This is a genomic window from Kluyvera sp. NPDC087067 (assembly GCF_044745165.1).
Lineage (GTDB): Bacteria > Pseudomonadota > Gammaproteobacteria > Enterobacterales > Enterobacteriaceae > Kluyvera.
This window is the reverse complement of sequence record NZ_JBIUZS010000006.1, coordinates 229,739-287,409: the sequence shown is the minus strand read 5'-3', so window position 1 is coordinate 287,409 and position 57,671 is coordinate 229,739. Positions and strand designations below refer to the sequence as shown.

Annotated in this window: 48 protein-coding genes (1 of these 48 cut by a window edge); 11 read left to right on the top strand and 37 right to left on the bottom strand. The window is 55.7% G+C overall.

The annotated features are described in order from the left end of the window. Window positions 1-116: 116 nt before the first annotated feature. The gene (locus tag ACIPDS_RS16910) at window positions 117-1,634 is read right to left on the bottom strand and encodes a transporter substrate-binding domain-containing protein (RefSeq protein ID WP_400738307.1); all 1,518 of its coding nucleotides are present in this window, start codon (window positions 1,632-1,634) and stop codon (window positions 117-119) included. A 365-nt stretch (window positions 1,635-1,999) separates the two neighbouring features. Between ACIPDS_RS16910 and ACIPDS_RS16905 the strand changes: the two genes are divergently transcribed. Then, window positions 2,000-6,145 carry an RHS element core protein gene (locus ACIPDS_RS16905; RefSeq protein ID WP_400738174.1) on the top strand — a complete coding sequence of 1,382 codons (4,146 nt, stop codon included), beginning with the start codon at window positions 2,000-2,002 and terminating at the stop codon, window positions 6,143-6,145. Window positions 6,146-6,155: 10 nt separating this feature from the next. Continuing rightward, complete coding sequence (locus ACIPDS_RS16900; RefSeq protein WP_400738171.1) at window positions 6,156-6,479, top strand: hypothetical protein; 324 nt, start codon at window positions 6,156-6,158, stop codon at window positions 6,477-6,479. Between the two features lie 357 nt (window positions 6,480-6,836). Here ACIPDS_RS16900 and ACIPDS_RS16895 read toward each other — a convergent pair whose 3' ends face one another. Beyond that, a complete protein-coding gene (locus ACIPDS_RS16895) occupies window positions 6,837-7,118 on the bottom strand; it encodes a YjcB family protein (RefSeq protein WP_166516508.1) in 282 nt (93 codons plus the stop codon). A 255-nt stretch (window positions 7,119-7,373) separates the two neighbouring features. Beyond that, window positions 7,374-7,703, bottom strand: a complete 330-nt coding sequence (soxS, locus tag ACIPDS_RS16890; RefSeq protein ID WP_062778051.1) for a superoxide response transcriptional regulator SoxS — start codon at window positions 7,701-7,703, stop codon at window positions 7,374-7,376. An 87-nt stretch (window positions 7,704-7,790) separates the two neighbouring features. Between soxS and soxR the strand changes: the two genes are divergently transcribed. From soxR to ACIPDS_RS16875, 3 genes are all read left to right on the top strand, one after another. After that, the gene (soxR, locus tag ACIPDS_RS16885) at window positions 7,791-8,249 is read left to right on the top strand and encodes a redox-sensitive transcriptional activator SoxR (protein WP_400738166.1); all 459 of its coding nucleotides are present in this window, start codon (window positions 7,791-7,793) and stop codon (window positions 8,247-8,249) included. Between the two features lie 383 nt (window positions 8,250-8,632). Then, complete coding sequence (locus ACIPDS_RS16880; RefSeq protein WP_166516510.1) at window positions 8,633-9,982, top strand: NCS2 family permease; 1,350 nt, start codon at window positions 8,633-8,635, stop codon at window positions 9,980-9,982. A 194-nt stretch (window positions 9,983-10,176) separates the two neighbouring features. Next, window positions 10,177-11,823 (top strand): Na+/H+ antiporter, encoded by a 1,647-nt coding sequence (locus ACIPDS_RS16875; protein WP_400738162.1) that lies wholly within the window; start codon window positions 10,177-10,179, stop codon window positions 11,821-11,823. A 92-nt stretch (window positions 11,824-11,915) separates the two neighbouring features. On the opposite strand, the gene ACIPDS_RS16870 is transcribed toward ACIPDS_RS16875, so the two are convergent. Further along, entirely contained in the window at window positions 11,916-12,800 is an 885-nt protein-coding gene (locus ACIPDS_RS16870) for a LysR family transcriptional regulator (protein ID WP_400738159.1), read from the bottom strand. Between the two features lie 102 nt (window positions 12,801-12,902). Here ACIPDS_RS16870 and ACIPDS_RS16865 point away from each other — a divergent pair, with 102 nt between their 5' ends. Beyond that, entirely contained in the window at window positions 12,903-13,313 is a 411-nt protein-coding gene (locus ACIPDS_RS16865; protein ID WP_166516513.1) for a CidA/LrgA family protein, read from the top strand. Next, entirely contained in the window at window positions 13,306-13,995 is a 690-nt protein-coding gene (locus ACIPDS_RS16860; protein WP_400738156.1) for an LrgB family protein, read from the top strand. The genes ACIPDS_RS16865 and ACIPDS_RS16860 overlap by 8 nt, the downstream gene beginning before the upstream one ends. Before the next feature lie 139 nt (window positions 13,996-14,134). On the opposite strand, the gene ACIPDS_RS16855 is transcribed toward ACIPDS_RS16860, so the two are convergent. After that, complete coding sequence (locus tag ACIPDS_RS16855) at window positions 14,135-15,412, bottom strand: ABC transporter substrate-binding protein (RefSeq protein WP_400738153.1); 1,278 nt, start codon at window positions 15,410-15,412, stop codon at window positions 14,135-14,137. 108 nt (window positions 15,413-15,520) lie between these two features. Then, the gene (locus ACIPDS_RS16850) at window positions 15,521-16,816 is read right to left on the bottom strand and encodes a Gfo/Idh/MocA family protein (protein ID WP_400738150.1); all 1,296 of its coding nucleotides are present in this window, start codon (window positions 16,814-16,816) and stop codon (window positions 15,521-15,523) included. 47 nt (window positions 16,817-16,863) lie between these two features. Between ACIPDS_RS16850 and ACIPDS_RS16845 the strand changes: the two genes are divergently transcribed. Further along, window positions 16,864-18,441 (top strand): hypothetical protein, encoded by a 1,578-nt coding sequence (locus ACIPDS_RS16845; RefSeq protein ID WP_400738148.1) that lies wholly within the window; start codon window positions 16,864-16,866, stop codon window positions 18,439-18,441. Window positions 18,442-18,650: 209 nt separating this feature from the next. Here ACIPDS_RS16845 and actP read toward each other — a convergent pair whose 3' ends face one another. From actP to acs, 3 genes are all read right to left on the bottom strand, one after another. Then, window positions 18,651-20,300 carry a cation/acetate symporter ActP gene (gene actP, locus ACIPDS_RS16840; protein ID WP_400738145.1) on the bottom strand — a complete coding sequence of 550 codons (1,650 nt, stop codon included), beginning with the start codon at window positions 20,298-20,300 and terminating at the stop codon, window positions 18,651-18,653. Then, window positions 20,297-20,611 carry a DUF485 domain-containing protein gene (locus tag ACIPDS_RS16835; RefSeq protein WP_166516518.1) on the bottom strand — a complete coding sequence of 105 codons (315 nt, stop codon included), beginning with the start codon at window positions 20,609-20,611 and terminating at the stop codon, window positions 20,297-20,299. Before ACIPDS_RS16835 ends, actP begins: the two co-directional genes overlap by 4 nt. A gap of 137 nt (window positions 20,612-20,748) precedes the next feature. Beyond that, window positions 20,749-22,707 carry an acetate--CoA ligase gene (gene acs, locus ACIPDS_RS16830; protein WP_400738140.1) on the bottom strand — a complete coding sequence of 653 codons (1,959 nt, stop codon included), beginning with the start codon at window positions 22,705-22,707 and terminating at the stop codon, window positions 20,749-20,751. A 414-nt stretch (window positions 22,708-23,121) separates the two neighbouring features. On the opposite strand from acs, the gene gltP reads away from it, so the two are divergent. Next, window positions 23,122-24,435, top strand: a complete 1,314-nt coding sequence (gene gltP / locus ACIPDS_RS16825; protein WP_166516520.1) for a glutamate/aspartate:proton symporter GltP — start codon at window positions 23,122-23,124, stop codon at window positions 24,433-24,435. A 260-nt stretch (window positions 24,436-24,695) separates the two neighbouring features. Here gltP and ACIPDS_RS16820 read toward each other — a convergent pair whose 3' ends face one another. The 7 genes from ACIPDS_RS16820 to ACIPDS_RS16790 form a co-directional block, all read right to left on the bottom strand. Beyond that, complete coding sequence (locus ACIPDS_RS16820) at window positions 24,696-25,379, bottom strand: tetratricopeptide repeat protein (protein WP_400738136.1); 684 nt, start codon at window positions 25,377-25,379, stop codon at window positions 24,696-24,698. A 149-nt stretch (window positions 25,380-25,528) separates the two neighbouring features. Continuing rightward, on the bottom strand, window positions 25,529-27,676 hold the full coding sequence (gene fdhF / locus ACIPDS_RS16815; protein WP_400738133.1) for a formate dehydrogenase subunit alpha: 2,148 nt from the start codon (window positions 27,674-27,676) through the stop codon (window positions 25,529-25,531). Window positions 27,677-28,019: 343 nt separating this feature from the next. Further along, entirely contained in the window at window positions 28,020-29,462 is a 1,443-nt protein-coding gene (locus ACIPDS_RS16810; protein WP_400738131.1) for an MdtP family multidrug efflux transporter outer membrane subunit, read from the bottom strand. Next, window positions 29,459-31,432, bottom strand: a complete 1,974-nt coding sequence (gene mdtO, locus ACIPDS_RS16805) for a multidrug efflux transporter permease subunit MdtO (RefSeq protein WP_400738128.1) — start codon at window positions 31,430-31,432, stop codon at window positions 29,459-29,461. The genes ACIPDS_RS16810 and mdtO overlap by 4 nt, the downstream gene beginning before the upstream one ends. Beyond that, window positions 31,432-32,463: a multidrug transporter subunit MdtN gene (mdtN, locus tag ACIPDS_RS16800; protein WP_400738125.1), complete on the bottom strand. Its 1,032-nt coding sequence runs from the start codon at window positions 32,461-32,463 to the stop codon at window positions 31,432-31,434. The genes mdtO and mdtN overlap by 1 nt, the downstream gene beginning before the upstream one ends. Before the next feature lie 19 nt (window positions 32,464-32,482). Then, the gene (locus ACIPDS_RS16795) at window positions 32,483-32,758 is read right to left on the bottom strand and encodes a YtcA family lipoprotein (RefSeq protein ID WP_400738122.1); all 276 of its coding nucleotides are present in this window, start codon (window positions 32,756-32,758) and stop codon (window positions 32,483-32,485) included. A 212-nt stretch (window positions 32,759-32,970) separates the two neighbouring features. Further along, the gene (locus ACIPDS_RS16790; protein WP_400738119.1) at window positions 32,971-34,956 is read right to left on the bottom strand and encodes an alkyl/aryl-sulfatase; all 1,986 of its coding nucleotides are present in this window, start codon (window positions 34,954-34,956) and stop codon (window positions 32,971-32,973) included. 302 nt (window positions 34,957-35,258) lie between these two features. On the opposite strand from ACIPDS_RS16790, the gene yjdP reads away from it, so the two are divergent. Beyond that, the gene (gene yjdP, locus ACIPDS_RS16785; RefSeq protein ID WP_400738116.1) at window positions 35,259-35,579 is read left to right on the top strand and encodes a DDRRRQL repeat protein YjdP; all 321 of its coding nucleotides are present in this window, start codon (window positions 35,259-35,261) and stop codon (window positions 35,577-35,579) included. On the opposite strand, the gene phnP is transcribed toward yjdP, so the two are convergent. From phnP to kdgT, 17 genes are all read right to left on the bottom strand, one after another. Then, the gene (gene phnP, locus ACIPDS_RS16780) at window positions 35,576-36,334 is read right to left on the bottom strand and encodes a phosphonate metabolism protein PhnP (protein ID WP_400738112.1); all 759 of its coding nucleotides are present in this window, start codon (window positions 36,332-36,334) and stop codon (window positions 35,576-35,578) included. The two genes, yjdP and phnP, sit on opposite strands and share 4 nt — an antisense overlap. Then, complete coding sequence (phnO, locus tag ACIPDS_RS16775; RefSeq protein ID WP_166516529.1) at window positions 36,331-36,765, bottom strand: aminoalkylphosphonate N-acetyltransferase; 435 nt, start codon at window positions 36,763-36,765, stop codon at window positions 36,331-36,333. Before phnO ends, phnP begins: the two co-directional genes overlap by 4 nt. Further along, a complete protein-coding gene (gene phnN / locus ACIPDS_RS16770; protein ID WP_400738107.1) occupies window positions 36,758-37,309 on the bottom strand; it encodes a ribose 1,5-bisphosphokinase in 552 nt (183 codons plus the stop codon). Before phnN ends, phnO begins: the two co-directional genes overlap by 8 nt. After that, window positions 37,309-38,445 carry an alpha-D-ribose 1-methylphosphonate 5-triphosphate diphosphatase gene (phnM, locus tag ACIPDS_RS16765; RefSeq protein ID WP_400738104.1) on the bottom strand — a complete coding sequence of 379 codons (1,137 nt, stop codon included), beginning with the start codon at window positions 38,443-38,445 and terminating at the stop codon, window positions 37,309-37,311. Before phnM ends, phnN begins: the two co-directional genes overlap by 1 nt. After that, complete coding sequence (phnL, locus tag ACIPDS_RS16760) at window positions 38,442-39,128, bottom strand: phosphonate C-P lyase system protein PhnL (RefSeq protein ID WP_400738304.1); 687 nt, start codon at window positions 39,126-39,128, stop codon at window positions 38,442-38,444. The genes phnM and phnL overlap by 4 nt, the downstream gene beginning before the upstream one ends. Before the next feature lie 242 nt (window positions 39,129-39,370). Further along, complete coding sequence (phnK, locus tag ACIPDS_RS16755) at window positions 39,371-40,129, bottom strand: phosphonate C-P lyase system protein PhnK (protein WP_153743849.1); 759 nt, start codon at window positions 40,127-40,129, stop codon at window positions 39,371-39,373. Next, complete coding sequence (gene phnJ, locus ACIPDS_RS16750; RefSeq protein WP_400738100.1) at window positions 40,126-40,971, bottom strand: alpha-D-ribose 1-methylphosphonate 5-phosphate C-P-lyase PhnJ; 846 nt, start codon at window positions 40,969-40,971, stop codon at window positions 40,126-40,128. The genes phnK and phnJ overlap by 4 nt, the downstream gene beginning before the upstream one ends. After that, a complete protein-coding gene (locus ACIPDS_RS16745) occupies window positions 40,964-42,028 on the bottom strand; it encodes a carbon-phosphorus lyase complex subunit PhnI (protein ID WP_400738097.1) in 1,065 nt (354 codons plus the stop codon). Before ACIPDS_RS16745 ends, phnJ begins: the two co-directional genes overlap by 8 nt. Window position 42,029: 1 nt before the next feature. Beyond that, window positions 42,030-42,614, bottom strand: a complete 585-nt coding sequence (gene phnH, locus ACIPDS_RS16740; protein WP_400738094.1) for a phosphonate C-P lyase system protein PhnH — start codon at window positions 42,612-42,614, stop codon at window positions 42,030-42,032. Further along, window positions 42,611-43,063 carry a phosphonate C-P lyase system protein PhnG gene (gene phnG, locus ACIPDS_RS16735; protein ID WP_400738091.1) on the bottom strand — a complete coding sequence of 151 codons (453 nt, stop codon included), beginning with the start codon at window positions 43,061-43,063 and terminating at the stop codon, window positions 42,611-42,613. The genes phnH and phnG overlap by 4 nt, the downstream gene beginning before the upstream one ends. Then, window positions 43,064-43,789, bottom strand: coding sequence for a phosphonate metabolism transcriptional regulator PhnF (phnF, locus tag ACIPDS_RS16730; protein ID WP_400738088.1), 726 nt, complete (start codon window positions 43,787-43,789; stop codon window positions 43,064-43,066). Between the two features lie 20 nt (window positions 43,790-43,809). Further along, entirely contained in the window at window positions 43,810-44,592 is a 783-nt protein-coding gene (gene phnE / locus ACIPDS_RS16725; RefSeq protein WP_400738085.1) for a phosphonate ABC transporter, permease protein PhnE, read from the bottom strand. A gap of 120 nt (window positions 44,593-44,712) precedes the next feature. Beyond that, window positions 44,713-45,729 carry a phosphonate ABC transporter substrate-binding protein gene (gene phnD, locus ACIPDS_RS16720; protein ID WP_400738082.1) on the bottom strand — a complete coding sequence of 339 codons (1,017 nt, stop codon included), beginning with the start codon at window positions 45,727-45,729 and terminating at the stop codon, window positions 44,713-44,715. Window positions 45,730-45,752: 23 nt separating this feature from the next. Beyond that, window positions 45,753-46,541, bottom strand: coding sequence for a phosphonate ABC transporter ATP-binding protein (gene phnC, locus ACIPDS_RS16715; RefSeq protein ID WP_400738080.1), 789 nt, complete (start codon window positions 46,539-46,541; stop codon window positions 45,753-45,755). Between the two features lie 133 nt (window positions 46,542-46,674). After that, on the bottom strand, window positions 46,675-47,121 hold the full coding sequence (yjdN, locus tag ACIPDS_RS16710; protein ID WP_400738077.1) for a VOC family metalloprotein YjdN: 447 nt from the start codon (window positions 47,119-47,121) through the stop codon (window positions 46,675-46,677). A 175-nt stretch (window positions 47,122-47,296) separates the two neighbouring features. Further along, on the bottom strand, window positions 47,297-47,632 hold the full coding sequence (locus tag ACIPDS_RS16705) for a zinc ribbon domain-containing protein YjdM (RefSeq protein ID WP_062779015.1): 336 nt from the start codon (window positions 47,630-47,632) through the stop codon (window positions 47,297-47,299). 244 nt (window positions 47,633-47,876) lie between these two features. Beyond that, on the bottom strand, window positions 47,877-48,875 hold the full coding sequence (kdgT, locus tag ACIPDS_RS16700) for a 2-keto-3-deoxygluconate transporter (protein WP_400738072.1): 999 nt from the start codon (window positions 48,873-48,875) through the stop codon (window positions 47,877-47,879). 686 nt (window positions 48,876-49,561) lie between these two features. Here kdgT and proP point away from each other — a divergent pair. Then, window positions 49,562-51,064, top strand: a complete 1,503-nt coding sequence (gene proP / locus ACIPDS_RS16695; protein ID WP_166516543.1) for a glycine betaine/L-proline transporter ProP — start codon at window positions 49,562-49,564, stop codon at window positions 51,062-51,064. A gap of 500 nt (window positions 51,065-51,564) precedes the next feature. Here proP and ACIPDS_RS16690 read toward each other — a convergent pair whose 3' ends face one another. The 4 genes from ACIPDS_RS16690 to ACIPDS_RS16675 all read right to left on the bottom strand — a co-directional run. Continuing rightward, a complete protein-coding gene (locus ACIPDS_RS16690; protein WP_400738068.1) occupies window positions 51,565-52,926 on the bottom strand; it encodes an HlyD family type I secretion periplasmic adaptor subunit in 1,362 nt (453 codons plus the stop codon). Continuing rightward, window positions 52,913-55,069 (bottom strand): type I secretion system permease/ATPase, encoded by a 2,157-nt coding sequence (locus ACIPDS_RS16685; RefSeq protein WP_400738301.1) that lies wholly within the window; start codon window positions 55,067-55,069, stop codon window positions 52,913-52,915. Before ACIPDS_RS16685 ends, ACIPDS_RS16690 begins: the two co-directional genes overlap by 14 nt. A gap of 126 nt (window positions 55,070-55,195) precedes the next feature. Continuing rightward, on the bottom strand, window positions 55,196-56,548 hold the full coding sequence (locus ACIPDS_RS16680; protein WP_400738065.1) for a TolC family outer membrane protein: 1,353 nt from the start codon (window positions 56,546-56,548) through the stop codon (window positions 55,196-55,198). Window positions 56,549-56,759: 211 nt separating this feature from the next. Beyond that, on the bottom strand, window positions 56,760-57,671 hold the 3' end of the coding sequence (locus ACIPDS_RS16675) for a retention module-containing protein (protein WP_400738062.1). 2,436 nt of this gene lie beyond the right edge of the window; only the last 912 of its 3,348 coding nucleotides appear in the window; its start codon lies beyond the right edge, outside the window; the stop codon is at window positions 56,760-56,762.

Sequence of the window (57,671 nt, the reverse complement as noted above, 5' to 3'; positions counted from 1 at the left end):
CCGTTTAAGCCAACGCTCTGACCCTGTATTTGTAGGCATGATAAGCGAAGCGCCATCAGGCAAAACCACGCAGCGGCTTAGCTCCGAGAGGTAATGTAGTCGCGGCGTTCGCGCGTTCAGTTAGTTACTGATGTGTCATTGAGAACCGGCAGAATCGGTGGTTTCCCGGTTGCCACCCGTTTGCGGTTCATCTCATCGAGAATCAGCCGATAAGCGATGTAGTATTTATAGATATTGCTGACGTAGGTCACCGTCTCAGCGCCAATCTTCTCGGCAGCAAGATTTTCGACGTTACCAAACCAGATATCGGGATCAAAACCGCGTTTTTTCGTTTCCACCCGCAGCCGGGCAATACGTGCTGGCCCGGCGTTATAGGATGCGAAGGAAAACAGCGCCTTATCCAGCTGCGTCATGGGTTCGTCGGCATAGTAACGATCGATCATCCAGCGCATATATTTCACACCGGCATGAATGTTGGGATCCAGCAGCTTGATATCGCCCACCTGCAACTCTTTGCCGGTTTTTGGCATCACCTGCATCACGCCAATCGCCCCGACGTGGCTACGCACCGACTGATCGAGCCGCGATTCCTGATATCCCTGCGCGGCCATCAGGAGCCAGTCAACATCATAACGGTCGCCATATTTTCTGAATACTTCCACCATCTTAAGAAACTTGCGGCGCTCCCTCTCAGCGGCGGCATTCTTAACGTAGTCCGCGCTCTTCAGATAACGCAGCAAAAGCGTATTCCCCAGCGTACTGCCCTGACGGTGATCCTTCACGAAATCATTAAGTTCCGCCAGGAGCTTAGGATTATTTTTACGCACGGCCCAGGCGATACTGCCGCCATCGCGTAGCACTATCTTTTCGTGTACCTCAATTTTGGGGAAAATCTGTTTCCAGAATATCGCTTTGTGGCGGTCGACCACGGTCAGTTGAATCAGCCCCGCGTTAAGCATCTCCAGCAGATCTTCATCCTCCAGCGCTTCAGGAGCCGGTTTGATGATGATAAGAGGGCGCTTTTCTTCGGTGAACCGCGCATTCAGGGCAGCCAGGCTTTCGTAATAGCTTGATGAGAGACGCACAAATACCGTCTTGCCGGAGAGATCGTCCAGACTCTTTATTTGCACAGACGCAGGGCCTGAGATCAGCAGTTCTTTGATCCCGGAGTAGAGCGGTTGGGTGAAGGCGACTTCTTGCTGACGTGAAGGGGTGATGGTGAGGTTGGCGGCGGCGATATCTCCTTTACCTTCATTGAGAGCGGTAAAAAGCGTATCTCGCGTTACCGGCACGAAGATTATCCGTACCTTAAGATGGCGCTGCTTAAGCTTCTTATCTTTCGCCAGTTGTGCATTCAGACTGTGCTCAAAGGCGGCGAAAATATCGTGAGTTGCCCCGCGCTGCTGGCCTTTAGTGATGAAAAAAAAGGTCTTGCTGTAGGTGGTTAACACCCGAATCACCCGCCGGTCGAGCTGTCCGGGAAGATCGCCTGTCCACGGCTGCATAATAGTTTCGATATTGACCTCCAGCGCTTCAGATGACGCATCCTTCGTAGAAGCGGCATAGGTCGGGTGAATCAGCATAAGGGCGCTAAGGCAGGGGATGAGGAGACGACAAAAGAAGGTGGCGTTCATGGTGCGGCACTCGGCAGGACGCATCCATTTATTTTAGTCGATGGGGATTAAAATACTGCCCTGAGTTTGGCTGGTCTGCTTAAGACCTTTTGCATGAAATAAATATTTATTTAGCTTTTTATCTCGTTCCTGACAGACGTACTCTATTTTACCGGCATGATTCCTTGCCTCTCATGGAATCATTACTGGGCGATATCTAAGATTGTGGCTCATCACTGAATTTTATTAATAAACTGAAAATTAAGAGTTTTTTACTTCCTCTGGCATAAAAATAAAGCACTCATCACATCTTCCCGAATCGTTATTGCTTCTAATACTTTTGCACTCTCTGGTGCATATGGATGAACAGCAAAAGGATTTGAGCGATGAGTGGAAAACCGGCGGCCCGTCAGGGGGACATGACAAAATACGGTGGCCCGATAGTGCAGGGCTCGCTGGGTGTGATGATTGGTGCGCCCTCCGGCGTCGCCTGTTCGGTGTGTCCCGGCGGGGTGACCTCCGGCAACCCGGTCAACCCGCTGCTGGGGGCGAAGGTGCAGCCCGGCGAGACCGATATCGCGCTGTCCGGCCCGCTGCCGTTTATCCTCACCCGCTCATATAACAGCTACCAGACGAAAACACCGGCACCGGTGGGGCTGTTCGGCCCCGGCTGGAAAATGCCCGCCGACATGCGCTTACAGCTGCGCGATGCAGCGCTGATTCTGAACGACAACGGCGGGCGAAGTATTCACTTTGAACCGCTCTTTCCGGGCGAGTGCTCGTACAGCCGCAGCGAGTCCTTCTGGCTGGCGCGGGGCGGGATTGCTGCCCTGCATGACAGTCATCCGCTGCATGCACTCTGGCAGACGCTGCCGGAAGATATCCGCTTAAGCCCGAATATTTATCTGGCAACGAACAGCTTTCAGGGACCCTGGTGGATACTCGGCTGGGCAGAGCGGGTGCCGGGCGTGGATGAGGTGCTTCCCGCGCCGCTGCCGCCGTACAGGGTACTGACCGGGCTGGCGGACCGTTTCGGTCGTACCCTGCGCTATCACCGCGCGGTAGAGGGTGAGCTGGCCGGCCACATCACCGGCGTCACCGATGGCAACGGGCGGCGGTTTCAGCTGGTGCTGACCACCCAGGCACAGTGCGCGGAAGCGGCTGAAGTGCCATACCCGCAAACCCTGCCCGCCGCCGGATACGGTCAGGACTGCGGTATACGCCTGTCCCAGGTGTGGCTGACGCATGACCCGCTGTTTCCTGACGACCTTCCCGCCGCCCCGCTGGTACGCTACGCCTACTCCCCGCGCGGTGAACTGCTGGCGGTCTATGACCGTGGCGATGTGCAGGTGCGCCGCTTCTCTTATGACCCGCAACACACCGGCAGAATGGTGGCCCAGCAGTACGCGGGGCGTCCTTCGGTTTCTTACGAATATGACACCGATGACCGGGTTATCGCCCAGCATCACCCCGACGGCCTGAGCTACACCTACGCCTATGGTAAAAACACCGTCACTATCACCGACAGTCTGAACCGCCGCGAGGTCTTACACACCGAAGGCGAAGGCGGCCTGAAGCGGGTGGTGAAAAAAGAATTCGCCGACGGCAGCGTGACTCACAGTGAGTTCGACGGTTATGGCAGGTTAAAGGCACAGACCGATGCCGCCGGACGGCGCACGGAATACAGCCGGACGGTCACCACGGGTATCGTCACGGAGGTGATGTGGCCGGACGGCCGGAAAACACGCTACGGCTATAACCGCCAGAGCCAGCTGACCGCCACGACGTACCCGGACGGCCAGCACAGCAGCCGTGACTATGACGAAATGGGCCGGCTGGTGAAGGAGACCTCGCGCAGCGGTGAAGTCACGACGTACAGTTATGACGACGTGAGCAGTGAACTGCCTTCCTCGGTACAGGATGCGACCGGCAGCCGCAAGAAGATGCGCTGGCGGGACGACGGGCTGCTGCTGGCCTTTACCGACTGCTCGGGATACCAGACGCGCTACGAGTATGACCGCTTCGGTCAGATGACGGCGATGCACCGCGAGGAAGGACTGAGCGTTTACCAGACCTATAACCGCCGTGGTTTTCTGGTTTCCCGGAAAGATAATGACGGTCATGAAACCCGCTACGACTACAACGCCGCCGGTGACCTGACCACCGTGACCGGCCCGGACGGTAACCGGACAGAAACCCACTACGACAGCCGGGGCAACATCATCAGCACCACCCAGGGCGGCCTGGCGCGGAAAATGGCCTATGACGCCGCAAGCCGCTTAACCACGCTCACCAACGAAAACGCCGCCACCACAACGTTCAGTTATGACGTCATGGACCGCCTGACAGAGCAGACCGGCTTTGACGGCAGATGCGAGCGCTATCAGTATGACCTGACCGGAAAACTCACGCAGAGCCGCGATGAAAACCTCATCACCGGCTGGCACTACGATGAAGCCGGCCGCCTGACCCACCGCAGCGTCAACGGTGAGCCCGCAGAACAGTGGCAGTACGACGAGCGTGGCTGGCTGACCGATATCAGCCACCTCAGCGAAGGCCACCGCGTTGCCGTACACTACGGCTACGACCACAAAGGCCGGCTCACCGGCGAGCGCCAGACGGTGCGCCATCCGCAGACAGACGAACTGCTGTGGCAGCACGAAACCCGGCAGGCCTACAGCGAGAAAGGGCTGCCTGACCGGTTTAAACCGGACAACCTGCCGCCTGTCGAGTGGCTGATCTACGGCAGCGGCTATCTCGCGGGGATGAAGCTCGGCGATACCCCGCTTATCGAGCTGACCCGCGACCGTCTGCACCGGGAAACGCAGCGCCGCTTCGGAGCTTACGAGCAAACCAGCGCTTACACCGCAGGCGGTCAGCTAGAGCATCAACACCTGAACCACGAAACGCTGAACCGTGACTACGGCTATAACGATGCCGGACAGCTGATACAGATTCACAGCCCGCTGCAGACCCGGCACTACCGCTACAGCGACAGCGGACGCCTGACCAGCGTGCGCACTCTCGCCGCCAGTCTGGATATCACTATCCCGTATGCCACCGACCCGACGGGCAACAGATTACCGGACCCGGAGCTGTACCCGGACAGCCCGTTTACCGAATGGAAAAATAACCGCATCACCGAAGATGCACATTACCTCTACCGTTATGACCTCCACGGCAGGATTACAGAGAAAACCGACCGCATCCCCGACTACGCGGCGCGGATGGACGATGAGCGCACCCATCGCTACGACTACGACAATCAGCACCGCTTAACTCACTACACCCGCACGCAGTACAACACCGTGCAGGCGGAAGCCCGCTACCTCTATGACCCGCTGGGCCGCCGCATCGGCAAGCAGGTGTGGAAACTGGAACGCGACCACCCTGACCACGACCAGATGGCCTTCTCCCGTAAACCGTACGTCACCTGGTACGGCTGGGACGGCGACCGGCTGGTGACGGAGCAGACGCAGCAGACCCGCATCCAGACGCTGTACACCCCGGGCAGCTTCACCCCGCTCCTGCGCATCGAAACCGCCACCGCAGAGCTTGAGAAAAGCCAGCGTCGCAGCCTGGCAGAGAAGCTCCAGCAGGAAGGCAGCGAGAACGGACAGCCGCTAATGATGCCGCCGGTGCTGATACAGATGCTGGACAAACTTGAAGCAGAGTTGCGGGTCAATGCCGTCAGTGAGGAAAACCGCCGCTGGCTGGCAGGCTGCGGCCTGACGGTGGAAAGAATGGCGGCACAGCTGGAGCCGGTATATGAACCGCCGCGACAAATCCACCTGTACCACTACGACCACCGGGGCCTGCCGCTGGCACTGGTGGACAGCGAAGGAAACGTCGTCTGGCAGGCGGAGTACAATGAGTGGGGTTATCAGCTCAGTGAGAATAACCCGCATAACATCACGCAGAATATTCGCCTGCCGGGCCAGCAGTATGATGAGGAATCGGGGCTGCACTACAACCGGCACCGGTATTATGAGCCGCTGACGGGAAGGTATATCACGCAGGATCCGATAGGGCTGGCGGGAGGATGGAATCCATACCAGTATCCATTAAATCCAGTTACTAATATAGATCCTCTTGGTCTATATGATTTCAAATCGAAAAATATAGATGATGTAGGGCGATATGCATTAGCGATGTGCAATGCCCAATCCATAAGTGAAAATAAAGAATATGGTGGGGTAATATGTAAGAAAAAAGGTGAGTATTTCTCGTTGCAAGCTAAAAGAGCAGATGAACACGATAGCATTGATTTACGTAATATGAAATGCCCGGAAGGAACCAAAAAAGTAGGAGATTATCATACTCATGGATTTTATTCAGATCTGGACGGTAACATTACAACCAAAGAGAATGATTCTTACGATAGCTTGCACTTTTCACCTCGTGATTTAACAAATTCTTATATGAATGGGATGGGGAAAAGAGAGTATGTAAGTTATTTAGGTACACCTGATGGAACTTATCTTAAATATAACCCAAAAGCCAATGGTAACGGAGTTTCAACAATTAATTGAAGGAAGGTGTATGAGTAAAAATTGCTATCTGATGTTGTTGTTATTACTTTCAAATGAATCATTGTCTGGAGTTATGGGGGATGGGAAAATTTTCTTGAGTAACCTTGACTCTTCTGCTTTGTTTTGTGTAATGAGTGCTTTTCCTGACGGGAAAAGAATTGAAAAATATAAAATAAATATAGTTGATGAAGGTCATGTATTAAATGTTGCTATATATGAGAGCCCGCAGTTAGATGATGGTAATTTTATGGGGGGAGGGGGTGTGTCATACATATATGAATATGATAAAAAGGATAAGTTATGCCATTTAACGAAAAAGAAATGGATGAGGTGAGTTGTTAACTTATTAGTGGGTTTAATGCCGGTAGTGGATGTTGAAAATATGTTGTTTTATATTATTAATGTTTACTTCAAAAATACAACTACAGAAAAATTATGAATGGTAAGAAATTTATGGTTTATAAGATATAATTGACTAAAAACAGTATTACTATAAACCAGTGTCCTTGGATGTGAGTTGATGGCTACTAAGATGGTGATACGGAGCTACTTATGGCCAGTAAAATTTACAGACATGACAATTTAATCTATTGCCTTATTTATCTAAGTATGGGAAAGGATTATCTGGTTGTGACCAACGAATACTGGCATAAACCCTGATGAACCAGGGTTTCAGCAGTCTCATCAGCACTCAATACATCGGCACCGGCCATTCAGGCGGCGCATGGCTCATCACTTCAACCATCACATCTTTAATGTTATTAAAGATGGTCGCAATATCCACCATCGTAATCCCCAACAGGCCCGTCGCGAACCAGCAGGCAGCGGCGACGCCCAGCATCCCGCTTATCACCGCCAGCCCGGCGTAGTCTGATTTACGAAGTTGAATTTTCAGGGTACTGGCAATGAACATCAGTACTGCGCTGGTTAACGGCCAACGGAGCAGCGCGACGCCTGCGGTAATAGAAACCATGAAACCTTATCCTCAGAGATAAACAAGACATTGCCCTGACAGCGCGATGTTTACTGAGGCACGAGGCGCTCTGGCTATCTGAAGGCATCAAAATGAGATGAAACACTGTTTCTGTTTCATTCTATTTTGTGAACTATATCACGTTTGATGTTTTATTCACCAGAGGCAGGCGCAGGATTTTTGTCAGCTTATTCACTGCGTAAAACGGTGGGAAGGATGCTGTCGCGCCATGGGCAACGACAGCAAAAAGTAGAGTTAAGCGGAAATCTGGTGACGATACGCCGTTGGCGTGCGGTCGAACTCGCGGCGGAACACGCGGGAGAACGTCTGTTGCGAGACGTAACCCAGATCCATCGCGATATCAAAGATGGGGCGCTGGGTGGTGCGTAGCGCTTCCGCCGCAAGCAGCAAGCGCCGCTGACGAATGTAATCGCCCAGCGTTTGATGCATCACGGTGCGGAACATCCGTTGCAGATACCACTTCGAATAGCCGGATTTTTTGGCCACGATATCGATATTAAGCGGTTGCTCGATATGTTCATCTATCCATTCAATAAGCGTCTGAATAATTTCCCGATGGGACATAAGGCTCTCCCCGTTGTCTATTTTCGCGTCGATTTCTGTTCTGTGGGCGAGTATAATTCCTCAAGTTAACTTGAGGTAAAGCGGATTATGGAAAAAAAATCGACGAGAATAAAAACGCTGCTTTCGCCGGGTGAAGTAGCGAAACGAACTGGCGTTGCGGTCTCGGCGCTGCATTTTTATGAAAGCAAAGGGTTGATTCGTAGCACGAGAAACAGCGGCAATCAGCGGCGCTATAAGCGTGATGTCTTGCGTTACGTGGCGATTATCAAAATTGCCCAGCGGTTAGGGATCCCGCTCAGCACCATCGGGGAATCGCTGCGCGTTCTGCCGGAAAACCACACGCTGGGGCCAAAAGACTGGAAGCATTTTACGACCCAATGGCGCGAAGAACTCGATAAACGTATCCACGCCATGGAAGCGCTGCGCGACCAGCTGAACGGCTGCATCGGTTGCGGCTGTATGTCATTGCGCGACTGCCCGTTGCGTAACCCGGGCGATAAATTAGGTGAAGAGGGTACCGGCGCGCGTCTGTTAGAGGACGAATAACTTGCGACATTTATGCCACAGAAATGTTGCCATATTGCGCATTAACGATAACGTTTGCGCATGGGTTGGTGAATTCTTCATCGGCAATCGTTAATTTTGATAAAGCACGGCAAACTTCTGTTGAAAAAGAGGGTATAAAAGCCAGATAATCGTTTGCCTCGAATTTTCGGACGCATCTTACGTCGAAAACCACAGGCTCACCTCATTGCGCAAACGCACAAATGAGGAATTCCGATTATCGTTTTGTCTGCGCGGAGTTAATCGTTTGCTTTTTGTGGCTCCCCTATTGCCGCAATGTAGCACAAGGAGATGACGCTTAACTGGCAGTGGATGTTCCACCACGCAGACGAACGAATGATAAAAACTCTCAGGGGATGTTTTCTATGTCTACGCCTTCAGCGCGTACCGGCGGTTCGTTAGACGCCTGGTTTAAAATTTCTGCACGTGGTAGCTCCGTTCGTCAGGAGATTGTTGCCGGTCTTACGACCTTCCTGGCGATGGTGTACTCGGTCATTGTGGTTCCGGGTATGCTGGGTAAAGCGGGCTTCCCGCCAGCCGCGGTCTTTGTGGCGACCTGTCTGGTCGCTGGCGTGGGTTCGATCGTTATGGGGCTGTGGGCAAACCTGCCTTTAGCCATCGGCTGCGCCATTTCACTGACTGCCTTCACCGCCTTTAGCCTGGTGCTGGGTCAGCAGATTAGCATCCCGGTTGCTCTGGGTGCGGTCTTCCTGATGGGTGTGCTGTTTACCATTATTTCTGCTTCTGGGATCCGTAGCTGGATTTTGCGCAATCTGCCGCAGGGCATTGCGCACGGCACCGGTATCGGTATCGGTCTGTTCCTGCTGCTCATTGCCGCAAACGGCGTGGGGATGGTTGTTAAAAACCCGATTGAAGGTCTGCCGGTTGCGCTGGGCAAATTCGATAGCTTCCCGGTTATCATGACGCTGATTGGCCTGGCGATCATTATCGGACTGGAAAAACTGAAGGTGCCGGGCGGGATCCTGCTGACCATCATCGGTGTTTCCATTGTTGGCCTGATTTTCGATCCCAACGTGCACTTCTCTGGCATCTTCGCTATGCCATCCCTGAGCGATGACAACGGCAACTCGCTGATCGGTAGCCTGGATATCATGGGCGCCCTGAACCCTATCGTGCTGCCAAGCGTGCTGGCGCTGGTAATGACGGCGGTATTTGATGCCACCGGTACTATCCGTGCGGTGGCCGGTCAGGCAAATCTGCTGGATAAAGACGGCCAGATCATCAACGGCGGCAAAGCGCTGACCACTGACTCCCTGAGCAGCGTGTTTTCCGCAGTTGTCGGTGCGGCTCCAGCGGCGGTGTACATTGAATCCGCAGCGGGCACGGCGGCTGGCGGCAAAACCGGTTTAACCGCAGTGACCGTTGGCGTCTTGTTCCTGCTGATCCTGTTCCTCTCTCCGCTGTCTTACCTGGTTCCAGGCTACGCGACCGCTCCTGCGCTGATGTACGTCGGCCTGCTGATGCTGAGCAACGTGGCGCGCATCGACTTCAATGACTTCGTTGATGCCATGTCTGGCCTGATCACGGCGGTGATGATTGTGCTGACCTGTAACATCGTTACCGGCATCATGATTGGCTTCGCGACGCTGGTTATCGGTCGCGTGGTTTCCGGTGAATGGCGCAAACTGAACATCGGCACCGTGATTATTGCGGTGGCACTGGTTGTATTCTATGCCGGTGGTTGGGCGATTTAATCGACCATCGTTGTACAGAGAACCCGCCAACTGGCGGGTTTTTTGTTTGTCATCCTGAAGCAGTACGTACCAACACTTTTTTTCTATTTTCAGCCACTTCTTGTTTGCTTTTGCGTTACTCTGGAGACCGTATAATAAGAAGCACGACGCTTCATGTTTTGAATAATTGTGACAACGCAGCAAACAGGGAACGCATGGAAATATTCTTTACCATACTTATTATGACCCTTGTGGTTTCGCTCTCCGGGGTGGTGACACGCGTACTGCCCTTCCAGATCCCACTTCCTTTAATGCAAATTGCCATCGGTGCCATGCTGGCATGGCCGACATTCGGTTTGCATGTTGAATTCGACCCCGAACTGTTCCTCGTACTGTTCATCCCGCCGCTGCTGTTTGCGGATGGCTGGAAGACGCCCACGCGCGAGTTTATTGAGCACGGCAGGGAGATCCTCGGGCTAGCGCTGGCGCTCGTGCTGGTGACGGTCGTCGGGATTGGCTTCCTGATTTACTGGATTGTTCCGGGCATTCCGCTGATTCCGGCGTTCGCGCTGGCGGCTGTGCTCTCGCCAACCGATGCGGTTGCGCTCTCCGGTATTGTCGGTGAAGGGCGCATTCCGAAAAAGATCATGGGCATTTTGCAGGGTGAGGCGCTGATGAACGACGCCTCCGGCCTGGTGTCGTTGAAGTTTGCCGTCGCGGTGGCGATGGGTACGATGATCTTTACCGTTGGCGGCGCCACGGTTGAGTTCCTCAAGGTGGCGATTGGCGGCATTCTGGCGGGCTTTGTGGTCAGCTGGCTGTACGGTCGTTCCATGCGCTTTTTGAGCCGCTGGGGCGGTGATGAACCGGCCACCCAGATTGTACTGCTGTTCCTGCTGCCGTTTGCTTCCTACCTGATCGCTGAACATATCGGCGTTTCCGGTATCCTGGCGGCGGTGGCGGCGGGGATGACCATCACCCGTTCCGGCGTGATGCGCACCGCGCCGCTGGCCATGCGTCTGCGTGCGAACAGCACCTGGGCGATGCTGGAATTCGTGTTTAACGGCATGGTCTTCCTGCTGTTAGGTCTGCAACTGCCGGACATCCTGCAAAGCTCGCTGGTGGCCGCTGAGGCCGACCCGAATGTTGAAACCTGGATGCTGTTTACCGATATCATCCTGATTTATGCCGCGCTGATGGTGGTACGTTTTGGCTGGCTGTGGACGATGAGCAAATTAAGTCAGCGTTTCCTGAAAAAGAAACCGATGGAGTTTGGTTCGTGGACCACGCGTGAACTGCTTATCTCGACGGTTGCCGGGGTACGTGGGGCCATTACGCTGGCGGGTGTGCTGTCTATCCCGCTGTTGCTGCCGTCCGGTGACGTTTTCCCTGCGCGTTATGAGCTGGTGTTCCTGGCCGCGGGCGTGATTCTGTTCTCGCTGTTTGTTGGCGTGATTGCGCTGCCGATTTTGCTGCGCCATATCGAATCCACCGACAACGTTCAGCAGCGCAAAGAAGAACGTTTAGCGCGGGCGGCAACGGCGGACGTGGCGATTGTTGCTATTCAGAAAATGGAAGAGCGTCTGGCGGCCGACACCGAAGAGAATATTGATAACCAATTGCTGACCGAGGTCAGTTCGCGCGTTATCGGTAACCTGCGTCGTCGCGCCGATGGGCGAAATGACGTCGAAACCTCGATGCTTGAGGAGCAGCTGGAACGCCGCTTCCGTCTGGCAGCGCTGCGCTCTGAACGCGGCGAACTGTATCACCTGCGCGCAACCCGGCAAATCAGTAACGAGACCTTGCAGAAGCTGCTGCATGACCTCGACCTGCTGGAAGCGCTGTTGATTGAAGATGCCTAGTGCCGAGTAATTCCCGGCGGCGCTGCGCTTGGCCGGGCTACAACCCTGTAGCCCGGGCGAGGCGTTTGCGCCGACCCCGGGGCAGTTCGGCACTACTCCGGCAACGTAAACCCTTCACAGCACTTCAGCCACGCCTGGGCGCTGTGCGACAAATACACCCCTTCCCGCCAAATCATTCCCAACTGCCAGCGTAGCTCGCTTTCCAGCGGCAGCCAGCACAGCGTTTTTGCATCCAGACGGCGGCAAATCGGCTCTGGCAAAATGGCCACACCAACGCCCGCCTGCACCATCGCCGCGAGAAAATCCCACTGCCCGCTACGCACGGCAATCCGTGGTTTGACATCGTGACGCGCAAACAGCTGCATCAACTGGCGGCTCAGCGCAAAATCTTCGTTATAAATCAGCAGGGGATGGGCAGCGAGCTGCTGCGGTGATACCGAGGTTTGCTCAAGCCACTCCCCGGAACGTGGCACCAGAACGCACAGCGGATGGCTAAACAGCAGCCGGGTGGTGAGCGCTTCCTCTTCTTCCACCGGCAGCGCGGTCATGGCTAAATCCAGCTCGCCGTTCATCACCGCCTGCTGAACGGTCAGGCCGCCAAATTCAGATATTTTGAGTTCAACGCCGGGATAGCGCTGGCGAAACAGGCTAATCGGCCCGGCCATCAACATGCCAACCATTGGCGGGATCCCTAGCCGCAGCACGCCTTTATTGAGATGATTGATATCGCTAATCTCGGCTTCCAGCTGCCGAAATTGATCAAGAATCGCCAGCCCGCGCTCAAACACCACTTGTCCGGTATCGGTCATCAACAGCTTACGACCGTTGCGGATAAGTAAGGTGCAATTCAGCTCATCTTCCAGATTTTTGAGCATCTTACTGATGGTCGGTTGCGTCACGAAAAGCTTCTCCGCCGCGCGGGTAAAGCTCTGCTGACGAACCACTTCCACAAAGTAGCGCAGCGTTCTTATGTCCATGATTATGCCTCTAAACTATGCTACCGATGAGTTTAATTCATTTCTGTCATCATCGTGGCGTCACTATACTGTGCGTCTGTGATTTTTTCTGGACATCCCTCCATGGCTGAGGCCTTAGGGCGCGTCGTGCCCTCCGTTTTAAACCGTCTGCAGGTGCCGGTACAGGTATTGCTGTATGCAGGACTGTTTGTTTTTGCTGAATATTTAGTGAGCTGGTTGAACCTGCCGCTGCCTGCCAATCTGGTCGGTATGGTGCTGCTGCTGGCGCTGATTGTCTGTCACATCGTGCCGCTAAAATGGGTTCGCGCGGGGTCACGCTGGCTGCTGGCCGAAATGCTGCTGTTCTTTGTTCCGGCGGTGGTGGCGGTGGTGAACTATGCGCAATTGCTGATGATTGATGGCTGGCGGATTTTCCTGGTGATTGCCTTGAGCACGATGATGGTGCTGGGTGCGACGGCCTGGGTGGTTGACCGGGTGTATCGCTTTGAGATGAAACGGATGCGCCATGACTAACTTTCAGCTGAGCATCGCGTGCCTGGGGATTACGCTGGTGCTCTACTTCGCCAATAAACGTCTGTATCGACGCTTTCGTAAGCTGCCGCTGATGCCGCTGGTTCTGACCCCGGTGCTGCTGGTATTGCTGCTGGTATTTGGCCACATATCCTACCAAAACTACATGGGAGAAGCCCACTGGCTGCTGTGGCTGCTGGGTCCCGCGACAATCGCCTTTGCCGTTCCGGTGTATGACAATCTGGCGATCATTAAGCGCCACTGGATGTCGCTTTCTGCCGGAGTCGTCACGGCAACGGTGGTGGCGGTGACCAGTTCGGTCTGGCTGGCGCGGTTGTTCACGCTGCCCGATGAGATCCAACGTAGCCTGGCGGTGCGCTCTATCACCACGCCGTTTGCGCTGGCGGCGGCGAAATCGCTCGGTGGACAGCCGGAGCTGGTGGCGCTGTTTGTAGTGGTGACCGGTGTGTTTGGTATGGCGATTGGCGACGTGCTGTTTTTACGTCTGGCGATACGCGAAGGGATGGCGAAGGGCGCGGGCTTTGGTGCGGCGTCGCACGGTGCTGGCACCGCGCGCTCCTACGAGCTTGGCCCGCAGGAGGGCGTTGTTGCCAGCCTTGTGATGATGCTCTCCGGCGTGGTGATGGTGCTGGTGGCACCGATGGTGGGCTGGCTGATGTTCTGAGCCGCCTTCTGCCGGGTGGCGCTGCGCTTACCCGGCCTACAATGATGCTACCCGTAGGCCTTAAAGCTGCGCGCCATCAGGCAATACCCGGCCCACGATGATGCTGCCGTAGGCCTGATAAGCTGCGCGCCATCAGGCATTACCGGTTCAACCGTCGCACAATCCTCTCCACCTGCTGGCGGAATTCTGCCGCGACCTGCGCCGTCGTCAGCTTACCCTGATCGAGTTTTTCTCGGGCCGAAGTAAACTGATCGATAACCTGTAAATCTTCAATATAGGGCGTTGCAATTGCGCTCGTGTGCAAGGTTTGCGCCTGCCGTAGCCCGGCAACCACCGGATCATTTGGGTCAATCACCCCTTTCTCGGTGAGCAGCCTTTCCGCCGCTTTGCTGAGCGGAATGCCGCGCTCCAGCCCCAGCGCCTCTACCGACTGCGGGTCGTTTAATAAGAAGTTGACCAGCATCGCCGCCTCTTTCGGATGTTTGGTGGATTTCGCCACCGAGAACATCTGCGCCGTTTTAAAGTAAACGCCGGATTCCTCACCCGGCTGCATCACGTAGTCGCCCAGCACCAGTTTGGCCGGTGGCGTCATGTTATTGGCGAACATACGAATGGTGATATTCCACGTAAACAGACCGCCCCATTCGCCTGCTATCCACGGCTTCATCTCATACAGATTGCCTTTACCGTAGGAGGAGAGGGTTTTTGGCGACGGCACAATATGCTCGTCGCTCAAGCGCTTCACAAAGCTGAACGCGTCGACCCACTGCTCCTCATTCCAGGTAAATTTCCCGTTGCTGTCGAACATCGGCTTTTGATATTTCTGCATCATCCAGGCGTTTAGCAGCAAAATCACGTCCTGATCGACCATGCTGTACGGATAGTAGTTGTTGCCCAGCTTTTGCTGGAAGATTTTGCCGGCGGCAAAGAATTCATCCCAGGTTTTCGGGTACGCCAGACCGGCTTTTTTCCAGGTCACGTCGTTGTAGTAAAACACCGGAGCGTTGACTGAGATCGGCAGGCCGTTGAGCTTGCCTTTAACGCTGGTGGATTGCAGGTCTTTGGCCTGATATTGGCTTAAATCGAGCTCATCTTTGAGCTTGTTGAGGTCGTAATAGCCTTCGCCATTTTTGGAAAAAATAATCAGCCACGGCCAGTTGGTTTGCATCACATCCGGCTCGGTGCCGCTGGCCATTTGGGTGGTCAGACGGGAAAGATGTCCGTCCCAACCGGTGTATTCGGCCTTCACCTTGATCTCAGGATGCGTCTTTTCAAAGGCCTCCAGCGCTTTTAACGTCGCCTGGTGGCGGCTATTGCCTCCCCACCATGACATGCGTAATTCAACGGGCTGCTGGGCCCAGACGGTGGTACAGGAAAGTAACAGTGATGCGATAACACCTGAGGCGATTTTATTCATTATGTATCTCCGGGACAGAGGCATAAATATTGTTATTAAACAGGTGAGTAACGACAAAATACTGACCATTTTTGCGGTGCGGCGTTCTGCCGCACCAGGTGAGGGCGCTTAGCGTTTTGCCAGGCGGGAAACCAGTTCAAACTCTTTGAAGTTCACTGGGCGCTGCTGCTGCATGGAGATATTACCCGCAATGCCGGTGAGGATAGACATCGCGCCCGCTCGATGGTCGGCGGCGCGCTGTAGCGGATCGTTGCCCGGTTCGCCAAACAGGTCGGCGAGCATGGCGTTGTCGCCGCCGCCGTGACCGCCCTCACCGAGGCTGAATTCCGCTTTCCACGGTTCAGCAAACATCGGGAATACGGTGATGTCGCACTGCTCCAGGCTACCTTCGTTTTCGCGTTTACCCCCGGCGTTAACGTAGGATTTCTCAACGATTTTCATCTCCAGTCGCCCTTCGGTGCCGTTAAACACCACGTTCAGTCCTTCCCACGGCAGATAAGCGTTGAGCGAGTAGGTGAGCTGCACCTGGTTTTGATACTTCACCAGCACCGACATGGTATCTTCGATGGTGATGCCGTCGCTGAACACGCTCTGGTCGCGGAAGTAGTTATCTTCATGCTCGGCGTCGAGATACAGCGCTTTAAGCTGCGCGTTGTCCGCCATGTTCAGGGCGAACGGATCGTCTTTGGCTTCGCTATAACCATGCGTGCGCGGATAGAAGCGGGAGACACCGCGCTTCTCGGCGTTCTCTTTGCCGTAGAATTGCAGGCTGCCTTCGGCGTAAACGCGCTCTGGATAGCTCGCCAGCCAGAAGTTCATCAGGTCGAAGTGGTGGGTTGATTTGTGCACCAGCAGGCCGCCGCTGTTGCGTTTTTCGCGGTGCCAGCGACGGAAATAGTCTGCGCCATGCTCGGTGTTGAGCAGCCATTCAAAGTGGACGGAGGTGACGTTGCCAATCACGCCCTGCATCAGCAGTTCGCGCACTTTGCTGTGATGCGGCGCATAGCGGTAGTTAAAGGCCACGCGCACGGTATGCCCGGTCTCTTCGATGGCGTCGAGAATACGCAGCGCGCGCTTCTCATCGATAGTCATCGGTTTTTCGGTGATCACATCACACCCTGCGTGCAGCGCCCGGACGATATAGTCATCGTGGGTGCGATCCATGGTGGTGACGATGACGATATCCGGGCGAGTTTCGCGGATCATCTCCTCAAACTGGGCCGCTTTCCAGGTGGAAACCGGTTCGGCGCCTTCTTTTTGCAACAGCGTATTGGCGTAGTTCATCCGCGTCTGGTTGGTATCGCAAAAGGCGACCATTCTGGCGTTATTACGCCAGGTTCCTCCAATTGCGGCAATATATAAACCCGCACGACCTCCCGTTCCGACCAACGCATATTTTTTCATGGCATCCTCGATTAATATATCAACATCAAAATCAGCAAGGCGACGCAATGAAACGTATTCCACATCAATTGATGGAGCTGAATAGCACTTTTATCTGGCACTGGCCCTGGTTTATTCAGGGCGTTAAAAGCGCGAAACAGCACGGTTTCACCGGTATCATCCTGCACCAACAGGAACTGCTTTCTGTTCTTGCGACGCCCTCGCCGTTAAGCCAAAAACTCAACGTCGAGAACCTTATTCATCAGCAACATTACGCGTTGCAGTATTTAAAACGGGTCGACCGTTACCTGACGGAAAATAATTTATCGTTCTGGCTGCAAGGCGAAGCCGCGCCGAGCGACGATATAATTAAGCGTAAATTTCCCGAACTGACTTTCGACGAAAAAAGCTCGCCGGATTTCTGGCAACATTTCTATGCCGCGATACTGCATCCGCTATTAGAGGGATTACCCCATCTCAGCGGGCTTATCCTCAGCCTCACCACGCCGGATTTTCAGACCGCACGTTGGCAGCAAAGCCTGCACGACGTCTGGAGCCTGTTGCGCGCCCAGGGCAAAAAGCTGGTGCTGCGCGACTACATTGATGACAGCTGGCCGCGCCAACAGCTTTCTAACCTGCTGGCAACGCTTCCCCACGACGTTCGCGCTTCGGTGAAAGCCACGGAGCTGGATTACCACCCCGGTTTTGCTAATCACCCGCACATCGCCACGCTGCCGGGGCACAAAAAGTGGATCGAATACGATCTCTTTGGCACCGGCTACGGCTGGACGGCGCTGCCGTGCTATCTCGGCGATGAAATCAGCGGTCGCTTAAGCTGGGCGCTGAGCGCCGCTGAAAACGAAATTGAAGCCATCACCTCACGCGTGAGCTGGCAGTGGCTGCCCGACAGTCGGGTTATGGACTCTGCCAACGCCATCAACCTGTTTGGCCTCTCGGCCGCCAACCGCACCGCTGATACCGCGCAGCTTTCCGCTTTCGAATGCTGGGCTGAACAACAGCAGCTTGGCTTTCGCTCCCTCCAGGACAAGCACCAACTTGCGGCCATCGTCCACGCCAGCTACGACTGGCTATGTAAAACGCCAAACTTCCTCGGGCGGCGGCTGCACTACCAAAGCCAGATCCCGGAGAGCGTGGCTCAGGCGCAGCAGCTTTTGCATATGGACACCCGCAGCGCCAACTGGATGCACGCGTGGCAGCCGCTGATGCCGACCGACGATCCCGAGCTTGGCAAAGAGCAGCGCGAGCTGGTGGCGCTGGAAAAAGAGGCCGCCTGCTTTTTAGCCTCGCGCACGGTACAAAACCTGCGTGAACTGATGCCCCGTATTACCTGTCAGAACGACTCGCTGGAGATTCTGCTCGCTGCCTGGCGCAGCGCCGAAATCTACAGCCAGATGTTTTCCCGAGTGGCTGCGGCGATGACCGATATCCTGTGGCACGAACGCTACGGCCCGCAAAGTCTGCCTGCCGACACGCTGAAAACCCATCAGCAGCAGCTGTTACGCTATATCGATACGCTGGAACGCTGGCTGGTCAATCCGCCCGACGGCGCGCCGTTATTCTTACCGCTGCTCTTAAGCCCGGAGCGGCTGAACCGTTTTGCCCTGAGCCTCAATAAGTCGCTATGAGTAAAGAATAAAAACTGTGGTGGGGATTGTCTGTAAACGTCGTAGAGGTAAAACCGGGGAACGGCGTGAAAACGGGAAAAATGTGATGGGTTTCGCGAAGGGCAGAAAAAGTGTGTGATGCGTATCGGCTTTTATCGTTTTGGTGACGTGATAAACATCACCTGAAGGCCGAAAAAATGTGATCCCCGGCCAGCGGCCGGGGAGGGTTTTTAGTGTGCGCGACCTTCGTCGATACCCAGACCGGTCTGCGAGCGGATAAACTGCGCGCGGAACTGGTTGCGTTCAAGGTTGCCCGCTTCCGAGTTATCGGTAGCTGAGAAGAACCAGATACCGACAAAGGCGATGGCAATTGAGAACAGCGCCGGATACTCATACGGGAAAATCGCTTTCTCGTGGCCTAAGATGGTTACCCAAATGGTCGGGCCAAGGATCATCAGCACCACTGCCGTCAACAGCCCCAGCCAGCCGCCCACCATCGCGCCACGGGTGGTCAACTTCGACCAGTACATGGAAAGCAGAATGATAGGGAAGTTGCAGCTGGCGGCAATCGAGAACGCCAGGCCAACCATGAAGGCAATATTCTGATTCTCAAACAGAATACCCAGCAAAATCGCGACCACGCCCAGCACCAGAACCGTAATCTTCGACACCTTCAGCTCTTCGCGCTCGGTTGCACCTTTCTTAAACACGTTGGCGTACAGGTCGTGAGAGACCGCCGACGCGCCCGCCAGCGTCAGACCGGCGACCACCGCCAGAATGGTGGCGAAAGCAACCGCTGAAATAAAGCCGAGGAACAGGTTGCCGCCAACCGCGTCAGCCAGATGCACCGCCGCCATATTGTTACCGCCGATAAGCGCGCCTGCCGCGTCTTTAAACGCCGGGTTCGCGCCGACCAGCATGATGGCGCCAAAGCCGATGATAAAGGTCAGAATGTAGAAGTAACCCATAAATCCGGTGGCGTAGAACACGCTTTTACGCGCTTCTTTGGCATCGCTCACGGTGAAGAAACGCATCAGAATATGCGGCAAGCCAGCGGTACCGAACATCAAACCGAGGCCCAACGACAGCGCGGATATCGGATCTTTCACCAGTCCGCCCGGGCTCATGATGGCAGCGCCTTTCGGGTGTACCGCCATCGCTTCGGTGAACAGGTTATTGAAGCTAAAGCCGACGTGCTTCATCACCATAAAGGCCATAAAGCTTGCGCCAAACAGCAGCAGGACGGCTTTGATAATCTGTACCCACGTGGTGGCGAGCATGCCGCCAAACAGCACGTACATCACCATCAACACGCCAACCAGTACCACGGCAACGTGGTAGTTCAGGCCGAACAGCAACTCGATAAGCTTACCGGCACCCACCATCTGGGCGATCAAATACAGCGCCACCACCACCAAAGAGCCGCAGGCGGAGAGCATACGAATCGGCCCCTGCTTGAGGCGGTAGGACGCCACGTCGGCAAAGGTATAGCGGCCGAGGTTACGCAGACGTTCGGCGATAAGGAACAGAATAATCGGCCAGCCGACGAGGAAGCCCAGCGAATAAATCAGGCCATCGTAGCCGGAGGTGTAAACCAGCGCGGAGATGCCGAGGAATGACGCTGCCGACATAAAGTCACCGGCAATCGCCAGCCCGTTCTGGAGACCGGTAATGTTGCCGCCAGCGGTGTAGTAATCGCTACGTGAGCGTACGCGTTTTGACGCCCAGTAGGTGATGTAGAGCGTCAGGAGGACGAAAATCAGGAACATGATAATCGCCTGCCAGTTGGTCGGCTGGCGCTCGACGTGGCCGCTGATAGCGTCTGCGGCGTTAGCCGCAAAAGGAAGTGTGGCGGCAAGCGCCGTCATGACTTTCTTCATGATGCTTTTACCTCGCGCAGTACGGCCTTGTTCAAACGGTCGAATTCGCTGTTCGCCCGCCACACGTAAATACCGGTCAGGATAAAGGAGATAACGATAATGCCGATGCCAATCGGGATCCCGCGCGTGACGCTGGTACCCGCATGCAACGGCGTACCGAGCCAGCCCGGGGCAAAAGCGATGAGCAAGATGAAACCGACGTAAACCACTAACATAATCAGCGATAAGAAGGTGGCAAGCCGTTGCCGTTTTTCAACCAGTTCCCTGAAATGCGCACTACCTTCTATCTGCTGACAAATTTGATCATTCATCACAGAGTCTCCAGAGGTGTAGGTAAGGTTTTTAGTTATAGGGCTGCTATTGCCGGAGGGCGACTGTCGTCTTATCCGGCTTACTTCGGTGGCCAACTGTAGGCCCGGTAAGCGAAGCGCCACCGGGCAACGTTGTTTTATGACGGCATGGCAATGGACTGCTTCTCTTCCAGCAGTTTATCCACCACGCCCGGGTCGGCGAGCGTTGAAGTATCGCCGAGATTGCTGGTGTCGCCCGCGGCAATCTTGCGCAGAATACGGCGCATAATTTTGCCGGAACGGGTTTTCGGCAGCGAGTCGGTCCAGTGCAGCACGTCCGGCGTCGCCAGCGGGCCAATCTCTTTACGCACCCAGTTACGTACCTCGGTGTAGAGCGCAGGCGTAGGCTCTTCACCTTGATTCAGGGTGACGTAGGCGTAAATCGCCTGGCCTTTAATGTTGTGAGGAATGCCGACAACCGCGGCTTCAGCAATTTTTGGATGCGACACCAGCGCCGATTCGATTTCTGCCGTCCCTAAGCGGTGCCCGGAAACGTTCAGCACGTCATCGACACGCCCGGTAATCCAGTAGTAACCGTCTTCGTCACGACGCGCGCCGTCGCCGCTGAAATACATATTCTGGAAGGTGGAGAAGTAGGTCTGCTCAAAGCGCTCGTGATCGCCAAACAGCGTCCGCGCCTGACCCGGCCAGGAGTCGGTGATCACCAGATTGCCTTCGGTTGCGCCTTCCTGCGGGTGGCCTTCGTTATCCACCAGCGCAGGCTGCACGCCAAAGAACGGACGGCTGGCGGAACCGGCTTTCAGTTCCGTTGCGCCAGGCAGAGGGGTGATCATGAAACCACCGGTTTCGGTCTGCCACCAGGTGTCCATAACCGGGCATTTTTCGTTGCCGATTTGACGCCAATACCACTCCCACGCTTCCGGGTTAATCGGTTCGCCGACGGAGCCCAGAATGCGCAGGGAGGAACGATCGGTTCCGGCGGTGGCTTTATCGCCTTCTGCCATCAGCGCACGGATCGCCGTGGGTGCGGTATATAAAATGTTAACTTTATGTTTATCAACCACCTGACACATACGCGCAGGCGTTGGCCAGTTCGGCACCCCTTCAAACATCAGCGTGGTTGCGCCACAGGCCAGCGGGCCATACAGCAGGTAGCTATGACCGGTAACCCAACCCACGTCAGCGGTGCACCAGTAAATGTCGCCTGGATGATAGTCGAACACATATTTAAAGGTGGTCGCGGCGTACACCAGATAACCGCCGGTAGTGTGCATCACGCCCTTTGGCTTGCCGGTGGAACCGGAGGTGTAAAGAATAAACAGCGGGTCTTCCGCATTCATCTCTTGTGGCTGATGCTGGTCGGAGGCTTGTTCTTGCAGGTCATGCCACCACAAATCGCGGCCTTCCTGCCAATCAATTTTGCCGCCGGTACGCTTGAGCACCACGACATTTTCAACGCTTTTAACGTTCGGGTTTTTCAGCGCATCGTCGACATTTTTCTTCAGCGGCACGTTACGTCCGGCGCGCACGCCTTCGTCGGAGGTGATCACCAGACGGGAATTGGAGTCGATGATACGACCGGCCACGGCCTCCGGCGAGAAGCCGCCGAAGATAACGGAATGGATAGCGCCAATGCGGGCGCAGGCCAGCATGGCAACCGCGGCTTCCGGCACCATCGGCATATAGATAGCCACCACATCGCCTTTTTTCACGCCGAGCGACAGCAGGGTATTGGCGAAACGGCAGACGTCGCGATGCAGCTCGCGATAGGTGATGTGTTTGCTTTGGGTGGCGTCGTCACCTTCCCAGATAATCGCCGTCTGGTCGCCGCGTTCTTGCAGATGACGATCGAGGCAGTTTGCCGCCAGGTTCAGGGTGCCATCTTCATACCATTTAATGGAGATGTTGCCCGGCGCAAAGGAGGTGTTTTTCACTTTCGTGTAAGGCTGTATCCAGTCGAGGATTTTTCCCTCGTCGCCCCAGAAGGCATCAGGTTGGGTGACCGACTGTTGATATTTGGTCAGATATTGTTGCGGATTTATCAGGCAGCGTTCTGCAATATTTGCAGGAATAGAGTGTTTGTGTATTTGGCTCATGCTTTTTTTCTCCATGTAAGATGTTAATAATATGTCTCATAAAAGTTAATAACAGAGGGTGGAGAAGCTTTGTTTACTATTTGCGCGGCAGATCACGCAATAGTGGAATTGTTCAAATAACGTTCACTTGATTCTTTGAACAGAAATAATTGCGGAAGTAGATTTATAGAAAATGGCGGAAATTTTTTGTTTTTATAACAAAAACTTATAAATAATGTCTGGTAGAAATTAGCGGGAATAAGCTTTTATGCGGTGAAAAGCCCTGATCTGAAAGGGTTGCGCGGGACACCGTACAGATGATACTGATATTGCGCGTTAAAAACCTCTAAAAGTAAACGCAACACAAATCACCCCCTTTCAAGTGGATACCATTCCCGTTCGGCATGGTATTTTTCATTGAGGAAGTCTGCAGTTATGAAAAAAACACGAATCAGCCTTGCATGGCAAATTCTCATTGCCCTCGTGCTGGGTATTATTCTGGGTAGTTATCTTCATTATCATAGCGATAGCCGTGACTGGTTGGTCTTGAATCTCCTGTCTCCCGCTGGCGATATATTCATCCATTTGATTAAAATGATCGTTGTGCCGATTGTTATTTCAACGCTGGTCGTGGGAATAGCTGGAGTCGGTGACGCCAAACAGTTAGGCCGAATTGGTGCGAAAACCATTCTTTATTTCGAAGTGATCACCACGGTAGCGATTATTATCGGTATTACCCTGGCGAATGTCTTCCAGCCTGGGTCAGGGATTGACATGTCACAGCTGGCGACGGTGGACATTTCGAAATACCAAAGCACGACGGCTGAAGTACAAAGTCACGCTCACGGGTTGATGGGGACGATTCTGTCGCTGGTGCCGACCAATATCGTGGCGTCGATGGCTAAAGGCGATATGCTGCCAATCATCTTCTTCTCGGTGCTGTTCGGTCTGGGCCTTTCCTCACTGCCGGCGACGCATCGTGAACCGCTGGTTACCGTGTTCCGTTCTATCTCTGAAACCATGTTCAAAGTGACCCACATGGTCATGCGCTATGCGCCGGTCGGTGTGTTTGCGCTGATCGCTGTGACGGTGGCGAACTTTGGTTTCGCCTCGCTGTGGCCGCTCGCCAAGCTGGTGCTGCTGGTTCACTTCGCGATTCTGTTCTTCGCGCTGGTGGTGCTGGGCATCGTGGCGCGTATCTGTGGGCTCAGCATCTGGATCCTGATTCGAATCCTCAAAGACGAACTGATTCTGGCGTACTCAACCGCCAGCTCCGAAAGCGTGCTGCCGCGTATTATTGAGAAGATGGAAGCCTACGGCGCCCCGGCGTCGATCACCAGTTTCGTGGTGCCGACCGGCTACTCCTTTAATCTCGACGGCTCGACGCTGTATCAGAGTATTGCGGCGATCTTCATCGCGCAGCTGTACGGCATCGACCTGTCTATCTGGCAGGAAATCGTGCTGGTGCTGACGCTGATGGTGACCTCAAAAGGGATTGCTGGCGTGCCGGGCGTATCGTTCGTGGTGCTGCTGGCAACGCTTGGCAGCGTGGGCATTCCGCTGGAAGGTCTGGCGTTTATTGCCGGCGTTGACCGTATCCTCGATATGGCGCGTACCGCGTTGAACGTGGTGGGTAATGCGCTGGCGGTGCTGGTGATTTCCAAATGGGAACACAAGTTTGACCACAAAAAAGCGCGGGCCTATGAGCGCGAAATGTTGGGCAAGTTTGATAAAACCGCGGGTCAGTAATAGATAGAAAGAATGATAACGCCGGGCTTGCCCGGCGTTGTTGTTTTTGGGATTGCGCAGAGGCTTTGTCTCGTAGGCCTGATAAGCCTAGCGCCATCAGGCAGAACGGCGCAGATTGCCGGATGGCGGCGTTGCCTTATCCGGCCTACCGCTGATGGGGGCGACTGATTTTGTGGATTGGCACGATATACCCCCTCTCCCTTACAGGGAGAGGGTTGGGGTGAGGGTGCGGCACAGAGCGCAAAGGCGAGGGTAACCCCTTACTCCGCGCTCACCTTATCAAACTCCTCACACCCGGTATCAAACCCTTCCGTACAGCTCAGGTTTAACCACTGAAGCGCTTTCTGTTTGTTCGGCACGATAAACCCTTTCTCGCCGTTTAAGAACATCATCCCGGCCCAGTACTCGGCGTAGCCGGTTCGCGACAGCGTCGAGCTGTTTTTAAAGGCGTCCGTCGCTTTCTCATCATCTTCTTTGACGCCGACACCGTTGGCGTAAATCAGCCCCATCAACATCTGCGCATCAACCGCAAAATCGCTCTCGGCATTCATTGAGGCCTGCTGAAGGAGAGTCATGGCTCGCGGATAGTCGGTCTCACCAGACTGACTGTTAATCAGGATACGCGCCAGAATCACCTCTCCTGCCCGACTGCCAGCCTTTACGGCTTTTTCGGCCAATGCTTTCGCGGCGGGATAATCGAGGTTCACCGGGTTAGTGATTTTAATCTGTGCCAGCAGCGCGAAGGCGTCCGCATCACCGCCGTCGGCGGATTTCTGCGCCCAAAACTCTGCTTTGCCCAAATCACGGGAGCTAAACCAGGTGTCGGCCAGATAATATTGCGCCCGCGCGTCGCCGGCTTCTGCGGCTTTCTGATACTGGCTGCCCGGTTCTTCCGCGTGTAGCGATAAGGCAATAAACCAGAGTAATACAAAAAGTTGTTTCATCTTATTATGTGGGTAGTCGAGGAAGAGGGCAGTATAAAGAGAAAACGAGGATAAAAAAACGCCCCCGAAACGGGGGCGTTGAGAAGGGCGGCAAACTCCAGGTAGCCCGGAAGAGGTGCGCAAGCACCGCCTCCGGGGAACATACCCTGTTAGCCCATCGCGCTTTCGCGCAGACTGGCTTTCAGCTTGCTGTACTCATCAATCACATACTGTTCGGCGGCGCGTTGATCGGCAATGCGTTCAACGTTAACGGCGCAGTACTTGTACTCAGGCGTTTTGGTAATTGGGCTCAAGTTCTCAGTTACCAGCTCATTACAGGCCCCAATCCACCACTGGTAGGTCATGTAAATCGCGCCTTTGTTCGGACGATCGCTTACGGCGGCACGGGTGATGACGCGGCCTTTGCGGGAGTTAACCCACACCAGCGCTTCATCTTCAATGCCTAGACGCGCGGCATCGGCGGTGTTGATCTGGGCATAGCCCGGTTCATCCGCCAGTGCTGCTAGCGCCGCACAGTTACCGGTCATCGAACGGCAAGAGTAGTGCCCAACTTCGCGCACCGTCGACAGTACCATCGGGAACTCGTCGGTGAGCTTGTCGATAGGCGCAACCCAGTCGCAGGTAAAGAACTGCGCCAGGCCGTTCGGGGTGTCAAACTTCTCTTTGAAGAGGTAAGACGTACCCTGGTCGGCATCCGAGGTGTCGCGGCAAGGCCACTGAATATAGCCCAGTTCGCCCATTTTCTCGTAGGTGGCACCGTAGAAATCCGGGCACAGACCGCGCAACTCGTCCCAGATTTCCTGGGTGTTGTTGTAGTGCATCGGATAACCCATGCGGGTGGCGATTTCACTGATAATCTGCCAGTCCGTTTTCAGATCCCACTTCGGCTCAACGGCTTTAAAGAAGCGCTGGAAACCACGGTCAGCCGCAGAGAAGACGCCTTCATGCTCGCCCCATGACGTAGACGGTAAAATAACGTCTGCGGCCGCGGCGGTTTTGGTCATGAAGATATCCTGGACGATAACCAGTTCCAGATCTTCAAAGCCTTTACGCACGGCAGAGAGCTCGGCGTCGGTCTGTAATGGATCTTCACCCATGATGTAAGCCGCGCGCACTTCGCCATGCGCCGCACGGTGCGGCAGCTCGCTGATGCGATAGCCGGTGTGCGCCGGCAGGCTTTCTACGCCCCAGGCTTTAGCGAACTTCTCGCGATTTTCCGGGAACTTCACGTACTGATAGCCAGGATAGGTATCCGGCAGCGCGCCCATATCGCAAGCACCCTGAACGTTGTTCTGGCCGCGAACCGGGTTAACGCCGACGCTTGGCTTACCGAGGTTGCCGGTCAGCATCGCGAGGCTGGTCAGTGAACGCACGGTTTCCACGCCCTGATAGAACTGGGTCACGCCCATACCCCACAGGATAGCCGCGCTTTTTGCCGACGCATACATACGGGCGGCCTGACGAATTTCCTGCGCGCTAACGCCGGTAATTTCTTCGACAGACTCCGGCGTATAGCCTTCAACAATCTTGCTGTACTCTTCGAACCCTTCCGTGCGCGAGGCGACGAACGCCTGGTCGTACAGGTTTTCTTCAATAATGACGTGGCCCATGGCGTTGAGCAGCGCGATATTCGAGCCGTTTTTCAACGCGATGTGCATGTCGGCAATGCGCGCGGTTTCAATTTTACGCGGATCGCAGACGATGATTTTCGCCCCGTTACGTTTAGCGTTAATCACGTGATTCGCCACGATAGGGTGGGAATCCGCCGGGTTATACCCGAAGATAAACACTAAATCGGTGTTATCAATTTCGTTAATCGCATTACTCATTGCGCCGTTACCGACCGATTGGTGCAGACCTGCAACCGAAGGGCCGTGTCAGACGCGAGCGCAGCAGTCAACGTTATTGGTACCAATAACGGCGCGCGCAAATTTTTGCATTACATAGTTGGTTTCATTACCTGTTCCGCGTGAGGAACCGGTAGTCTGAATAGCATCTGGACCGTATTTCGCTTTGATCGCACTCAGGCGGTCAGCAACGTAATTTAGCGCTTCATCCCAGGATACGGATTCCAGTTTGCCGCCGCGCTGGCGACGGATCATTGGGGTCTTAAGGCGTGGGGTCAGGATCTGGGTATCGTTAATGAAGTCCCAGCCATAATAGCCCTTCAGACACAGGGTACCCTGATTGGTTTTCCCCTGCGCCGCCTCAGCTCGGACGATTTTACCGTTATCGACCACCAGGTTGATTTTGCAACCTGATGCGCAATACGGGCAAACCGTGACGACTTTTTTCATCGGTCTCGCTCCAGTTAATCAAATCGCGCATACGCGCTGTCGCCCTTAGTATGCATCTTTTATGCCACTTTTTTATTGTGGGCATTCCCTGATATTACGGGCGAATTTTGGTCAAAACCCTGACGAAAAACAGGCTGTCGTCATATTTGACGTGTCGAAAGGAAAAGCCGAATGACATTTGTGAAGTCGCCCGGCCGAGCGCAGCGACGCCGGGATGAGCACCGAGCCTCCCCGGAGTCGGCGCTGGCGCACCTCGTCCGGGCTACCCGGCTGTAGGCCTGATAAGCGCAGCGCCATCAGGCAACTGTGCAAATTGCCGGATGGCGGCGATGCCTTATCCGGCCTACTGGTGATATCCCCCGCCCAAAGATTTGATGAGCTGAATGCTTTGGATCACCCGCTGGCTGTCCAGCACCAGTAGCGACATCTGCTCCGCCAGTACCGGCAGCTGGGCTTCGGTGGCCTGAAGTCGGCTGCCGAGGCCACGCTTAAATGCGGCTTCGGCGGCGCTTTGGGTGTAGCGCGTAGCCTCCACGCGTTCTGCCTGGAGCGTGCGTTCATCGTCCAGCGTTTGCAAACGGGTGCCGTTTATCGCCACGTCGCGCACCGCGTTCAATACCGACTGGTTATAACGCTCAATCAGCATATTGCTGGTAGCGCGGCTGTTTTTCAGATTGGCGTTCAGGCGGCCGCCGTCGAACAGCGGCAGTCGCAGGCCGGGAATGACGTTAATCTGTCGGCTGGTGCTTTTAAACAGCGTGTCGATATGGATGGAGTCGAGGCCAAAAAAGACTTTGAGATCGAAGCTTGGGTAGAACAAGGCGCGCGCCGCATCAACCTGGTCTAGTGAAGCCTGAACGTACCAGCGCATCGCCTGGAGATCTGGTCGGCGGGCCAGCAGGTCATAGGAAAGCGTTGCTGGAATGCCCGTTTGCACCTTCGGCAGTGCGACCGGTTTAATCTCCGGCATATCATCCGCACCTGCTCCCATCAGGGCGCGCAGCGCTTCACGCGTTTCTTTGATTTGCCCCTTCACGGCAGCAATTTGTTTATCAACCGCCAGCACCTGCGCTCGCGCACCGTGATACGGGACTTTTGCTTCCAGCCCTTGAGCCACTTTGCTCTGATGCGCCTGTACGGCGTAATCAATCACGTCGCGGGTTTGTTCCAGCAGCGCCTGCATCTGGAAGCTCGCCTGCATGCTGTAGTAAAGCTGCGCCACGCCGGTGGAAAGCGCCAGCTCTACCGCCGCGGTTTCTGCCACGGCGGCGTTATGTGCGCCGATGGCTGCCTCAACGGCCGAACGGTGCGCTCCCCATAAATCGAGATCCAGCCCGGCGACCAGACCGACGGTGGCTTCGGTGTAATAGGGGCCATCCATTCCTAATCGCGGCGCATCCAGCGCATATGGCCCGAGGAAGCCGTTAGCGGAGGCGCGTTGGCGGTTGATCATCCCCAACGCCGCCATCTGGAGTTTCGACCCGCCTTCCAGCAGTTCGGCCTGCGACTGGGCTTTCTCTTCACGCTGCTTGGCTTCGGCAAGCGTGTGAGAGCCGGACAACGTTTTTTCTATCAGCGCGCTGAGCTGCGGATCGTTAAACTGCCGCCACCACTGCGCCTGCGGCCAACCTTGGCTGGCGAGATGAATGTCGCTTGCCAGCTTGATTTGTGCCGGTTGCAGCTGCGCGTGCGGGGCGGAATCATTGCGGATCAGCGCACAGCCGGAGAGCGCCGTTGTGCTGCCGAGCAGGCCGCAGAGAAGTAAGCGGGATAAGTTTCGGGTCATTGGGATGTGGCTCCTTGCGCCTGTTCCCCGGCGGCAGTGGAGGCCGGGCGAGTCCAGTCGGGTAAACGGGCTATCTGCTGCATAACACACTGCGCTTGTTCAGATAAGGTGGTCGTTGCGTCACGGTCAGAAGGCGCGCTGTGGGTCAGATCTGCCGCATACTGCTCCAGCGCCTCGGCAAGCGGAGCTTCTGGTGTGGCGATACCATCGCAGCGATAGAGGATCTCGCGGCCTTGATGAATAGCGGCTTCACTACGCGCCAGCAGTTGGCGACGACCGTCATGATCCAGCTGGCGTTCCAGCGCCACGCGCTCGCGCATCTCTTCACAGGCATTAAACGCGGCGTGACAGCCGATACGGAGTTGAAGGTAGATTCGCTGCGTGGCGGGATCGTGCTGAGAAAGACGCAACAGTTTGCTGAGCGTTGCGAGCGCGGCCGCCAGTTTTTTCGGCAACTCAGAGGCTTCGCTTTCCGGCCAGATAAAGGTGTAGATCACCGCCGAAACGGCCGTACCGATAAGGATCCCCACCGCACGATCGCGAATTTCAACCAGATCGTATACTGGGCCAAATGCGTTCTCGAGGGTGGCGAGGGCAAAGGTGACGATCATCTGCGTGCCGATATACGACGATCGCTCCGATCCGGTGGCTGTCCACGCGCCCAGAAGGAAGAGCGGGGCCAGCACGCACAACAGTTCAACAATATTGTCGATCCACGGGATCACGCAAAGGGTCATCAGCAGCGCCAGCACCGCGCCGCACACAGCGCCGCCAAAGCGCAGCGCCATTTTCTGCCAGGATGCGCCGATGCTGGGGTTGGCGACAATAATGCAGGTCAACATACAGGTATGTATGCCTTCCCAGTCGACGCCGGAATAGAAAACGTAACAGATCATGCAGGCCAGCAGCGTTTTCAGGGCGTAGCGAATATAGACGGGGTTAGTGAAAGCGTCCGGCACCATTGAGGGCTGCTTCGCGGCGGGAGTGGGCGGCGTATCCGGATTCATCTGCCCAAGCCGGTACAGATGTTCACACAGGCTTTCCAGCCCGCACTCCCGGGCAGCGGTGCGTTCATCAGGGCTTAATTGCCATGTGCTTTGCCACGGTTGGGCGTCGGCGATGGCGCATTGCAGGGATTCGATTTCACGCTGAATTTTATGAACCAGCTCGGGATGTTGCGAGGCGTCGTCGGCGGCGTAGCGGTTTAGCGTGGTGTAGAGATAGGTGACGGTCATGACGCAGGTTTGCCACCAGGCGCTGCGCGCCTTCCAGTCGGCATCATCGGCCATACAGAAGACATTGAGTTTTTGCAGGGCAAGCACTTCGCGTTCAACGTACTTTTCGCCACGCGGCGCGGCGCTGGTTGTCAGGTGGTTGAGAGCATCATCAAGCCTCGCGCACAGCGCATCCTGCATTTGCTTCCCGGCACGGCTGGGGAACCAGAGTACGCCAATTAACACCATCAGCAGCGTAGGATACAGACCCACCACGATGCACCACAGGGTAAGGCGCATAGCAATCTCCGGGTAATCGAGCATCGCGGGGAAGGTCTGGCCATAAACGGCGATAATGGCGACGGCAAAAAACAGCAGCCCTAGCTTGTAGGTACGCATCATGAACATACAGCCAAGCACGATCAGGCTGGCGATGATCATGCGGATCAACGGATAGCTGTACGACCATTTATAGATCAGCACCATGCTGCCGATTTCCATCACCGTGGCGACGACAAACAGTATGGCCACAAATTTGGTGTAAAAGGCATTTGACTGTACGCCGTAGAACAGCACCGCCAATGAGATCGCCATAAACGGGATCTCAAAGGTTATCGAGATAATGACCACCAGCAGGCAGCCAACCCAAAGCTGGAGGGTCTGCGGCACGCGCCCAGGGCGTTTTTCGCTTAACTCATCGCGGAAAAACGCCAGTAGCCTGATGAGCGGCAACGGCAGGTAGCTGAGCGCGTTCATTATTGTGACTCAAGCGTCGCGACCGCCGAAGCGCCGATACGGAACATCCCGGCATCCGGCTTATCGACCATAATTTTTACCGGGAAGCGCTGCGCGACGCGCACCCAGTTAATCGAGCGCGAAATACGCGGCAGACCACCCAGCACCATGCCACCGTCATCGGGCAACACGCCGTAGCCGATGGAATCGACCTTACCGCTAAACGTTTTGCCGCTGTCGCTCATTAGATAAAGGGTGGCAGGCGTTCCGGCGTGGATATTTTTCAGCTCGGTTTCACGGAAATTGGCAATTACGTACCAGTGGCGGGTATCAATCAGGGTAAAGATCGGTTTCATTGCGGAAGCGAACTGGCCGATGGAGGTTTTGAGCGACACCACGCGACCGTCAAACGGTGCGCGAACCGTTGCCATCTCCAGATGCAGCTGAGTCAGGGCGATATCGGCCTGGATAGCGACGCGTTGAGCCACCAGCGCATCCACTCCGCTGACGGCGGTAGCGGCCTGTTGCGCCTGTAGTAGCGCGGCGTTGAGATCGGCTTCGCTGGCGCGTTGTGCGGTGCGGGCGCGATCGACATCTTCCGCCGAGACAAACCCCTGCGACAGCAGCGGTGCCGTGCGGTTAAGCGTGCTGGTGGCCTGTTGTGCGGCGGCGCGGGCTTTGGCGACGGTGGCTTCAACGGAATCTGCCGCCAGTTTTTGCGCGTCAACGGTACGCTGGGTCAGCATAATCTGTTGATCGAGGGCGGTCAGCATCGCCTGTGCTTTAGCAAGGTTCGCCTCGTAAGGCCGCGGGTCGATACGGAATAGCAAGTCGCCTTGTTTAACCAGTTGGTTATCTTTGACGGCCAGTTCAATAATGCGTCCACTGACTTCCGGGACAACGTCAATCGTGTCGGCAGATGCGTAGGCATCGCTGGTGGACGGGGCGCTATCGACGCGCCAGATAACAAATATCATCACCACCACGGCAAGGATAACCAGTGCCAGGGCGGGTATTTTGTTGCGAGAAACTTTTTTCTGCGAGCTTTCCATGGGCGCATCTCAAGGTGAGTTAGAAAAATACCAGCCAGAACAGCATGGAGTAGAGTGCAAAGAGGGCGGTATAGATAATCCCTGCATATGAAGGCGTTGGATATTTCCGCAGAATCACCCGTCGGGTGATGAGCGTAAGAATGACGCCGGCAATAATGCAGAAAAGCCAGCCTGGGTAATAAGCGCCAATGACGGGAATAGCCGGAGGTAATGAACATCCCGTGAGTAATACCGCGAGCGATAGCCAGCCACTTTTTTTAAGCTGCTTCACAATCCTGGATTGAACTATTTGCATATTAAAATACATCCTGTGTATTGCGAACAATATCCGGGGTGAATATAAAAAGAGTCAGATGCTTCAGTATGGCTATTTTTATCAAAGAGAAAAATAGCTTTATAATCGAACCGCATTCATAACTTATTTGTTTAATTTATTTTTAATTTAAATATATTAACCAAATAAATAAAACATTCAGGGGCTAATAACGCCCCCGAATGTCGGTTGGATTAATTTGGGGTGACGACGTTGACCCACAGCTCAAATTGATCAAGGCAAGCCATGATTTCATCCAGCTTCGCTGCGTTGCCAATCACTTTTACTTTCTTCGCTTTAATCAGATCCGCCATTTTAGCCTCGCCGGTGAGGACGTTGTGCAAGTCATCGCGGCTTATATAGAACGAGGTATCGGCTTTCGGCAGCAGCGTTTTACGGTAGTTCAGCACGCTGTCGTTTAGCGTCAGGTTGAGATTATCTCCCTTGCTTAAATCGAAGTTGACGCTGATATCTTTGCCTGCAGCTTTATCGCTATTCAGACGAACCGACATGTAATCAAACAGCATTTCAACCGTCATGCCTTTGATGGTATCGGTAGAATTTGAGGTGCTGTGAGCTAATTGATGTACGCCCTCACGCAGCTCTTTTGCGCCGGTCAGATAAAAACCGCGCCAGGTGGCAGATTCGGCCTGGTAGCCTAATTGTTCAAAGGTATCGGCCTGCAAATTTTTCGCTACCTGATCGCCTGGATTGGCGGCAATGACCTGTTTAAGCAGTTCGGCAGCCCAGCGGTAATCGCCCTGCTGATAAGCATCCCGCGCAAGGTTAATGGCGTGTGCGGAGCCGCCCAGCGCTTTCACATAGCGTTTGCCCATTTCGGCCTGCCCGTAAGGATTGAGGTTGGCAGGGTTGCCGTCAAAATACCCCAGATAGTAGTTATAGACCGCGCGGGCGTTATGGCTCACGGAGCCGTAATAGCCTCGGCTGGCCCAATTATTGGCAAGCGCTGGCGGTAATTTTATCATGTCGCCGATTTCATTCATCGTGTAGCCTTGGTTGGCTAAATGTAAAGTTTGGTCGTGAATGTACTTGATAGTGTCGCGATATTTGCCAATATAGTCGTTAATGTGTTCATTGCCCCACACCGGCCAGGTGTGCGGCATAAAGAGCACTTCCGCCTGACTGCCCCACATATCGAGCGTTTCATTCAGATACGATGCCCACTTACTGCTGTCGCGGGTTTTCGCGCCGCGCAGGGTGTAGAAGTTATGCAGGGTATGGGTGGCGTTTTCGGCGGTACAAAGGGCTTTCAGCGCCGGAATATAGAAATGCATTTCTGCTGGCGCTTCGCTACCCTGTGCCATCAGGAAATCAAATTCCAGTCCATCAATCGTGAGTTTTTGGCCCGTTTTACTGATGGTTGTCGTTGGGGCGATTAGAGTTGGGCTACCCGGTGCAATTGAGACGCCGAGTCCATTGCCAACACTGCCCTGAGCGTTATGAGGGAGCAGCAGGCCATACGAATACAGTGCGCGACGGTTCATAATATTTCCCGCCAGAACGTTTTCACTGATGGCCTCATCCATAAACCCGGCAGGGGCAATAATCTGCACCTTACCCGCTTTGACATCTGCTTCGCTGACGATACCTTTTACGCCGCCATAGTGATCGGTATGACTATGGGTGTAGATGACTGCGACGATAGGCTTTTGCGGGCGATGCTGGAAGTAGAGATCGGCGCTGGCTTTCGCCGCTTCCGGGCTGATGAGCGGGTCAACGACGATGATGCCGGTATCCCCTTCAATAAAGGTAATATTGGAAATATCCTGACTGCGCACCTGGTACATTCGGTCAGTGACTTTAAATAGCCCGGAGATGCCGTTAATCTGCGACTGCCGCCAGAAGCTTGGGTTGACGGTATCCGGTGCGGGCGCATTAATATCGAATTTATAATCTTCCGCGCGGTAGAAAACCTTCCCATCGGCATTTTTTAACTCGCCATGGTTCAGCAGTGGCGCAATAAAACCACGCTGCGCGTCGGCAAAGTCCTGTCGGTCATTAAAAGGCAGTGATTTTAGATATTGTTGATTAACCTGCTGAGTGTAGGCCGTTGCCTCTTTAGGGGGTTCTGCAGCAAATGCTGCATTCACCATAAAGCCCGTTGATACGGCAATAGCAATAAATATTCTGCTTAATTGAAATGATTTTCCGTTATTCATATGAAACTCCATTTGCCATAGATATTGTGAATTCTAAAGATGTGGCTAACCAGATGGTCAAATCAGACCATCTATAGTAATCGTGATTTGTTTTTTTTAGCGGAGGGATTGTGATGAAGATCGGTATTTTAATAAGGTATTTGTGCCAAATATCTAAAATAATATTTAATATAAATATATATTCGGGAATATATTATTTGTGCATATGGCGTTGGCTTGTGCCTGGAATTGAGATTCCTCCGCTACACCGCCGCAAGGGGCTCACCTAATCTACCGTCAGCTTCCTCGACGAGATTGGCCCTATGAAACGTAACTTCATTGCTTTTGTATTCTGCGCAGCCTCGCTGACCAGCCAACTGGCCCACGCGGACATTATTGACGACGCGATCGGCAATATTCAGCAGGCCGTCAATGATGCCTATAATCCCAGTCGCGATCGTGATGATAGCGATCGTTCCTGGGACGATCGCAGCAGTTCGCCCAGTAGCCAACAGTATAACGACAGACGCCGCCAGTTAGACGATCGTCGGCGTCAGCTTGACGATCGCCAGCGCCAGCTCGATCAGGAGCGTCGCCAGCTGTCTGATGATGAACGCCGTCTGGATGATGATTACGATCGTTAGTCCAGCGTAATTTGCAGCCCGTCAAAGCCCGCTTCTATGCCAGCGGGGAGACGGTGGCTCATCATCCATTCATCAAACTGGTGGCTGATGTGCGTGAGGATCACCCGTGGACAACGGATCTTCTCGTTAAGCGCTTCTATAGTGGCTAAATCACTGTGGTTACGCGGAGTCTGTTCGCGCGGGGCGTGGCTGCAATCAATCACCATCACCTGCGGACGATTGTTGCTTAAAAAGGTCAGCGTTTTGTCCGGCAGACCGGCGGTGTCGGAAAGCCACGCGACGCGGCTGTGCGGCGTTTCCAGCAGATAACCGAAGGTCAGCTTTGAGTGCTCCAGCGGTACGGGTGTTATCTGCAATCCCTGCAAATCAAAAACCACAAACGGTTCCACGGTGTGACTGAAATCCAGCAGGCCGGGATGTTTGAACAGATCGTCGCAGCCTTGCTCATCCGGCGGGCCATAAACCGGCACCTTTTCGCCCACGCCCCAGCGTAGCGGGAAAAGTCCCTGCACGTGATCCATATGATAATGGGTGAGTAAAAACTGCTGGAAAGATCCGCCAGGCCAGCGATCGGTGAGATCGTGCAGCCCTGCGTCAAGCAGCGTAATGGCATCATTGAATTTGACCACGCCGCTACAGGCGCGACGGCGAAACTGCGGCGCACGCCGGGCGCGGGTGCAGGCGGGGCAGTGGCATCCCCAGGCGGGGACGCCCTGTGCGCCGCCGGTACCGCTAAGCGTGAGGGTTAAGCTCATAGCGCTTTGGTAAAACGGACGTGGCTTGGCGCATAGCCTTCTCGCTGATAAAAGCGGTGGGCGTCCAGTCGTTTGGTGCTGGTCGACAGCTCGGTCATCTCAGCACCGGCGTCACGCGCGGTCTCTTCCGCCCATGCCAGCAGCATACTACCGACTTTTGACCCACGCGCTTTTGGCATCACCACCAGCTCCTGAATCTCGCCAATCCAGTTCGCGTGATGCAGATGAAACTGCAAATGCAGGCTTATCATGCCGACAACCTGCCCATCCAGCAGCGCCAGCTGGTAATGCAAATTCTTGTCCTGCAAATTGGCCGCGAAGCCGGTGTAAAACGCGTCGCGGTCGAACTCGGCCTGTTTCAGTTCGCACATTAATGCGTAGACATCATCGACATCATCAAAGGTGGCATGGCGCAGTTCACGCTCAGGCATGGCTTATCTCCTTTCGGCCCATCAGGGCGAGTAGTTTATCCACCGACTGTAGCAGACTTCCGTCGTTATTGAGCGTATGGCACTCCGTTGGCGTATAGCGCGCGGCGCGTTCCAGACGAGCGGCGATCTCGGCTCCGTTTTCACGTCCTCGGGTTTGTAAGCGCTCACGTAGAACCTCCGGCGACACCTGCAAACAGACCGGCAACAACGCCTCAGCGTAGCGAGCTTTGGCCTGCTGTAGATGGGCGCGGGAGCCGTTAACCACCACGTCAAAGCCGCCGTGTAGCCAGAGATCGATTTCTACACCCACGCCGTAGTACAGGCCGTTGGCGTGCCAGCTTAAAGCCAGCAGATTACGCCCGGCGCGAGTGAAAAACTCCTGCTCACTCAGGGCGATATGGTTTTCACAACCCGCGGTGGCTGGACGAGTGATATAGCGATGCGCCACCAGCAGTTCGGGATGTGCCTGCTGTCGAAGCACCTCCAGTAAACTGTCTTTTCCAGAGCCTGACGGCCCCATTAACCAGATCAATTTTCCCATCATCAGAACACCCTTTTTCCCTGACGCCAGACGTGGTCGATATGCACGTGTTCGCCTTTGCGATGCGCCAGCACCAGGTCGGCGCGTTTGCCTTCACCAATGACGCCACGGTCGTGCAGATTGAGCGCCCGCGCAGGATTTCTGGTCACCAGATTAATGGCTTGTGACAGCGTAAACGCGTTGTTCTCGTCGTCCGCCACGCGGAACGCGGCGTCCAGCAGGCTCGCCGGATAGTAGTCTGACGAGAGAATATCCAGCAGTCCGAGTTCAGCGAGCTTATGCGCCGCCACGTTGCCGGAGTGCGAGCCGCCGCGCACGATATTCGGCGCGCCCATCAGCACGTTCATGCCGTGGTGGCGCGAGGCTTCCGCGGCTTCAAAAGTGGTGGGGAACTCGGCAATCACGCTGCCTAAAAGGTGCGATTCAACCACGTGATCGTGGGTTGCATCGTCGTGGCTGGCGAGCGCGATGTGCCGCTCGCGACACATCGCGGCAATGGCGGTGCGATTAGGCTGCGACCAGCGGGCTGCCAGCGCTAGCTGTTCTTCTTCATATTGCTGCATCTGCGCATCGGTAAGTGAGTACTTACCTTGGTAGTATTCCCGGTACTTCTCGCGGTTGGCGAACTGACGCTGGCCCGGTGAGTGGTCCATCAGTGACACCAGCGACACCGGGTCGCGGCTGACCAGTTTTTCAAACAGCGGCAGCGTGGTGTGGTGCGGCAGTTCGCAGCGCAGATGCAGACGATGCTCGGCGCGATTAAGTCCGCGCTTTTGCGTCTCCTCCACGGCGTTAATCATCTTCTCGAGATTTTCCAGACGGTCACCGCCGTCCCGCACATCGCCAATCGCCACCGCATCCAGCACGGTGGTGATGCCGCTGGCGACCATTAGCGCGTCGTGGCTGCTCATCGCCGAATGGGCGGGCCAATCAACCTTCGGACGCGGGGTGAAAAATTTATCCAGATTATCGGTATGCAGCTCGATAAGCCCCGGCAGCAGCCAGCCGCCTTCGCCGTCCATCGCTTCTGGCAGGCGGCTCTGGCTATCGGCAAAGGCACGGATTTCGCCGTTGTGTACCTCAAGCGAACCGTGAACCACATCGTTGTCGAGCACCAGTTTGACGTTATTAATAATCATGCAGGGACACCCATTGGATGAAGGCGGTCAGCGACCTGGTTGCGAACGGCCTCGTCGTGGAAAATGCCGACGATGGCCGCGCCGCGGGCTTTGGCTTCGTTAATCAGGCTCACCACCGCGGCGCTGTTTTTGGCGTCCAGCGAGGCGGTGGGTTCGTCGAGCAATAAAATCGGGTAGTCGACGATAAAACCACGGGCGATGTTGACGCGCTGCTGCTCGCCGCCGGAAAAGGTGGATGGCGCAAGGTGCCATAAACGTTCAGGGACGTTCAGGCGGGTGAGCAGCCGTGCGGCTTTGGCGCTACAGACCTCGCGCGGTACGCCGGTGTTGAGCAGCGGTTGCATCACCACTTCGAGGGTAGAAATACGCGGAATAACGCGCAGGAACTGGCTCACCCAGCCGACGGTGGCTTTACGCACTTCCACCACTTTGCGCGCCGGAGCGCTGACCAGATCGACCCATTCATCGCCGTGTTTGATGTGAATATGGCCTTCGTCCGGCAGATAGTTGGCGTAAAGCGAGCGCAGCAGCGTCGATTTGCCGCTGCCGGAGTGGCCGTGCAGCACCACGCACTCACCGGCCTTTACCGTAAGCGAGGCATCGCGCAGCACCGGAAGCTGGACGCCGTTTTGCTGGTGCAGAACAAAGGTTTTACTGACGTTTTCGACGCGGATCGCGTTCATGTTTTGCCTCTTTAGCATTTGTGCCTCCCCGGCGGGGGGGGGGGGGGGGGGGGGGGGGGGGGGGGGGGGGGGGGGGGCGGGCGGCCGCCCCCGCCCCCCCCCCCCCCCCCGGGGGGGGGGGGGGGGGGCGGGGGGGGGCGCCCCCCCCCCCCCCCCCCCCCCGCCGCCGGGAATGGCACGAGGGTTAGGGCCTGTAGGCCGGATAAGGCGCAGCCGCCATCCGGCAATTCGCTGCTCGATAATTAATTCTGCAACACCGACGACACCAGCAGCTGGGTATACGGATGATGCGGATCGTCGAGCACCCGGTCGGTTAACCCACTTTCCACCACCTGACCTTGCTTCATCACCAGCAGGCGGTCAGCGAGCAGGCGCGCGACGCCCAAATCATGGGTGACAATCACCACCGCCAGGTTCAGCTCCACCACCAGACCGCGCAGCAGGTCGAGCAGGCGCGCCTGCACCGACACGTCCAGCCCGCCGGTGGGCTCGTCCATAAACACCAGCTTCGGATGGGTGACGAGATTACGGGCGATCTGCAAACGCTGCTGCATCCCGCCGGAGAAGGTGGTTGGTAGGTCATCAATGCGCGAAGCGGGGATCTCCACCTCCTCCAGCCAGCGCTGGGCGGTCGCGCGAATATCACCGTAGTGCCGCGCGCCGGTGGCCATCAGGCGTTCGCCAATATTGCCGCCCGCTGAAACCTGACGGCGCAGGCCGTCCATCGGGTGCTGATGCACCACGCCCCATTCGGTGCGCAGCAGACGGCGGCGCTCGGCCTCGCTCATGGCATACAGCGAACTGTCCTGATAGCGAATCACGCCTTCCTGCGGCGTCAGGCGTGCGGAAATGGATTTCAGCAGCGTGGTTTTGCCGGAACCGGATTCGCCGACGATGCCCAGCACTTCGCCCGGCCACAAATCAAAAGAGACATCGCTAAAACCTTTGCCCGGCGCATACAGATGGGTCAGGCGGTCAACGGAGAGTAATGGTTGAGTCATGCTTTTTTCGCCTCGCTCTGTTGGCGGCAGTAGTCGGTATCGGAGCAGACAAACATCCGGTTGCCGCTATCATCCAGCACCACTTCATCAAGATAGCTATGGGTCGATCCGCAGATGGCGCATGGCTCGTCCCAGCGCTGCACGGTAAATGGATGATCGTCGAAATCGAGACTCTCCACGCGGGTATACGGCGGCACGGCGTAGATGCGCTTTTCACGCCCAGCGCCAAACAGTTGCAGCGCGGGCATCATGTCCATCTTCGAATTATCAAATTTCGGGATCGGCGATGGGTCCATCACGTAGCGATCGTTGACCTTCACCGGATAGGCGTAAGTGGTGGCGATATGGCCGAAACGGGCGATATCTTCATACAGCTTCACCTGCATCACGCCGTACTCTTCTAACGCGTGCATGGTGCGAGTTTCGGTTTCGCGCGGTTCGATAAAGCGCAGCGGCTCGGGGATCGGCACCTGGAAGATAAGGATCTGATCCTCCACCAGCGGCGTCTCCGGGATCCGGTGGCGGGTCTGGATAAGCGTGGCGTCTTCTGTGCGTTCGGTGGTGTGCACCCCGGTCACGCGCTGGAAAAAGTTGCGGATTGATACGGCGTTGGTGGTGTCATCCGCGCCCTGATCGATAACTTTCAGCACGTCTGATTCGCCGATAATGCTGGCGGTCAACTGGATCCCGCCGGTGCCCCAGCCGTAGGGCATTGGCATTTCACGGCCGCCGAACGGCACCTGATAGCCGGGGATCGCCACCGCTTTCATAATGGCGCGGCGGAGAGTGCGCTTGGTCTGTTCATCAAGGTAGGCAAAGTTATAGCCGCTGAGATTAGCCATGGTTCTGCTCCCGTTGCAGGCGTTTTAACAGTTCCAGCTCGGCCTGGAAGTCGACGTAGTGGGGGAGTTTGAGGTGCGAGACAAAACCGGCGGCCTCAACGTTGTCGGCGTGGGCTAGCACGAACTCTTCATCCTGCGCCGGGCCTGCTGCATGCTCGCCGTAATCCGGGGCCTGTAACGCGCGGTCAATCAGCGCCATCGCCATCGCTTTGCGTTCGCTCATGCCGAACACCAGGCCGTAGCCGCGCGTAAAGTGCGGCGGCGCATCTTCGGGGTCGACAAAGCCGTTAACCATTTCGCACTCGGTCATCAGCAGTTCGCCGACGTTCACCGCAAAACCCAGCTCTTCGGGCACAATTTCCACGTCGATATAGCCGCTGCGGATTTCCCCGGCAAACGGGTGATTGCGCCCGTAGCCGCGCTGGGTGGAGTAGGCCAGCGCCAGCAGGTAGCCTTCATCGCCGCGCATGAGCTGTTGCAGGCGGGACGAGCGCGAGCACGGATAAACCGGCGGCGTGCGGGTAATATCGTCAGGCGTTATGCCATGGTCAGTTTCGGCGTTTGCCAGCCCCTGATTTTCCAGCAGGCTGAACACGTGGGGGGCAGGAGTCTGCTCGCCGTCAGCGGTTTTCAGGGTAGGGCTTTCGCCGTTCGCCAGCAGCGTGAAGTCCAGCAGGCGGTGTGTGTAGTCATAGGTGGGGCCAAGCAGCTGGCCGCCGGGTACGTCTTTATAGACCGCGGATATACGCCGCTCCAGGCGCATGTTGCGGGTGTCGAGCGGTTCGCTCACCGCCAGCTTTGGCAGCGTGGTGCGGTAGGCGCGGAGCAGGAAAATGGCTTCGACGTTATCGCCGCTAGCCTGTTTCAACGCCAGCGCTGCCAGTTCGCGGTCGGCAATGCCGCCTTCGGTCATCACCCGGTCAACCGCCAGGTTCAGCTGCTGTTCTATCTGGGCGACGGAGAGTTCCGGCAGCGCGGTGTCGCCCCGGCGTCGGCTTTCCTGGAGCTGGTGGGCGGCTTCAATCGCCTTTTCGCCCCCTTTGACGGCAACATACATATCAGCAAACCTCGACGTGAGTGGTGCGCGGAATAGCCAACAGCCGCTCGCCGCAGGTGAGGATCAGATCCACGCCAAGCGGGAACGGGTGCGGACGTTCGGTCAATTCATGCAAAATGCAGCCCGGTAGCTGCGGGGCGATCATCCGTTCTTCAGCGATGCCCGCGCCGGTGAGGCGCAGCATCCGACCACCGCTGAGGCTCGCCACCTGGACTATCAGCGTGGCGCTGGTTTCCGGGGCGACCGCGCTGCCGGTACACAGCGCGTCAAGCTGCTCGCGGCTGATGGTGTCGTTCGACACCGCAAAGGTGGCCTGCTGCGGCTGTTCAACCAGCGGCGCGTTGGTGTGAAAACGCAGGCTCTGGCTGACGATATCGTTATGCAGTGTGCCTGCCAGCCACACCGGGGTGTCGTTATCGGCCAGCGTCAGCAGCACGCTGGTGGTGGCGACGTTCAGCGGCTGCCAGCCGTGTTTCAACTGATGCAAGGCGACAATCACACCCGGCTCGCTCATGGCTTTTAACAGGCGACGAAAGCTGTGCTGGGCATCCTGCACGGGAAGTGAAAAAGCGGTTTCCAGGGTCATGCGTTATCTCCGCGAACCAGCGTAAAGAAGTCGACCCGGCTGGCGTTGATTTCAGCCTGACGTGCGGCAATGCGCGCCGTGCGGTCGGCTTCCAGCGGGGTAATTAAGGTTTCAAGTAAGGTTTGATAATGGGCCGGTTGCTGGAGCAGGGCATCGAGTAGCGCGCAGCGTTCGGCGTGCGATTTGTCGCGGCCTATGATCCAGCTATAGCCCACGGTGCCGTTTCCGAGGCGTACGGCGGCGCGGGTCAGCGTGGTGTCACCGGCAAAAAAGCGATCGCCAATGCCGCCCATGCGGCCCTGAAGCTGGGCCAGCCCGGTTTCAGGCGCCCGAATGACGTCGTATTCGGCGGTGATATTCAGGGCGACCATTTTTTCCGCGAGGCTCGCAGGGTCGCTGTGGGACAGTACTGACATCCAGTGCTGACGGTGAGCAGTCGTGGTATGCATTCAGTGCTCCATCGTAAATTCAATCATGTCGGCGCGGGTCAGGCTGACGGAGTACTCCATCACCTGCTCATCGCCTTCACGGTGGTTCAGGGTGCGCACGCACAGAAGCGGCGCCATATTGGGGATTTCCAGACGTTGGCTCTCTTTGGCCTGCGCCCGGCGTGCGCTGATGCGAGTCTGGCTGCGTTTGAGCGCAATACCGCACTGCTCGCGCAGGAAGTCATGCAGCGAGCCGCTGCTGAAACTTTGCAGTTCAGGCCACAAGGTGAGGTCGGCAAAGTAGTGGTCGATAAGGCACAGCGCCACGCCGTTGACCCGGCGCAGGGTGCGCAGGTGGATAACGTTGTCGCCCTCGGCAATCCCCAGCGCATCGGCGATATGCCCGGAAGCCGGGCGCAGCACCGACAGCAGCTTCTCGCTGGTGGGATGGCTGCCTTGATCGAGCAGGTTCTGGCTAAAGCGCGCCTGGGCATTGAGCGGATAGTCGAACGGGCGCATCAGCACCAGCACGCCGACGCCCTGACGGCGCTGTACCCAGCCTTTTTCCACCAACTGATCGATGGCGCGGCGCAGGGTATGGCGGTTCACTTCAAAACGCGCTGCCAGCTGGTGCTCGGCGGGCAGGTAGTCGCCGCAGCGGTAGTTCTGACGCAGCTCTTGTTCCAGGCGAGCGGCAATCTCTTGATAACGCGTCGGGTAACTGGTCGGATGTGTAGACAAGTGCATAGTCAACAAAACCTCGCTCATCAGATAAAGTGCTTACGCAAACGCTGTGAGAGGAAATCCAGCAGGCTGACGGTGACGATGATAAGCACCATCAGCGCGCAGGTTTGCTGGAACTGAAAGCCGCGAATCGCTTCCCATAAGGTCACGCCAATCCCGCCTGCGCCCACCATGCCGACCACCGTGGCGGAGCGAACGTTGGACTCAAAACGGTACAGCGAGTAGGAGATTAAAAGCGGCATCACCTGCGGCAGGACGCCGTAGATAATTTCTTCAATTTTGTTGGCGCCGGTGGCGCGAATGCCTTCAACCGGGCCGGGTTCAATGGCTTCCACCGCCTCAGACAGCAGTTTGGAGAGCACGCCGGTGGTGTGGATAAACAGCGCCAGCACCCCGGCGAACGGGCCTAAACCGACGGCGACGACGAACAGCATGGCGAACACCATTTCGTTAATCGCGCGGCAGGCGTCCATCAGGCGGCGCATCGGTTGATAGACCCACCACGGCACGAGGTTTTCGGCGCTCATCAGGCCAAACGGAATGGAGAGAACGACCGCCAGCGCGGTGCCCCAGACGGCAATTTGCAGGGTCACGGCCATCTCTTTGAGATAGTCCTGCCACTGACTAAAGTCCGGCGGGAAGAAGTCGGCGGCGAAGGTCGCCATGTTGCCCGCGTCGGTGAACAGGGTCACCGGATTCATTTCCGCCCCTTTCCAGGAGACGACGAGCACCGCGAGCAGGATGGCCCAGCTAATCAGCGAGAACCAGCTTCGCTTGGGTGGGGGAACGGTGATGGTGTGTTGCATGGTTTGGCTCCGTAGCTCCTGAGTTCCCTCTCCCCTATGGGGAGAGGGTTAGGGTGAGGGGGCGGCTCTGTGCCGATTTCCCCTCACCCCGGCCCTCTCCCAGAGGGAGAGGGGGAAAGATCACTGCACCGCTTTGGTCACGGACGTCATCGCGCCAATCGCCGCTGTGGTACGGTCAAGGTCGTTCAACCGCGCCTGGATATCGGCGGTTTTCGTCGCTTTCTCATCAGCATTCAGCGTGCCGTTGCCCTTCACCGTCTGCATCTCTTTAAACAGCGTCAGCTGACGAATTGGCAGCAATTGCAGGTCGCTGGAGGCGCGGAACGGTGCCCAGCCCAGACGTTCCAGCACCGCTTTTTGTTCCGGCGTTTTGCCGTAGCTCATAAAGAATTTGTAGATGTTGTCCTTGGTCTGCTCGGACAGATTCTTACGCCACACAATCGGGTCGCCCGGGATCAGCGGCGATTTCCAGATAACCTTCAGTTGCTTGAGCTTTTCAGGTGCTGAAGTCTTTAGCTTGTCGAGGTTTTCGGTGTTGTTGGTTGCCACGTCCACCTGCTTGTTGGCCACCGCCAGCGCGTTGGTTTCGTGGCTGGCGTTGACCGTGCGTTTGAAGTCGCTGGCGGAAGCGTTATTTTTGGCGAACACGTAGTAGCCAGGAACGAGGAAGCCAGAAGTGGAGTTCGGATCGCCGTTGCCGAAGGTGAGGTCTTTGCGCTTGGCGAGCAGCTCGTTAAGGTTGTTGATTGGGCTGTCTTTATTGACGATCAGCACGCTCCAGTAACCCGGTGAACCGTCGGCGGCCACGGTCTGGGCGAACACCTGACCGTTTGCGCGATCCACCGCTTCCATGGCGGAAAGGTTGCCGTACCAGGCGATGTCCACTTTATTAAAGCGCATGCCCTGGATGATCCCGGCATAGTCCGGCGCGAAGAAGGCGTTCACTTTCACCCCCAGCGACTTTTCCATATCCTTAAGGAACGGTTCCCATTGCGGCTTTAGGTTCTGCTGTGATTCCGTCGAAATAATGCCGAAGTTCAGCGCTTTTTCCTGCTCTTCGGCGTGGGCCGGGGCCAGCAGGGTGCTAACACTAAACAGGCTGGTAAAGGCCAGCGCGGCAACCGTTTTATAGCTCATTTCCATTCCTCAATCGTCGGGAGTCAGGCAGCCTGCGCGTTCTCTTCGACGCGGTTAATGCTGCGGTAGAGATGGTCAAAACGTTCGTTATCAAACTGTTGGCTGCTGCCGTCGTAGAACACGTGTCCCTGACGCAGCGCGACGATGCGTTCGCAGTAGCGCAGCGCATAGTCGACCTGGTGCAGCGTCACCACCACGGTGATGCCATCGGTCCGGTTGATGTCGCGCAGGGTGTCCATCACGATGCGCGCCGATTCCGGGTCCAGCGAGGCAATGGGTTCATCGGCGAGGATCACCTTCGCCTGCTGCATCAGCGCCCGGGCAATCGCCACGCGCTGCTGCTGGCCGCCGGAGAGGGTGGATACGCGCTGGTGGGCCATGTGCGCCATACCCACGCGGGTCAATGCCTGCAAGGCGCGCTGCTTCTGCTCGCGGGTAAACCAGTTAAAACAGGTGCGCCAGAACGGCGTGCTGCCCAGCGCGCCAATCAGCACGTTCTCCAGTACGCTCAGGCGATTCACCAGGTTGAACTGCTGGAAGATGTAGCCGGTGTGGGCGCGGCTTTGACGGATATCGCGCGCCAGACGGCCGGCCTTTTGTACCGTTTTGCCTAATAGCTCGACGTGACACTCAGGCGTTTTGTCGCCCACAATCAGGCCGCTCAGATGGCGTAAGAGGGTGGATTTGCCAGAACCGGACGGCCCAAGCAGAGCGACCATCTCACCGGCGCGCACGTTCAGATCAATGGCGTGCAGCACCTGATGCTGATTGAACGTCTTGTTGAGTTTTTCAACGCGAATCATCGTTTGCATGCGGGAACCCCTTTAAAAAAGTGGCTCCATCGTGGCGAAGTAGTGTGACGTTTGGGTTAACGGTTGATGACTGGGCGATGAATAATTGGCGGGATTTCAATGACAGGCCGGGAGGCTGGGCCTCCCGGGGAGATCAGAGCGTTGGCTCTTGCTGTTTAACGACGTTAATCATCCACGGCACGCCGTAGCGGTCGACCACGCGACCAAAACCGTGCGCCCAGAAGGTTTCCTGCCACGGCATTTCCACCTTGCCGTTGGCGGCAAGGTTATCAAACCAGCGCTTGCCTTCTTTCACGTCCTGGGTGTCGAGCACCAGGGTGAAACCGGCGTAGTGAAGGTCATCCGGTTCTATGGAATCACTCATCATGATATCGCTACCGGCAATCGACACGTTGGCGTGGGCGATAGCGCTGTCGGGGAATTTGAGCCCGGACGGGCAGCCGCCTTCATCATCCATGGCGGACGGCGGCATTTCGCCGAAGGTGATTTTGTAGCGCAGCTCCGCGCCCAGCGCCTGTTGGTAGTAGGCGATAGCGTCGGCGCAGTTGCCGGAAAAAGCGAGATAGGGACTTAATGGCATGATCGTTACCTCAGGTAAGGATAGCCCATTAAGTGTAGTGCGAGTGGGGTCAGACGGCGAAGCGTGGCGGGGGGATTGCCGGATGGCGATGCTGCGCATCTTATCCGGCCTACAACGAACTGTGCACCCTGTAGGCCGGATAAGCGAAGCGCCATCCGGCAACACCGCACAGAAATCAGTTCTTTTTCACGAACTCAGATTTCAGCTTCATCTGGCCAAAGCCGTCAATTTTGCAATCGATGTTGTGATCGCCTTCCACCAGACGGATGTTCTTCACTTTGGTGCCGATTTTCAGCATTGAAGAGCTGCCCTTGACCTTCAGGTCTTTAATCACGGTAACGCTGTCGCCATCGACCAGCAGGTTGCCGTTGGCATCTTTGACAATCAGCTCGTCGCTGTCGGCTGCGGGTTCAGCATCGTTCCACTCGTGCGCGCATTCCGGGCAGATAAACATGCCGTTGTCTTCATAGGTGTATTCGGAGTTGCATTGTGGGCAATGGGGTAATGACATGGGATATCCTCAAAAGTGCAGTGCGAAAGGCAAAGGCCTATAAAACGGCAAATCGCCGAAAATGGCCTTAATGATACAACAAAACCCTGCATTTGTCGGTGTTATCCGCAGTTTGGTTGACGAATGGTCAGAAAACGAGGGGATGTTTTCCCCCTCTCCCTTGCAGGGAGAGGGCCGGGGTGAGGGTACAGCGTGCATATCCCCCCCTCACCCTAACCCTCTCCCCAGGGGGAGAGGGGACTGATTAGTGATGCGCGGGCTGTTGAGCGCTTTCTGTTTTATTTTCAGCTGATTGCGGTGTGCCGTAACGTTTGGCGTACAGCGCGGTAATAATCGGTACCAGGATCGCGGTGACAATGACGCTTGCGGCAACCAATGCTGTGGCAGAGGCAGCAACCGGCGCAAACGACGGGTTAATCTGCGCGATGATCACCGGGTTCGCCACGGCAGCACCGGCGGCCGAGGAGGCGGCAACCCCTGCTGTACCGTTACCGCCACCAATCACGCGGTCGGCGATAATCAGCGGGATACCGGTGATGATGATCACCGCTACACCCAGAACGATCCCCAGCAAACCGGTGTCGAGGATGACGTTCAGATTAATGGTGTTACCCAGCGCGAAACCGAAGAACGGAATCAGTACCGGCGTGGCTTTGCTGAAGAAGGAACGCAGGTCGTGGTCGAGGTTACCCAGCGCAAAACCAATCAGGAACGGCAGCACGGCGCCGATAAAGTGGTGCGGTTCAAATGAGGCCAGGCCTGCGGAACCGAGGATGACCATGGTCATCAGCGGGCCAGATTCCAGAGACATCAGCACAAACGCGCCGGACTCTTCTTTCGTACCGTATTGATTCATCAGGCTGGCGTACAGGCCGCCGTTAGTCATATCCATCGCGGAAACGATAGCCAGAACCGACAGTCCGGCAAAGAATCCGGTCTGAATTCCGCTATCCGGGATGAACATCGCCGCAATCATTGCCACGACCCACGCCACCGCTATTTTGGTCAGAACCAGCGCGCCAGATTTACGTAATACCGTGCCGGTGGCACGTAAATCAATCGAGGCACCAATACAGAAGAACCAGACCGCCAGAATAGGGACTGTTCCGCCAATCATACCTTTGGTGAAAGAACCAAAATATTCGCCGGTGCTCGGTGCAAAGGTATTTAAAATTGCCCCTAACAATAGCGGGATAAGCATCATCCCACCCGGGATTCGTTCCATTGTCGCTTTAATCTTCATCTTGCATCCTCGCTTCTCATCACCCAAAGGTGATGGAAGAGGTTAAGTATAATATTTTCAGCTAATTAGCTTGCTATCATCTGGTGTTGGTATCCCAGCTATCACCCAATGTGGGTGGCGTTTGCTGGCATCTCTAACGCGGTTTCAGACGCTATAATGCATTTACCGGAATGCTGATTCAATGAAAATAAAACGGCGTTTTAGATATATAGATCACATATTTCATAAGTTGAATCTGAACTCTGATAAGAAATAAAAGAGCTGTGAAAGAAATGTAAAAAACTCTGAAAAGTGATAGCTATTAATTGATTAATAAATAGACAGTGGAGGTAAGGTATTGTCGCGATGGAAAATTTAAATCCAGGGAAAAATGTGAGGGAATTATTTCGCCGAGGTGGCAGGGAGTAATTCTTTTGTTAAGTTGATCACAATAAAAATCACTGTTAGGGTAAATAGGATTATCCCTCAAACGGACATTTTTCGAGGGTTGCCTTTTTAACTAATACGCCAGCAGGCTCAACAGGTTTGATTGTCTGGAAATACATACACCAACAAAGACATGCAAACCTGCTACGCTTGAATAAACGGAACCGGGATCACCAAAGGTCCTATACGCACTCTAGCAAACACTGTGTCGTTTGCAGCCACTGGGTGTGCGTTCAAGGCGAAATTGAACGAGGAAAACCATGCTTAAAAGGAAAAAAGTAAAGCCGATCACGATTCGTGACGTCACTATTATTGACGACGCCAAACTACGCAAAGCCATCACTGCCGCCTCTTTGGGGAACGCGATGGAGTGGTTTGACTTTGGTGTTTATGGGTTTGTTGCTTATGCGTTAGGTAAAGTCTTCTTCCCGGATGCAGATCCAAGCGTACAGATGATTGCCGCGCTGGGTACTTTCTCCGTCCCATTCCTGATTCGCCCGCTGGGTGGATTGTTCTTCGGGATGCTCGGGGATAAATACGGTCGACAGAAGATACTGTCTATCACCATTATCATTATGTCGATCAGTACATTCTGTATTGGTCTTATTCCGTCGTATGAGACGATTGGTATCTGGGCACCTATCCTGCTGCTGCTGTGTAAAATGGCGCAGGGCTTCTCGGTAGGTGGTGAATATACCGGTGCGTCGATCTTTGTTGCGGAATACTCGCCTGACCGTAAACGTGGCTTTATGGGCAGCTGGCTGGACTTCGGTTCTATTGCCGGGTTTGTGATGGGCGCGGGGCTGGTGGTACTGCTTTCGACTGCCGTCGGTGAAGCGAACTTCCTTGAGTGGGGCTGGCGTATTCCGTTCTTCGTGGCCTTGCCGCTGGGGATAATTGGTCTTTACCTGCGTCATGCACTGGAAGAGACACCGGCGTTCCAGCAGCACGTTGATAAGCTTGAGCAGGGCGATCGTCAGGGCTTGCAGGATGGGCCGAAGGTCTCGTTTAAAGAGATTGCTACGAAACACTGGCGCAGCCTGCTGGCGTGTATTGGCCTGGTTATTTCGACCAACGTCACTTACTACATGCTGTTGACCTACATGCCGAGCTATCTGTCGCATAACCTGCACTACTCGGAAGACCACGGCGTATTGATTATTATCGCCATCATGATCGGTATGCTGTTTGTGCAGCCGGTAATGGGTCTGCTGAGCGACCGTTTCGGTCGTCGTCCGTTTATCGTTGTGGGTAGCGTGGCGTTGCTGGTGTTCTCGATTCCGGCCTTTATCCTGATTAACAGCAACTCGATTGGCCTGATTTTCTCCGGTCTGCTGTTGCTGGCGGTGATTCTGAACTGCTTCACCGGGGTTATGGCTTCCTCGTTACCGGCGATGTTCCCGACCCACATCCGCTACAGTGCGCTGGCGAGTGCGTTTAATATCTCGGTACTGGTTGCCGGTCTGACGCCAACGCTTGCCGCATGGCTGGTGGAATCCACGCAAGACCTGATGATGCCTGCGTATTATCTGATGGTGGTTGCGGTGATTGGTTTGATTACCGGTGTGACGATGAAAGAGACCGCTAACCGACCGCTGAAAGGCGCGACGCCTGCGGCATCGGATATGGCGGAAGCGAAAGAGATCCTTCAGGAGCACCATGACCACATCGAGCATAAGATTGAAGACCTCGATGAGGAAATTGCCGCCCTGCAGGAAAAACGTTCGCAGCTGGTCATGCAGCATCCGAAGATTAATGAGTAAGGTGTGAATCTGGCACCGAGCGGCCCCGGGGGCGGCGTTTCACGCCTTGCCCGGGCTACCAAACCGCACGGATTTGCCATTTGAATCGTATCCCGGCCGAGCAACGCGACGCCGGGAATACACACCGCACCAAATAAAAAAAACCGGCGAACCCCGCCGGTTTTTTTATATTCATCGCCCCCAACCCAACCCAACGCATAAACCGTAGCCCGGCCAAGCGCAGCGCCGCCGGGACGCACCCTGCACCAACCAAAAACCCGGCAAACCTCACCGTTTTTTATATTCATCGCCCCCAGCCCAACACATGAACCGTAGCCCGGCCAAGCGCAGCGCCGCCGGGACGCACCCCGCACCAACCAAAAACCCGGCAAACCTCACCGTTTTTTTATATTCATCGCCCCCAAACCCAACGCATAAACCGTAGCCCGGCCAAGCGCAGCGCCGCCGGGACGCAGCCCGCACTAACAAAAAACCCGGCTAACTTCGCCGGGTTTTCATCTTCATCGCTCGCGAAACGCTTCCGCTTTCGCCCGCAAAATCGGCTTCAATAGATAAGCCAGAATCGTCTTCTTACCGGTAATAATATCCACCGACGCCACCATCCCCGGAATGATAATCAGCGGTTTTTCATCGCTGCCGAGGTGGTTTTTATCGGTACGCAGGCGAATGATGTAGAAGCTTTTGCCTTCTTTATCCGTCACCGTATCCGGGCTTATCTGCACCAGTTTGGCCTTCAGACCGCCGTAGATGGTGTAATCGTAAGCGGTAAACTTAACCATGGCTTCAAGGCCGGGACGCAGGAAGGCGATATCCTGGGGCCGAATTTTCGCCTCAATCAGCAGCGTATCGTCCAGCGGCACAATTTCGACTAAATCGCTGCCTGGCTGAATCACGCCGCCGATGGTGTTGACCATCATCTGCTGGACAACACCGCGCACCGGTGATGTAACCAGCGTACGGTTAACCCGGTCGTCAATCGCTTTGCCGGAAGCCTCAATCTTACTGAGATCGGTGCGGGCCTCATTCAACTGCGTTAACGCTTCGCTACGATAGCGTCCCCGCGTTTCGGCGACCTTACTCTCAATCTCCTTAATCGCCGCCTGTGCGCGCGGTACTGCCAGGGTGACAGATTCCAGCTGTCCACGGGTTTCGACCTCAGAGCGGCGCAGACGCAGCACCTCGACGCGGGAAATCGCCCCTTTGGCGACCAGTGGCTCGGACATGCCGATCTCCTGCTGCAACAGCCCCAGGCTGCGACGATACTGTTCAGCCTTCGCCTGGAAGTCGAGCAGGTCTTGTTTCTTCTGCACCAGTTGCTCGCTAAGCCCGGACAACTCGCTTTGAATACGCTTGTTGATGCTGGTAAACAGCTCCATTTCACCGTGCGCGATATCCGGTGCTTTTTCCATAATATCCGCAGATAGCTCCAGCGTGTCTTTATCGGCAAGCTGTGCCGTCAGGCGCTCAACGCGCGCCTTTAACTCCAGCCGGTCGGCTTCGGACTCGCCCGCATTAGAACGAAATCGGGTGTCATCCAGGCGCAGCAACGGCGCACCGGCTTTCACCACCTCGCCTTCATGCACGAACACTTCCGCGACAATCCCGCCCTCCAGGTTCTGGACTTTTTGCAGCCGGGATGAGGGGATTGCCTTGCCATCACCGCGCGTCACTTCATCAATTTCGGCAAGGGATGCCCAGGCAATCATGACGATAAAAAAGCCCAGTATCGCCCACAGCGTGATGCGTACCACGCGCGGGGAGTCATCGATTAGCGCCTTATTGACCTCATTGGCGGCGAGCGTGGGGCCGTTTTTGTCTCCGAAGAGCCACTTCACCAGGTGGTTGAGTTTAGCGTTGCGCATGAATTTGTCCTTTTTTCAGGGCGGCCATGACGCTCTCTTTTGCACCGTCAGCAATGATTTTCCCGTTATCGAGAATAATCAGACGATCAACCAGCGTAAGCAGCGACGCGCGGTGGGTCACCAGCAGCAGCGTTTTATTGCTGACCATCGGCGTTAGCGCTTTCTTAATCAGATCTTCACTGGTGTTATCCATTGAGCTGGTCGGCTCATCCATCAGCAGTATCGGTGGGTCGAGGAGCAGCGCGCGGGCAAGGGCGACGGCCTGACGCTGCCCGCCGGAAAGATTCATCCCGCGTTCGCCAACCTGCATGTTATAGCCAGAAGGATGGCGACGGGCGAATTCATGGACGCCCGCGACCGTGGCCGCGCGGATCATTGTTTCATCATCGACATAGCCCGCGCCGGTTAACAAATTGTCGCGCAGCGTGCCGCTGAACAGGTGAATATCCTGCGGCGCATAGCCGATATTATGACGTATATCGTTGACGTCGATTTGGCGGGCATCAATGCCGTCTATCAGGATTGTTCCCCCCTCCGGCTGATAAAAACCGACCAACAGTTTTGCCAGCGAGCTTTTCCCCGAGCCGCTGCGGCCGATAATCCCCACTTTCTCGCCCGGCTCAATTTTCAAGGACACGCCGTTGAGCGATAGATACTGGTTTTGCGGATAACGGAAGGAGACATCGCGAAATTCAATCGCCCCGGACAGCGTTTCACGCTTGAGCGGCACTTCGCCTTCCTGCACTTCCTGTTCGAGAGCCATCATCCGGTCGATGGTAGCCTTGGTCATCCTGGCGCGCTGATAGCGGGTGATAAGGCTACAGAACTGGCCGATCGGCATGACGGCGCGACGGCTAAGCAGGTAGCAGGCAATCAGCCCGCCCATCGTAAGGTTTCCGGCGATAATGCTGTAAACCCCGGCGACAATCAGCGCTACGCCGCCAATTTGCTGGATCCACGCGGTAAAGTTCACCGCCACGTACGACAGCGACTTCACGCGCATTTCAAGTTTGCTGAGCTGACCAATAATCTGTTCCCACTGATACTGGCGCTCGCTTTGGGCGTTATTGACCTTGATGGCGTCCAGCCCGGTGACGGTTTCCACCAGCATGGCCTGGCGTTCGGTAGCCAGACGATAGGTTTTATGTACCTGAGTCATCAACGGCTTTTGGATAACCCAGTTAACCAGCAGGGCAATCGGATAACACAGCAGGGGGATAACCGCCAGCGGGCCGCCGATAATGGCTATCACCAGTAAAATGAGCAGCGTGAATGGAAAATCGATAAGCGCCGTCAGGGTTAACGAGGAGAGAAACTCGCGTACCGACTGATACTCCTGGAAGTTCTGCGCAAAGCCGCCCACCCGGTCAGGGCGCACCTTCATTTTCATGCCCAGCAGACGCTCAAACAGCGCAGCAGAAACGATAAGATCGGTCTTTTTCCCTGCTAAATCGAGGCATATCCCGCGTAATATCTTCAGAATCAGGTCAAAAACAAACGCCACGCTGATGCCGATAGCCAATACCCACAGCGTGGACGTTGCCTGGTTTGGCACCACGCGGTCGTAAACGTTCATCACGAACAGCGGCGTGGCGATAGCAATGATATTAATGATAAAGCTGGCGACCACCGAGTCGAGATAGAGAAATTTTGACAGCTTTAAGGTGTCTTTAAACCACGAGCGGGTACGCGGGATCGTCGCCGTAGGCTGATTATCGAAGGCGTGTTCCGGCTGAATAAAAATCGCCTTCCCGCTGTAGTTTTCCGCCAACGCTTCACGACTAAGGACAACTTCGCCCCCTTCCGTTTCAGTCGACAGCAGACGTGCGCGCTGCTGGTCATCCCAGCCTATCAGTACCGCGGCTTGACTGTTTTTTAGCAATACGATGGCGGGTAATGACAGCGGTAAAATTTTCTCCAGCGGCCGCTGCAGGACACGCGCTTTCAGACCGGCACGCTGCGCGGCGCGTGGAAAGGCGCTGAGGGTCAGCTGGTGCGCTTGCAGGGGAAGCCCGGCGGTTAACACATTACGGCTGGTGATGATGTTGTGCAGTTTGCAGACGATCATCAGCGCGTCGAGCAGGGGATCGTCGTGGTCCTGGCGCGGATCGTGCCTGACCGAATCGCCCGTTGCGGAAATCATTTGTTCAAGTGAATCAGTAGTTGACGCCATAGTCAGACCCTATAAAAACGCGAAAAAATCACCCAGGCTAAAACAGACAAAGGGTTATCTCACCGGATGATGAGATAACCCCGAGGCACAAAAGCGTTACTGTAGTTCAGGCAGTTCGCTGTGCGCGGTTTGCTGTGCTTCTACCGGTTGGGCAGCCGAAGGTGCCTGAATATTCAGCTGTTTTAACAGATCGCCAATACGCGCGTTAATCCGATAAGTGGTGAACATTTCGGTAAACTGCATCTCAACGTAACGGCGCTGGGCGTTGAACACTTCATTTTCACTGTCGAGCATATCCAGCAGGCTACGCTCGCCGATGCTGAACTGCTCCTGATACGCGGTGCGCACCACGGCGCTGCGGTCGGCATAGTCTTTCGCAATCGGCACCTGCTGTCTGGCGTTCTGCCAGGCGTTCCACGACAGGCGCAGCTCCTCATCTAACTGACGCAGGGCGTTGCGTTTCACGTCCTGAGCTTCCTGCATTTTATAGGCATAAGAGGAGAGTTGCGCCTGATCGCTACCGCCGTTGAACACGTTGTAGTTCATTCTGACCATCGCCTGCCACTCCTGGTCGTGGCCGCGCGTGCCGTCAGTATTGTTATCCATTCTGCGGCCAACATCGACATCGACGCTCGGATAAAAACGAGACTTCGCCGCTTCATACTGCTGGCGGGTGGCGTCGACATCCGAGTCTGCCTGTTTGAGCAATGGGCTGTTTTCCAGCATCAGCGTACGCGCTTGTGCCTGAGAGGCGGGGATTTTCGTGGTCATCGGCATTGAGAGCCCCTCGGGCTCTTTTCCGACAACGCTGTAGTAATTGGCCTGCGCGTCTTGCAGATTGGTTTGCTCAGTCAGCAGGTTATTTTTAGCCTGGGCCAGACGGGCTTGCGCTTGTTCATAGTCGGCCGTGCGCCCCACGCCCTGTTCGGTTCGCAGACGGATTTGGTCGAAAATGCGCTCGTGGTTTTTCAGGTTATCTTCCGCCAGTTTCACCATGCGCTGGCGCATCAGAACGTCAAGGTAGCTCTGAATCGCGGTGAGCGCAGTCACTTCGCTGGTATTCATCACCGAGTAGGCCCGGGAGTTGACCGTCGCTTTTTGGCGGGCGACTTCACTGGTGGTGGCAAAACCGTTAAATACGTTCTGCCGCAGATTAATACTCGACTCGCTACGGTGCAGGTTCCGGCGGTGATCGTCAGCTGCGCGGGTGCTGGCGTTATCGGTCTGCTCCCAGCCGGTTCCGGCGGAGAGATCTAAGCTGGGTAAATATCCTCCTTTGGCCGCCCGTAAATCCTGGTCAGCGGAATAGCGGCTATTGACCGAGGCGCTCACCTGCGGATGCCACAATAAGCTGTCTTTCACCGCCTGCTCTAAGGTGGCGGCGTTCGCGATGTGCGTAAACAGCAGCGGTAAAGAGAGGCTTGTTAATACTCTAAGTGGTTTATTCATTATGTTGACCATCCCATCGATCCATTTCCCTGACGCGTGGTTTTTCCGCCAGAAACAATGTCGTTAGACAAAAAAGAAAATTGTGAGCATGGCCCAAACTGCGCCATTGCATCGTGAATCACCGTCGTCGGCTTTTGAGCCGATCTACAACGTTTTGTCGCGCTCGCCGGGCGCGCGTTGCAGGGTCAGCGTTGGCTGACCCTGTGCAGGACTACACCTCTGTATCGGGTTGCGCGATTAAGTGGTCTAGCTCAGCCGCGCCGTGGGCATGCCAGTCCTCAGCGCCATCGCTGCCCGCGCTTTCCGCCGGAACATCCTGGACGTGCCCGACCGTCTGCGTATTGTCCGTGGAGTCCGCGACCTGGATCAGCGAGCTGAGATCTTTTGTCGCATCATCATGGATAATATCGCTGAGGTTGATGACGTTATCCGCGTTCAACGCGCTGGTTTCCGCGGGGGCTGATTTTTCGTCTGCCGGCTCTGCGCTTTGCGCCGTGTCGGTGTCGTTCAACTGTGTATCGATATCGCCCAGCAGCAGATTAAGCGATGTTTGCGGATCGTGGTCCGTGGACTGTACAGCCGATGTGTCAGACTCAACGGTGCTTAAATCGAGATTGTCGTGGTCAATCAGCAGGCTGGCGTTATCCTGGTCTGTCGACGCATCATCGTGGGCCGGGTTGTCTGACTCATGATCGGTGACGTGAGCCTTCTCGCTGTTATCTGCGGCCTCAGTGTCATGGGCGGAGGTATTTTCCGCCTGCTCAGGCGTTACGGCATTATCCGTTTGAGCGGTGGAGTCTGCGTGGTCAGTCTGTTCTGTGGCGCTATCGTCCGTCGCCGCGGAGACCGTATGATGATCGCCGGACGTGGTCATATCAGCGTGATCGGTGGAGTCAGTGTGCGCGACCGCATCGTGATGCTCTTCGGCGTGGGCATCGGCTGTGTCGGTATGGTTACCCTCACCAACCGTAATTGCATGCTCCCCGCTGTTTGCACCAATATCGCCCGATGCGTGCTCCGAGCCTCCCACTTCCGTCGATACATCGACGGTAATCGAACCCGGATCGGTGACCTGGGTCGGTGAGGTTAACGTCAGGTGCGCGTTAAGATCGGCGCTGTCCTG

Coding starts and splice junctions, on each gene's coding strand:
- ACIPDS_RS16910 (WP_400738307.1), bottom strand. CDS start 1,634: ATGAACGCCACCTTCTTTTGTCGTCTCCTCATCCCCTGCCTTAGCGCC.
- ACIPDS_RS16905 (WP_400738174.1), top strand. CDS start 2,000: ATGAGTGGAAAACCGGCGGCCCGTCAGGGGGACATGACAAAATACGGT.
- ACIPDS_RS16900 (WP_400738171.1), top strand. CDS start 6,156: ATGAGTAAAAATTGCTATCTGATGTTGTTGTTATTACTTTCAAATGAA.
- ACIPDS_RS16895 (WP_166516508.1), bottom strand. CDS start 7,118: ATGGTTTCTATTACCGCAGGCGTCGCGCTGCTCCGTTGGCCGTTAACC.
- soxS (WP_062778051.1), bottom strand. CDS start 7,703: ATGTCCCATCGGGAAATTATTCAGACGCTTATTGAATGGATAGATGAA.
- soxR (WP_400738166.1), top strand. CDS start 7,791: ATGGAAAAAAAATCGACGAGAATAAAAACGCTGCTTTCGCCGGGTGAA.
- ACIPDS_RS16880 (WP_166516510.1), top strand. CDS start 8,633: ATGTCTACGCCTTCAGCGCGTACCGGCGGTTCGTTAGACGCCTGGTTT.
- ACIPDS_RS16875 (WP_400738162.1), top strand. CDS start 10,177: ATGGAAATATTCTTTACCATACTTATTATGACCCTTGTGGTTTCGCTC.
- ACIPDS_RS16870 (WP_400738159.1), bottom strand. CDS start 12,800: ATGGACATAAGAACGCTGCGCTACTTTGTGGAAGTGGTTCGTCAGCAG.
- ACIPDS_RS16865 (WP_166516513.1), top strand. CDS start 12,903: ATGGCTGAGGCCTTAGGGCGCGTCGTGCCCTCCGTTTTAAACCGTCTG.
- ACIPDS_RS16860 (WP_400738156.1), top strand. CDS start 13,306: ATGACTAACTTTCAGCTGAGCATCGCGTGCCTGGGGATTACGCTGGTG.
- ACIPDS_RS16855 (WP_400738153.1), bottom strand. CDS start 15,412: ATGAATAAAATCGCCTCAGGTGTTATCGCATCACTGTTACTTTCCTGT.
- ACIPDS_RS16850 (WP_400738150.1), bottom strand. CDS start 16,816: ATGAAAAAATATGCGTTGGTCGGAACGGGAGGTCGTGCGGGTTTATAT.
- ACIPDS_RS16845 (WP_400738148.1), top strand. CDS start 16,864: ATGAAACGTATTCCACATCAATTGATGGAGCTGAATAGCACTTTTATC.
- actP (WP_400738145.1), bottom strand. CDS start 20,300: ATGAAGAAAGTCATGACGGCGCTTGCCGCCACACTTCCTTTTGCGGCT.
- ACIPDS_RS16835 (WP_166516518.1), bottom strand. CDS start 20,611: ATGAATGATCAAATTTGTCAGCAGATAGAAGGTAGTGCGCATTTCAGG.
- acs (WP_400738140.1), bottom strand. CDS start 22,707: ATGAGCCAAATACACAAACACTCTATTCCTGCAAATATTGCAGAACGC.
- gltP (WP_166516520.1), top strand. CDS start 23,122: ATGAAAAAAACACGAATCAGCCTTGCATGGCAAATTCTCATTGCCCTC.
- ACIPDS_RS16820 (WP_400738136.1), bottom strand. CDS start 25,379: ATGAAACAACTTTTTGTATTACTCTGGTTTATTGCCTTATCGCTACAC.
- ACIPDS_RS16810 (WP_400738131.1), bottom strand. CDS start 29,462: ATGACCCGAAACTTATCCCGCTTACTTCTCTGCGGCCTGCTCGGCAGC.
- mdtO (WP_400738128.1), bottom strand. CDS start 31,432: ATGAACGCGCTCAGCTACCTGCCGTTGCCGCTCATCAGGCTACTGGCG.
- mdtN (WP_400738125.1), bottom strand. CDS start 32,463: ATGGAAAGCTCGCAGAAAAAAGTTTCTCGCAACAAAATACCCGCCCTG.
- ACIPDS_RS16795 (WP_400738122.1), bottom strand. CDS start 32,758: ATGCAAATAGTTCAATCCAGGATTGTGAAGCAGCTTAAAAAAAGTGGC.
- ACIPDS_RS16790 (WP_400738119.1), bottom strand. CDS start 34,956: ATGAATAACGGAAAATCATTTCAATTAAGCAGAATATTTATTGCTATT.
- yjdP (WP_400738116.1), top strand. CDS start 35,259: ATGAAACGTAACTTCATTGCTTTTGTATTCTGCGCAGCCTCGCTGACC.
- phnP (WP_400738112.1), bottom strand. CDS start 36,334: ATGAGCTTAACCCTCACGCTTAGCGGTACCGGCGGCGCACAGGGCGTC.
- phnO (WP_166516529.1), bottom strand. CDS start 36,765: ATGCCTGAGCGTGAACTGCGCCATGCCACCTTTGATGATGTCGATGAT.
- phnN (WP_400738107.1), bottom strand. CDS start 37,309: ATGATGGGAAAATTGATCTGGTTAATGGGGCCGTCAGGCTCTGGAAAA.
- phnM (WP_400738104.1), bottom strand. CDS start 38,445: ATGATTATTAATAACGTCAAACTGGTGCTCGACAACGATGTGGTTCAC.
- phnL (WP_400738304.1), bottom strand. CDS start 39,128: ATGAACGCGATCCGCGTCGAAAACGTCAGTAAAACCTTTGTTCTGCAC.
- phnK (WP_153743849.1), bottom strand. CDS start 40,129: ATGACTCAACCATTACTCTCCGTTGACCGCCTGACCCATCTGTATGCG.
- phnJ (WP_400738100.1), bottom strand. CDS start 40,971: ATGGCTAATCTCAGCGGCTATAACTTTGCCTACCTTGATGAACAGACC.
- ACIPDS_RS16745 (WP_400738097.1), bottom strand. CDS start 42,028: ATGTATGTTGCCGTCAAAGGGGGCGAAAAGGCGATTGAAGCCGCCCAC.
- phnH (WP_400738094.1), bottom strand. CDS start 42,614: ATGACCCTGGAAACCGCTTTTTCACTTCCCGTGCAGGATGCCCAGCAC.
- phnG (WP_400738091.1), bottom strand. CDS start 43,063: ATGCATACCACGACTGCTCACCGTCAGCACTGGATGTCAGTACTGTCC.
- phnF (WP_400738088.1), bottom strand. CDS start 43,789: ATGCACTTGTCTACACATCCGACCAGTTACCCGACGCGTTATCAAGAG.
- phnE (WP_400738085.1), bottom strand. CDS start 44,592: ATGCAACACACCATCACCGTTCCCCCACCCAAGCGAAGCTGGTTCTCG.
- phnD (WP_400738082.1), bottom strand. CDS start 45,729: ATGAGCTATAAAACGGTTGCCGCGCTGGCCTTTACCAGCCTGTTTAGT.
- phnC (WP_400738080.1), bottom strand. CDS start 46,541: ATGCAAACGATGATTCGCGTTGAAAAACTCAACAAGACGTTCAATCAG.
- yjdN (WP_400738077.1), bottom strand. CDS start 47,121: ATGCCATTAAGTCCCTATCTCGCTTTTTCCGGCAACTGCGCCGACGCT.
- ACIPDS_RS16705 (WP_062779015.1), bottom strand. CDS start 47,632: ATGTCATTACCCCATTGCCCACAATGCAACTCCGAATACACCTATGAA.
- kdgT (WP_400738072.1), bottom strand. CDS start 48,875: ATGAAGATTAAAGCGACAATGGAACGAATCCCGGGTGGGATGATGCTT.
- proP (WP_166516543.1), top strand. CDS start 49,562: ATGCTTAAAAGGAAAAAAGTAAAGCCGATCACGATTCGTGACGTCACT.
- ACIPDS_RS16690 (WP_400738068.1), bottom strand. CDS start 52,926: ATGCGCAACGCTAAACTCAACCACCTGGTGAAGTGGCTCTTCGGAGAC.
- ACIPDS_RS16685 (WP_400738301.1), bottom strand. CDS start 55,069: ATGATTTCCGCAACGGGCGATTCGGTCAGGCACGATCCGCGCCAGGAC.
- ACIPDS_RS16680 (WP_400738065.1), bottom strand. CDS start 56,548: ATGAATAAACCACTTAGAGTATTAACAAGCCTCTCTTTACCGCTGCTG.